The 57,671-nt window shown below is 54.3% G+C and carries 46 protein-coding genes (2 of these 46 running past the window's edge); 15 read left to right on the forward strand and 31 right to left on the reverse strand.

Annotation, left to right across the window (positions count from 1 at the left end):
- On the forward strand, positions 1-90 hold the final stretch of the coding sequence (locus tag C4S74_RS17685; RefSeq protein WP_258042520.1) for a hypothetical protein. It extends 375 nt beyond the left edge of the window; the window shows 90 of its 465 coding nt (coding positions 376-465); its start codon lies beyond the left edge, outside the window; the stop codon is at positions 88-90.
- Between the two features lie 138 nt (positions 91-228).
- On the opposite strand, the gene C4S74_RS17690 is transcribed toward C4S74_RS17685, so the two are convergent.
- Positions 229-1,494, reverse strand: a complete 1,266-nt coding sequence (locus C4S74_RS17690) for a glucuronate isomerase (protein WP_103996619.1) — start codon at positions 1,492-1,494, stop codon at positions 229-231.
- Between the two features lie 62 nt (positions 1,495-1,556).
- Positions 1,557-2,324, reverse strand: a complete 768-nt coding sequence (locus C4S74_RS17695) for an SDR family oxidoreductase (RefSeq protein ID WP_103996620.1) — start codon at positions 2,322-2,324, stop codon at positions 1,557-1,559.
- Between the two features lie 302 nt (positions 2,325-2,626).
- Here C4S74_RS17695 and C4S74_RS17700 point away from each other — a divergent pair, with 302 nt between their 5' ends.
- Positions 2,627-3,481 carry an AraC family transcriptional regulator gene (locus tag C4S74_RS17700; RefSeq protein WP_103996621.1) on the forward strand — a complete coding sequence of 285 codons (855 nt, stop codon included), beginning with the start codon at positions 2,627-2,629 and terminating at the stop codon, positions 3,479-3,481.
- 146 nt (positions 3,482-3,627) lie between these two features.
- Here C4S74_RS17700 and C4S74_RS17705 read toward each other — a convergent pair whose 3' ends face one another.
- From C4S74_RS17705 to C4S74_RS17720, 4 genes are all read right to left on the reverse strand, one after another.
- Complete coding sequence (locus C4S74_RS17705; RefSeq protein WP_103996622.1) at positions 3,628-4,728, reverse strand: YitT family protein; 1,101 nt, start codon at positions 4,726-4,728, stop codon at positions 3,628-3,630.
- Positions 4,729-4,810: 82 nt separating this feature from the next.
- Entirely contained in the window at positions 4,811-6,052 is a 1,242-nt protein-coding gene (locus C4S74_RS17710) for a cation:proton antiporter (RefSeq protein WP_103996623.1), read from the reverse strand.
- 4 nt (positions 6,053-6,056) lie between these two features.
- Positions 6,057-6,551 carry a cation:proton antiporter regulatory subunit gene (locus tag C4S74_RS17715; protein WP_103996624.1) on the reverse strand — a complete coding sequence of 165 codons (495 nt, stop codon included), beginning with the start codon at positions 6,549-6,551 and terminating at the stop codon, positions 6,057-6,059.
- A gap of 386 nt (positions 6,552-6,937) precedes the next feature.
- Complete coding sequence (locus C4S74_RS17720) at positions 6,938-7,297, reverse strand: hypothetical protein (RefSeq protein WP_103996625.1); 360 nt, start codon at positions 7,295-7,297, stop codon at positions 6,938-6,940.
- Between the two features lie 247 nt (positions 7,298-7,544).
- On the opposite strand from C4S74_RS17720, the gene C4S74_RS17725 reads away from it, so the two are divergent.
- Positions 7,545-8,237 carry a M24 family metallopeptidase gene (locus tag C4S74_RS17725; RefSeq protein ID WP_103996626.1) on the forward strand — a complete coding sequence of 231 codons (693 nt, stop codon included), beginning with the start codon at positions 7,545-7,547 and terminating at the stop codon, positions 8,235-8,237.
- Between the two features lie 33 nt (positions 8,238-8,270).
- On the opposite strand, the gene C4S74_RS17730 is transcribed toward C4S74_RS17725, so the two are convergent.
- Together C4S74_RS17730 and C4S74_RS17735 are read right to left on the reverse strand one after the other, a co-directional pair.
- On the reverse strand, positions 8,271-9,032 hold the full coding sequence (locus C4S74_RS17730; RefSeq protein ID WP_103996627.1) for an HAD family hydrolase: 762 nt from the start codon (positions 9,030-9,032) through the stop codon (positions 8,271-8,273).
- A gap of 347 nt (positions 9,033-9,379) precedes the next feature.
- Positions 9,380-10,762: a PLP-dependent aminotransferase family protein gene (locus C4S74_RS17735; protein ID WP_103996628.1), complete on the reverse strand. Its 1,383-nt coding sequence runs from the start codon at positions 10,760-10,762 to the stop codon at positions 9,380-9,382.
- 263 nt (positions 10,763-11,025) lie between these two features.
- Between C4S74_RS17735 and C4S74_RS17740 the strand changes: the two genes are divergently transcribed.
- Both C4S74_RS17740 and C4S74_RS17745 read left to right on the forward strand, forming a co-directional pair.
- Positions 11,026-11,667: an iron-containing redox enzyme family protein gene (locus C4S74_RS17740; RefSeq protein ID WP_103996629.1), complete on the forward strand. Its 642-nt coding sequence runs from the start codon at positions 11,026-11,028 to the stop codon at positions 11,665-11,667.
- Between the two features lie 19 nt (positions 11,668-11,686).
- Positions 11,687-12,136 (forward strand): hypothetical protein, encoded by a 450-nt coding sequence (locus C4S74_RS17745; protein WP_103996630.1) that lies wholly within the window; start codon positions 11,687-11,689, stop codon positions 12,134-12,136.
- 158 nt (positions 12,137-12,294) lie between these two features.
- Here the strand turns inward: C4S74_RS17745 and C4S74_RS17750 are convergent, their stop codons facing one another.
- From C4S74_RS17750 to C4S74_RS17760, 3 genes are all read right to left on the reverse strand, one after another.
- Complete coding sequence (locus tag C4S74_RS17750) at positions 12,295-14,346, reverse strand: glycerophosphodiester phosphodiesterase family protein (RefSeq protein WP_103996631.1); 2,052 nt, start codon at positions 14,344-14,346, stop codon at positions 12,295-12,297.
- Between the two features lie 231 nt (positions 14,347-14,577).
- On the reverse strand, positions 14,578-16,335 hold the full coding sequence (locus C4S74_RS17755) for a fibronectin type III domain-containing protein (RefSeq protein ID WP_103996632.1): 1,758 nt from the start codon (positions 16,333-16,335) through the stop codon (positions 14,578-14,580).
- Between the two features lie 340 nt (positions 16,336-16,675).
- On the reverse strand, positions 16,676-16,960 hold the full coding sequence (locus C4S74_RS17760) for a GNAT family N-acetyltransferase (protein WP_103996633.1): 285 nt from the start codon (positions 16,958-16,960) through the stop codon (positions 16,676-16,678).
- Positions 16,961-17,115: 155 nt separating this feature from the next.
- Between C4S74_RS17760 and C4S74_RS17765 the strand changes: the two genes are divergently transcribed.
- Positions 17,116-17,562, forward strand: coding sequence for a GNAT family N-acetyltransferase (locus C4S74_RS17765; protein WP_103996634.1), 447 nt, complete (start codon positions 17,116-17,118; stop codon positions 17,560-17,562).
- 68 nt (positions 17,563-17,630) lie between these two features.
- On the opposite strand, the gene C4S74_RS17770 is transcribed toward C4S74_RS17765, so the two are convergent.
- A complete protein-coding gene (locus C4S74_RS17770; protein WP_103996635.1) occupies positions 17,631-18,593 on the reverse strand; it encodes a DUF4097 family beta strand repeat-containing protein in 963 nt (320 codons plus the stop codon).
- Positions 18,594-18,803: 210 nt separating this feature from the next.
- On the opposite strand from C4S74_RS17770, the gene C4S74_RS17775 reads away from it, so the two are divergent.
- Positions 18,804-19,214 (forward strand): hypothetical protein, encoded by a 411-nt coding sequence (locus C4S74_RS17775; protein WP_103996636.1) that lies wholly within the window; start codon positions 18,804-18,806, stop codon positions 19,212-19,214.
- Between the two features lie 295 nt (positions 19,215-19,509).
- Here the strand turns inward: C4S74_RS17775 and C4S74_RS17780 are convergent, their stop codons facing one another.
- Positions 19,510-20,373, reverse strand: a complete 864-nt coding sequence (locus tag C4S74_RS17780) for an NAD(P)-dependent oxidoreductase (protein WP_103996637.1) — start codon at positions 20,371-20,373, stop codon at positions 19,510-19,512.
- A 155-nt stretch (positions 20,374-20,528) separates the two neighbouring features.
- A complete protein-coding gene (locus tag C4S74_RS17785; RefSeq protein ID WP_103996638.1) occupies positions 20,529-22,148 on the reverse strand; it encodes an alpha-glucosidase in 1,620 nt (539 codons plus the stop codon).
- 574 nt (positions 22,149-22,722) lie between these two features.
- Here C4S74_RS17785 and C4S74_RS17790 point away from each other — a divergent pair.
- Positions 22,723-24,300 carry a M4 family metallopeptidase gene (locus tag C4S74_RS17790; protein ID WP_103996639.1) on the forward strand — a complete coding sequence of 526 codons (1,578 nt, stop codon included), beginning with the start codon at positions 22,723-22,725 and terminating at the stop codon, positions 24,298-24,300.
- 199 nt (positions 24,301-24,499) lie between these two features.
- On the opposite strand, the gene C4S74_RS17795 is transcribed toward C4S74_RS17790, so the two are convergent.
- From C4S74_RS17795 to C4S74_RS17805, 3 genes are all read right to left on the reverse strand, one after another.
- Positions 24,500-24,871: a DUF898 family protein gene (locus tag C4S74_RS17795; protein WP_103996640.1), complete on the reverse strand. Its 372-nt coding sequence runs from the start codon at positions 24,869-24,871 to the stop codon at positions 24,500-24,502.
- A 41-nt stretch (positions 24,872-24,912) separates the two neighbouring features.
- Positions 24,913-25,653, reverse strand: a complete 741-nt coding sequence (locus tag C4S74_RS17800; protein ID WP_103996641.1) for a hypothetical protein — start codon at positions 25,651-25,653, stop codon at positions 24,913-24,915.
- Between the two features lie 311 nt (positions 25,654-25,964).
- On the reverse strand, positions 25,965-31,415 hold the full coding sequence (locus tag C4S74_RS17805; RefSeq protein ID WP_258042521.1) for a glycerophosphodiester phosphodiesterase family protein: 5,451 nt from the start codon (positions 31,413-31,415) through the stop codon (positions 25,965-25,967).
- Positions 31,416-31,810: 395 nt separating this feature from the next.
- On the opposite strand from C4S74_RS17805, the gene C4S74_RS17810 reads away from it, so the two are divergent.
- Positions 31,811-32,206, forward strand: a complete 396-nt coding sequence (locus tag C4S74_RS17810; protein WP_258042522.1) for a DUF4395 domain-containing protein — start codon at positions 31,811-31,813, stop codon at positions 32,204-32,206.
- A gap of 197 nt (positions 32,207-32,403) precedes the next feature.
- Here the strand turns inward: C4S74_RS17810 and C4S74_RS17815 are convergent, their stop codons facing one another.
- Positions 32,404-32,892: a DinB family protein gene (locus C4S74_RS17815; RefSeq protein ID WP_103996644.1), complete on the reverse strand. Its 489-nt coding sequence runs from the start codon at positions 32,890-32,892 to the stop codon at positions 32,404-32,406.
- A 64-nt stretch (positions 32,893-32,956) separates the two neighbouring features.
- Positions 32,957-33,826, reverse strand: a complete 870-nt coding sequence (locus C4S74_RS17820) for a helix-turn-helix domain-containing protein (protein WP_103996645.1) — start codon at positions 33,824-33,826, stop codon at positions 32,957-32,959.
- A 279-nt stretch (positions 33,827-34,105) separates the two neighbouring features.
- Here C4S74_RS17820 and C4S74_RS17825 point away from each other — a divergent pair, with 279 nt between their 5' ends.
- On the forward strand, positions 34,106-37,378 hold the full coding sequence (locus C4S74_RS17825; RefSeq protein WP_103996646.1) for a S8 family serine peptidase: 3,273 nt from the start codon (positions 34,106-34,108) through the stop codon (positions 37,376-37,378).
- Between the two features lie 251 nt (positions 37,379-37,629).
- Here C4S74_RS17825 and C4S74_RS17830 read toward each other — a convergent pair whose 3' ends face one another.
- The 5 genes from C4S74_RS17830 to bglX all read right to left on the reverse strand — a co-directional run bounded on the left by C4S74_RS17830 (position 37,630) and on the right by bglX (position 46,879).
- Positions 37,630-38,208, reverse strand: coding sequence for a TetR/AcrR family transcriptional regulator (locus C4S74_RS17830; protein ID WP_103996647.1), 579 nt, complete (start codon positions 38,206-38,208; stop codon positions 37,630-37,632).
- A gap of 179 nt (positions 38,209-38,387) precedes the next feature.
- Positions 38,388-40,004, reverse strand: coding sequence for a copper amine oxidase N-terminal domain-containing protein (locus tag C4S74_RS17835; RefSeq protein ID WP_103996648.1), 1,617 nt, complete (start codon positions 40,002-40,004; stop codon positions 38,388-38,390).
- 156 nt (positions 40,005-40,160) lie between these two features.
- Positions 40,161-41,126, reverse strand: coding sequence for a LacI family DNA-binding transcriptional regulator (locus tag C4S74_RS17840; protein WP_103996649.1), 966 nt, complete (start codon positions 41,124-41,126; stop codon positions 40,161-40,163).
- A 158-nt stretch (positions 41,127-41,284) separates the two neighbouring features.
- Positions 41,285-44,698, reverse strand: coding sequence for a GH36-type glycosyl hydrolase domain-containing protein (locus C4S74_RS17845; RefSeq protein ID WP_103996650.1), 3,414 nt, complete (start codon positions 44,696-44,698; stop codon positions 41,285-41,287).
- A 21-nt stretch (positions 44,699-44,719) separates the two neighbouring features.
- Positions 44,720-46,879, reverse strand: a complete 2,160-nt coding sequence (gene bglX / locus C4S74_RS17850; RefSeq protein ID WP_103996651.1) for a beta-glucosidase BglX — start codon at positions 46,877-46,879, stop codon at positions 44,720-44,722.
- Between the two features lie 348 nt (positions 46,880-47,227).
- Between bglX and C4S74_RS17855 the strand changes: the two genes are divergently transcribed.
- The 5 genes from C4S74_RS17855 (at position 47,228) to C4S74_RS17875 (ending at position 51,979) form a co-directional block, all read left to right on the forward strand.
- Positions 47,228-48,490, forward strand: a complete 1,263-nt coding sequence (locus C4S74_RS17855) for a sugar ABC transporter substrate-binding protein (RefSeq protein WP_103996652.1) — start codon at positions 47,228-47,230, stop codon at positions 48,488-48,490.
- A 111-nt stretch (positions 48,491-48,601) separates the two neighbouring features.
- Positions 48,602-49,489, forward strand: a complete 888-nt coding sequence (locus C4S74_RS17860; protein ID WP_103996653.1) for a carbohydrate ABC transporter permease — start codon at positions 48,602-48,604, stop codon at positions 49,487-49,489.
- Positions 49,490-49,509: 20 nt separating this feature from the next.
- On the forward strand, positions 49,510-50,373 hold the full coding sequence (locus C4S74_RS17865; RefSeq protein ID WP_009675348.1) for a carbohydrate ABC transporter permease: 864 nt from the start codon (positions 49,510-49,512) through the stop codon (positions 50,371-50,373).
- A gap of 254 nt (positions 50,374-50,627) precedes the next feature.
- On the forward strand, positions 50,628-51,281 hold the full coding sequence (locus tag C4S74_RS17870) for a hypothetical protein (protein WP_103996654.1): 654 nt from the start codon (positions 50,628-50,630) through the stop codon (positions 51,279-51,281).
- A gap of 62 nt (positions 51,282-51,343) precedes the next feature.
- Positions 51,344-51,979: a hypothetical protein gene (locus C4S74_RS17875; protein WP_103996655.1), complete on the forward strand. Its 636-nt coding sequence runs from the start codon at positions 51,344-51,346 to the stop codon at positions 51,977-51,979.
- 631 nt (positions 51,980-52,610) lie between these two features.
- Here the strand turns inward: C4S74_RS17875 and C4S74_RS26640 are convergent.
- From C4S74_RS26640 to C4S74_RS17905, 7 genes are all read right to left on the reverse strand, one after another.
- The gene (locus tag C4S74_RS26640; protein WP_181024463.1) at positions 52,611-52,760 is read right to left on the reverse strand and encodes a hypothetical protein; all 150 of its coding nucleotides are present in this window, start codon (positions 52,758-52,760) and stop codon (positions 52,611-52,613) included.
- A 158-nt stretch (positions 52,761-52,918) separates the two neighbouring features.
- Positions 52,919-53,659 (reverse strand): hypothetical protein, encoded by a 741-nt coding sequence (locus C4S74_RS17880; protein WP_103996656.1) that lies wholly within the window; start codon positions 53,657-53,659, stop codon positions 52,919-52,921.
- Positions 53,656-54,243 (reverse strand): hypothetical protein, encoded by a 588-nt coding sequence (locus C4S74_RS17885; RefSeq protein WP_103996657.1) that lies wholly within the window; start codon positions 54,241-54,243, stop codon positions 53,656-53,658. The genes C4S74_RS17880 and C4S74_RS17885 overlap by 4 nt, the downstream gene beginning before the upstream one ends.
- Positions 54,233-54,727 carry an RNA polymerase sigma factor gene (locus C4S74_RS17890; RefSeq protein WP_103996658.1) on the reverse strand — a complete coding sequence of 165 codons (495 nt, stop codon included), beginning with the start codon at positions 54,725-54,727 and terminating at the stop codon, positions 54,233-54,235. Before C4S74_RS17890 ends, C4S74_RS17885 begins: the two co-directional genes overlap by 11 nt.
- A 243-nt stretch (positions 54,728-54,970) precedes the next feature.
- Complete coding sequence (locus C4S74_RS17895) at positions 54,971-55,819, reverse strand: MurR/RpiR family transcriptional regulator (RefSeq protein ID WP_103996659.1); 849 nt, start codon at positions 55,817-55,819, stop codon at positions 54,971-54,973.
- Positions 55,820-55,849: 30 nt separating this feature from the next.
- Complete coding sequence (locus tag C4S74_RS17900; RefSeq protein WP_103996660.1) at positions 55,850-56,554, reverse strand: PIG-L deacetylase family protein; 705 nt, start codon at positions 56,552-56,554, stop codon at positions 55,850-55,852.
- 44 nt (positions 56,555-56,598) lie between these two features.
- Positions 56,599-57,671, reverse strand: partial view of a serine hydrolase gene (locus C4S74_RS17905; RefSeq protein WP_103996661.1) — the 3' portion only. It continues 97 nt past the right edge of the window; only the last 1,073 of its 1,170 coding nucleotides appear in the window; the start codon falls outside the window, past its right edge — the gene reads right to left on this strand; the stop codon is at positions 56,599-56,601.

Raw genomic sequence — 57,671 nt, forward strand, 5'->3', positions numbered from 1 at the left:
TTCGGCTTTACGGATGGCCGCATCGGGAATGTGCACATACTCTCTTCGGAACTGCTTTATAATCAGCTCGAGAGTTTGTTCGAGTCATAAAATTCCGGGCTCTAAACTTACAGATCATCGTTATGGATACCTCTACTTTTCTAAATAAAAAGGCCGTCCCCCCTGTCATCTAATGACCAAGGAAAACAGCCTCTTTTAAGCCAAACTCCGCTGGCTACCCCTTACCGCCTACCGCGCCTCCCTGCCCAAAAACCGCCAGAAATTGCGGCTGTACAGATCATCGAAATCACGCTGTATCTCTTCCTCCGTTACGTACCAGCCGCTTCCGTGAAGCTTTTCATACTTGTCCACAAGCACCCGGCCGATTATGGAGCGGGAATACTCCCACTTGTAAATAAGCTGCTCAAGAACGCGGCAGTCCGAGTGCTGCGGAATGAACGAGGTGCCGAGAAGCTCCACCCGGAAGCGGGTCATCTCCTCCACGATCGATTCCACATGCAGGAACCACCAGCAGCCGAAAATCATCAGGTTGCGGAATTTGCGCGCAAGCACCGCCAGCTCATGCTGGTTCTCGCGGGCCAGCATCGTGACCAGAAATTTCTGGTCCGGATAGCGCCGGCAGAGGGCTTCCACCGCGGTCACGTCCGAGTGCATGCTCATGTCGCCCGCCAGACGGAGGCCCGGATTGACCGAACGCCGCACCCCGATCATGAGCGCAAAAGGAATGCCGTGCTCCCGGCACACCGGAATCATCGCTTCGTCGATCATCCGGCTGCGGTGATCTTCCGACGGATACACGAAATCCCCCGGCATGGAAACCGCCAGATAGAGCGCGTCCATCCGCCGGATCCATTCCGACAGGAAGCGGCGGACTTCTCCACGCGTCTCCTCCGTCCACGCCTCCTCTACGCGGTATCCGAGCTGCTTCAGCTCACACACTGCCTGCGGCCAGTTGTTCAGCAGGGCATCTACGCGCAGGGCCGCTGAAAAACGCGGATCGGTATTGCCACCCCGGTCCAGCCACACGGCCCGTTCGGCCGCATCAAACGGGTCGTTCGTCATCACGATGTGCTCCACCTTGGCCAGCTTCATGACCGTGTCCAACTGCTCTCGCGAATTTCTCGCTGCCAGTACCCGGCGATATTCTTCCAGATTGCGGCTGGAAACATCAAGGCCCAGGCGGTTCAAAATCGTGATCAAGCCGCTTGCCGCCTCGCTCACCGGAGAATGGTCCTTGAACAGCTTTTTCCAGATGAGATCCGCCTGTTCCCTTTTTGACATCTCCCAGAAAGCATCATACGAATCTTCCGACCAGCGGAAACACTCCGAGATCAGATAATGATACGTAAGCAATTCATCGATTCCCCAGAGCAGAGAGTCTTCAAAATCCGCTGAATACAGATGGGTATGCATATCGGTGACCGGGGTGGAAAGGGCAAGCCGCCCGACGATTTTTCTAAGCTCCGTCACGTTTTGGATCGTTTCTGCCTTCATGGTTCCACATCCTTTTTGGTAGGTTAGATACCGCATAAAAGCCCCGCCGAAAACGCCAGGCCCTAGATCGTCATAGCTCCGAATCCCCCGTCGACCCGCAGGATAGAGCCGGTTACGAACCCCGATGCCGCGGGGGAGGCCAGGTACACGGCGGCGCCTTGAAGCTCGCGCGCTTCACCGAACCGGTTCATCGGCGTGTGGCTCATAATGGAGGAGATCCGCTCCTCCGAAAGAATTTTGCGGTTCTGTTCCGCCGGGAAAAATCCCGGTACGATCGCATTCACACGCACTCCGGCCGGGGCGAACTCTCTCGCCAAATATTTGGTCACACTGTTCACACCGGCCTTCGACGCGGAATAAGTGAACACCTTCGATAACGGCGGATCGGCCGATACGCTTGAAATATTGATAATGCTGCCGCCTCGGCCGCTTTCCACCATATACTTACCGAAGACCTGGCAGGCCAGCATGACGCTTTTCAGATTGACGCTCATGATGCTGTCCCACTCCTCTTCCGTGATCTCAAAAAAAGGAGTTGCGCTGTTTTTGCCCGGGCAGTTGAGCAGGATATCCGCTCTGCCCGTCCAGTCCAGCACTTCGCCCAGGACACGCCCCAGATCTCCCGAGGATGTCGCGTCCGCCCCGAAACAGCGGGCGTCGCCGCCCCCTTGCTCTATACGGTCCCGGACCGCGGCGGAGGTATCCGGGTTGCGACCCACAACGGCCACCCGCGCTCCGTGTCCCGCCAGTCCGGCCGCCATTTCCCCGCCCAGCGTGCTGTTGCCGCCGATGACGACGGCCGTTTTGCCCGTTAAATCGAATAAGTTCATGGAAGTATAACTCCTTTAGAGTGCTCCGGCTATGAAGAATGGTCCGATTACATATAATTAGGACACTAGCTATCCTCTCCACACATAAGCCGGGCCTTATAGTGAATGAAACGAATTCGCTTTTATTAATCTGCTTCTACCGTACCATGAGATCCTGTAAAACGATTTCTTCTCGTTATGCGGCTTCCTTCACTTATTTATATCTGGTTGGTGTGATTCTCGGAGGGATCATGCTAAACTGTGTGTAAGATTAGGTCGGTTAAATAACTGATCGGAACCCCGAAAATCCGGAGGACAGCCCTATGAGCCTGATGGAATCTTTTACGAAGCCGATAGAAGCTCTGTTCAATACATCCCGCATTCCCGCCGGTTTTCATTCCCATCTGTATTATGAAATTTATTATTTTCACAGCGGACAATGCAGCTACCTGGTCGGGGACCGGATATACAATCTTTCCCCGGGTGATCTTCTTCTCATGAACGGGATGACGCTGCATTATCCCAAAATCAATCCGGCTTACGAGTACTGCCGCACCATTGTGCATTTCGATCCGGCCTTTGCCGAAGGGCTTTTTCGTGCTCCGCTGCTCACTCCCGTACTTAATCCTTTTAAAAAAGTGGATAACCGGCTTATTTCCCTGGAGTCCGGAGAACGTGAGAAATTGGAGCCGATGCTGGAACAATTGTGCTCTCTGTCCGGAAAAAACGACATCATATCCCGCGACCGGTTTCTCGTCGCCTTTATGCAGGTGCTGCTCCAAGTGTATGAAATCGCGGACAAACCCCGTAACCGGAACCACGAGCCCGGCGGACCCAGACAGCAGCATGTGCAGCAGCTCATTTCTTATGTGGAGACTCATTATTCCGAAGATTTGACCCTGGATGACATGGCCGAAGCCGTCCACTTGAACAAGCACTATCTAGTCAAAATGTTCAAGGAAACGACCGGGATCACTTTGTTTCACTACTTGTACCGGCGCCGCATCAACCAAGCGAAGGTTCTTTTCACTCTGGAGCCCGAAAAAAGCATCACCGAAACCGCCTATGAAGTCGGCTTCAAGCATTTGTCGCACTTTAGTCAGACGTTTAAAAAGTTTACCGGCCTGACGGCGGACGAATACCGCAAACAGGTGCTTTACACCTACCCAAAGTTGTAAGGTGCTGCTGCGGGCCTGCCGCGTTAAAACATAAGAAAGCACCGCAGCTTATTGCTGCGGCGCTTTCTTGCTCCAGCGGAATAAACCTCCCGGCAATATTTTGTTCTTGCTCTTGTTCTTGTTCTTGCTCCCTCTCACACAGTCCGCTACTCCGCCAAGCTTCCGTCCCTTCTTCGCCCCCGCGAATCCGTTACGATACCGGCGGACGGGTCAATCGCTTTCACTATGGCTTTCAAGCGGGCTTCCTCCATAAAATGAATGGTGTAAGAAAGGCTGCGGTCCTTGCCGTGGCTGTATCCTGCGCTTATCGCCTTATGCAGCCCGTCTTCGTCCGGCCCCGGGCCGCTTCCGATCGCCCCCTCCCCCACAAACCGGCGGGGTTCAACAGGCTGGAAGTTCGCTATGACCCGCCCGGAGCGCCTGCTGAAGAAGCGTTCGGCAACCCGTCCCAGCCCGTTAGAGTGAAGCTCTCCCGGCATTTCTTTTTTTGCAGCCGCCTCGCGTTTTTCCGCGTTTTCTGCATGATAGACAGAGGCTTTCCGTCCCAGTCTGGCCTCCATCTCCTTTTCGATTTCGGCGCAGTGTCCGCTTACTATCGTAATCCGGCGGTGCACGGAGAATCCACGCAGGCTGAAATGGACCGTTTCATATGCGAGCAGGTAAGCGAGAATGGAGTACATCGCCTGCTCCCAGCCGTAAATAAAGCCCGCTCCCGCTAAAATAAAGCAGTTCAGCAGCATGAAATCCTGATCTTTGAAGCCGAATTTCACCAGTTTCTCGGTGTGATCCCGCGTTTCCAGCGTATCCAGAGTCCCCCCGTAACGGATAACCAGACCGATCCCCAGCCCCAGGGCGGTTCCTCCGCAGAAGGCGGCCGTCATCGGATTTTCGATCAGAGCCGGTACCGGATGCAGAATTAGGGCGCTGAGCGAAAACACGAGCAGGCCTAGAACCGTGAGCACCGCGAAATTTCGCCGCACCTTACGGTACGAGAGCAAAATAAGCGGCAGGTTCAGAACGAACAGAAACAGGCCGAGCTTCATTTCCGTAAAGTGTGCGGCCAAAGCGGAAAGGCCCGTCATCCCCCCGACCAGCATCCGGTTCGGAATCAGGAACAGCTCCAGCCCGACTGCGGCCAGCACGCTCCCGCAAATCACCATCAAGAGCTTAAAACACCACTGCGCCAAGGACCAGCCGTCCATTGTTTCACCGGCCGAGCTCATGCGGACATTTTGCAAAAGCTTCATCGGAATTCCTCCTCATCGCTTAGATTCCGTCCTTACAGGACCGTACAATCAGCCAGCGTCCGAGTGCGAATATCCGGCGGCGTTACCCGCTTCCTTCCTTTTGCAGAACGGTTTTGCTTTCCTTTTTGCCGGACGCGTCTTTGAAAGGAATCACTTTGTTCATCCACTTGTAAATGGTTTTGCTCTCCTTGGTAAGCAGGGGCCCGAGAATCGCCATAATGAGCACGTATAAAGCCGCAAAAGGCTGCAAAACCGTCAGCAGTCCGCCCGCTTTACCGAGATTGGCCATAATGATGGAAAATTCGCCGCGCGATACAATAGTCAGGCCGATATTGGCCGAAGCCTTCGGAGGCAGTCCGGCGCTTCGCCCGGCAAGCAGTCCGGCGGCCAAGTTGCCGATCAGAGTTATCACGACGGCTCCCAGCGACATCCAGACGGCTCCGCCCAATGCCAGGGGATCAATGGTCAGCCCGAAGCTGAAGAAGAAAATGGCGCCGAAGAAGTCCCGGAACGGCATGATCAGATGCTCGATCCGCTTGGCATGCTCCGTCTCCGCCAGAACAAGCCCGACGAGCAAAGCTCCGATCGCTTCCGCGACATGAATCGTTTCGGAGAATCCCGCCACGAGGAACAATGCCGCGAAAATCACGAGCCCGAACAGCTCATTGGAGCGGATGTTCAGCAGCCGGTTCAGAAGAGGAACGGCTTTTCTGCCCGCTACGAGCAGCACCAGCATAAATCCGAGTGCGATGAGTGCGGAAAGCAGTACGCCTCCCAGTGTTGTAGAGCCGCTCAGGACAAGGCCTGACAGAATAGAAATATAGACGGCGAGGAAAACATCTTCGAACATGATAATACCGAGGATCATTTCGGTTTCGGGATTGGCCGTTCTTTTCAGATCGACCAGGACTTTGGCCACGATGGCACTGGAGGAAATCGTCGTAATTCCGGCAATCACCAGAATTTCGGCTAGAGGAAAACCGAGCGCCCAGGCAAATAAGACGCCCAGAGTAAAATTAATGAGGATATAAATTGTACCGCCTACGGCGATAGAACGTCCCGACTTGATAAGACGGCCTACCGAGAACTCCAGTCCCAGATAGAACAGCAGGAACAGGACCCCGATCCGGCCCATAAATTCGATCAACGGCGCGCTTTCAATGAACCGGAAATCGAAATGCCAGATCTCCAGCGCGTGAGGACCTACGGCCATTCCGATCAGAATATAGAAAGGAATGACCGAGAAACGGAGTTTGGCCGACAACAACCCGGCCGCCGCAATAAGCGCGATGGCCAGCCCCACCTCAAATACCATGTGATTCATCTATTCAACCACTTCCATTCTTTAAAATGTGCCGGAACAATTTTTGCTGCTGTCTCTCTCCGACCACGATCAAGGTAGAATCGGCGGACAAAACATAATCCGGTCCCGGATTGATCTGCTTGCCATGATTTTTTTCGACAATCGCGATAATGGTCGCTCCCGAATTTTGCCGGACGTCCAATTCGCCGATTGAACGGCCGATACAGGCATACTCGGGTTCCATCTTGTACCACTCGATGATTAAATCGTCCAGAGCCACTTCAATCGACTCCAGCGCCTTCGGTTTATACGTCAGTCCGCCCACGATTGCGGCAAGCTGCCGCGCTTCATCGTCATCGAGCGTAACCATGGACAAGCTCTCATCGGGATCGTCATAGCGAAAATGATACATTTCACGTCTTCCGTCGTCATGAAGGATAACGACAATCTTATCTCCGCCGCGGGTATTCATCAGGAATTTTTTTCCTATCCCCGGCAAATCGGATTCTCTTACGTACATAGCGGAACAGCCTCCTATAATTGAGTGTGTTTGGGGGACCGTTCGGTCCTGGTTCAGACATATTTCAACGGTTCGTTTCACCGCTTCATGTTTTGCAAATCGAATCGTGTCAACTGGCCCATGCCCTTTGCGTAAGGAGTCAAGGAATTTGGACAGACGGGGGCCTTGCCGCCCGGCTTATTTTTTTCGCCGAGGCTCTTCATTGTTTCTTGCATCATACATCTTGAGTTTTTATACATACTTATGCATAATTTATACATTTGATCGATTTCGGACAGACTCAAAGAAACCCGCTGTAAACGGTCGAAAAAAATGATTTGCAGACAGCTTCGTTCAAAATTCAGTATGGACGGGACTAAACGGTTTGCCGGACAACGGCATGGAAATTAAACCACGTAATTGGACGTGAATTTGATGGGAAGAAGGAGTTGTTTGCGCCTTAACAGGCAGACGAAGGGTTTGTACGGAAGCCCGGGAAGCGGGACTTTAAAGAGGGTGAACAGGCACAGCACGGATAAGACCACGAGGGTAATCGCCGCCTTCACCATTTTGGCAAAATGATGGGTAACGGCTTTACGGATCACATACTTGGATTTGTGTTCGCCAAGCGGAGGAACTGACTCATAAGTGGAGGACGCCTGAGCAGCCGCGGCTTCTTGGGTCAGAGGCACGGGCGCGGAGAAGCCAAGCAGGAGGGAAAGCATAAGAAACAGACACCAGCGAATGAACGCGTTCTTTTGCTTCATCGTCTCCCCCCTTTGCAATCTGTTACAACTATGATAACACATTTTGCGTCTTTACGAAACAGTTTCAGGATTATTTTATTCATTTTTTTGTTTGATTATGCAATACCGGCAGCCTGTCCCTACTGCTCTTCCGCAACTGTAACTTTCCAACTTGTCCGCCAACCCATACAATGAAGAAGGGGATAATTGGAAACCCCTTAGAGAGACCCGTTAGAGAGACCCGTTAGAGAGAGAGGAGACTATCATCATGGCAGCAACCAGAGAAGAACGTCATACAAATTTACGCGAGGCGGAAAAAAAAGCGCTTGCGCTTTTCGAAACGGCCGAAGCGAAAGGAATTCTGCGCAGCGGAGTTACGGAGAAAGAATTAAACCGGGAAATTTATCAGCTCGCCTTCGAGCTTTACGGGATCAAAAAGTATTGGCACAAGCGGATCGTGCGTGCGGGAAGCAATACACTCCATCCGTACCGGGAAAATCCGCCGGACAGGCTGGTAGAGCCGGGAGACATCCTCTTTATCGATTTCGGCCCGATTTTCGAAGATTGGGAAGCCGATTTCGGACGCACGTACGTGTTTGGAGACGACCCTGTGAAAAATAAACTGCGGCGGGACGTCGAGCTCGCCTGGCATGACGGCAAAGCCTTCTTTGAATCTCGTCCGGACATAACGGGCAGCGAGCTCTACGATTTCATGACCGCTTTGGCCCGCGATTACGGCTGGGAGTACGGCGGTCCTCACGCCGGTCACCTTATCGGAGAGTTCCCTCACGAGATCGTACAGGGCGAAGAAGTCGAGAATTATATCCATCCCGATAATCACATCAAGATGCGGGATAACGATAAGAACGGTCTGCTCCGCGACTGGATTCTGGAGATCCATTTTGTGGACCGTGAGCGCGAGATCGGCGGATTCTTCGAGCAGCTGCTGACCGTGGACTGAATCATCCCTTACCAAAAAGGAGCCTGCAGGTACTCAAGCGAGTACCGTGCAGAGCTCCTTTATTTTTAACAGGATGTTCTCTTCGGTCCGGTCATCGGCGGCGATTTTTTCTTTGGCCAGTTCCGCCAATGCGTCATGGTCCCCGATAAGAACGGAATGCTTCGCCATCCGGAACAACGGCAGGTCGTTGTTGTCGTTGCCGAAACAGACGAACTCGTCCAGCGGGAGTCCGCATCCGCTCAACGCGGCCATCTTGTTGACGCCTTTGCCGGTCAGATCCAGTATCCCCTCCGAGGAATGATGATGGATCGTGACGTCCAAAGCCCGCAGCTTCGCGGACAGCTCCTCAAACCTGCGGCAGGAGAGCACGACGATTTTAATAAAGGACTGAATGTCATCCGGTTCTACGCGTTTTGCCAGCCCATGAGGATCCACATTCGCCAGGAACGGATGCTCCGGACTCAGACGGTAAGCGTAGTTCCATGTATCGTCGATCAGATATTCGGCTTCATAATCATTCAGCAGATGAATGATTTGCCCGGCTAACGGCCCCGGTATCGGCTGGTATGTCAAAGGCTGCTTGCGGTAAAACGTCATCGCCCCGTTCGCCCCGATCAGCAGATGGCCGGCGAATCTTTCGTCCAGCACGGGGAGCATGTCCCGGCAGGGCCGGGCCGATGCGAATCCGACAAAGTGCCCGGCTTCCTCCAGCTCCAGCAAAGCATCCAGAATGCGCTTCGAAATCGGCTTTCCTTTGAAGCAAATCGTTCCATCCAGGTCAAAAATAAAATTCATGTCCACGCCCACCTTACTCGGTTGATATACCTAATCGTAACGGGTACGGATCGGCCGTTAAAGGGACAGAACGCGCAAAGTGAGCAGGACACCCGCCAATGCGAGACAGGCGTACGGCAAGTTCCGTCCGCGCCATGCAGCGGCCTCCAGGCCCGTACCGTAAGGGCGGTACGGGCCCGGCTTGCCAGGCGCAACCCCCGCCTTCCTGCATGGCGGTACGGGCCGGGCTTGCCGGGCGCGGCCACGCCTCCTGCAGGGCGGTGTACGAGGCCGGCCCCAAAACACCGCCGGCCCTACCGCTAAGCCACCGCTGCGGGAACAAGCGCCCGCCGCCACAATCCGGCGGCTTAGAACCACGCTTCCGCCAACGCCTTCACGCCGGCGGCAATTTCCTCCCGGCCCAGCGCCCCGTATCCGAGCAAGATCGTCGGATACTCTTCTCCGGGCCGCAGCCAGTACCGGGCGGTGCCGTATACCCGCACGCCCTTCTCCAGGGCCGCTTCGATCAGCTCCTCCTCCGACCGGTCCGTCCGTACGGTCAGGAAAGCGTGAAGCCCCGTGTCTTTTCCCTCGGCCCTAGCTTTTTCAGGCATATACCGTTCGAGAGCCTCCGAGAAATAGCGCTGCTTCTCCTCATAAAGCCGCCGCATCTGCTGCAGATGCTTGTACCAGTACCCGTCGGACAAGTACCGGGCAAAAGTAAGCTGGTCGAGTTTCGAAACCGGCTGGTCGTACTCCGGTATTTTCGAGTGAAACTCGGAAAGAAGTCCGGAGGGCAGCACCATGTAGCTGAGATTGAACACCGGCAGCAGCGCCTTGGAGATCCGGCCGATGTAAACCGCCTTCTCCGGGATCATGCTTTGAATCGCCGGAAGAATCCCTTCCTCGTACTTGAATTCCCATTCGTAATCGTCTTCGATCAAATATTCGCCGAGGGAACGGGTCCAGTCCGCCAGCTCCGCTCTTTTATCCGCAGACATTATAATCCGGTTCCTGAACTGCTGGGAGGGGCTTACATACATCACGTTCGCTCCGCTTTCCGTCAGCTCGCCCAGCGAGACGCCGCTGCCGGTCAACGAAACCGGATGAACCCCGAAACCGAGATTCAAGAACGTATTCCGGGCCCCATCGTAACCGGGATTTTCCACGCCGATCCTGTGCTTCTTCGCATCGAGAAGCTGGCATAACAGCATCACGAGCTGCTGGGGGGCAGCCCCCACGACGATCTGGTCCGGCGTGGCTGTCACCCCCCTGGATTCGTACAAGAGTCTGGAGAGCTCCTTGCGAAGCGGATATTCTCCGTGATTCGTCCCTTCGACGGCATAACGGCTCTGGTTCTGCGCGATCACCAGATTTCTCACTTTGTTCCAATGCCGGAAAGGGAACGTACCAAGCTCGATATTACCGTAGCGAAAATCCGTGGCGGCCGCAAAGCCGCCGGCATCTTCAGCTTCCGCCGGGGCAGCCTCCCGCTCGTTAGACTCCGGCTCATACGTCACGCAAAAGCCCTTTTTGGCGATATTCCGCAAATACCCCTCCGAAACCAGAAGCTGATAGGCGCTTTCTACGGTGTTTTTACTGATACCGAAGGATCGTGCGCAGCTGCGGATAGAGGGAAGATAGTCCCCCTTCCTAAGCTTCCCTTTCCGGATTCCGTTTTTGAAATACGTATACAACTGATGGAAAATCGGCTTCGGACTCGCCGAAAAATCAAGGGTAAATTCACGCATAACCGGCGCACCTCCCAAGCTTGGATACTGCCTCCGGTTTTACCGGAAAACGCTTTTGTATACGGCAGTCTTATCCTTTAACGAGTAAATTACCTCAAATTTTATCATACAGATCCCGCATTTCCGCCCACGATTTCAGTCCTATCTTCCCAAACTTCCCCTGAACTTTCAACAAAACATAATTTTATAGAATTTTGTCGTTATTTGTCTTAAAATTTTACATTATTTTACCGATATACATATAGAAAGGGGAGATATCCTGAATGACAAACGTAACAACCACCAAAGAACAAGTAGTCGAAAGAATCAGCGGGATCATTTCATCGGAACTTGAGCGTGTTAAAACACAAAATCCGTTCTTTTTGAACTTCCCGGCGGAAAAAGATCCGCAGTATTTTGTCTGGTGCAACAACCTTTACCACTTGTCCAAACATTTCGGCGAACTGCTGAAACTTAGATGGGAACGGTTCCCGGATGTGGACCACGATGTTTTCTCCACTCACTACGACGAAGAAAAAGACCATGCCGAAATGCTCCGCAAATGGATGATCGGTATCGGCTTGGACGATCCTGAGAACCACACGGCCAATTACGAGACGGAGCACTTTATCTCCCTTCAATACCGCGCCGTTGCGGCCATGGATGAAAACATGTCGCTGCTGATCATTAACAGCACGAGCGAAGGCTTCGCTCATGCCGTCTATCTTCACGCCTACAAAATTCTGCAGGAGACCGGCTTCACGGATCTCGAATACTGGGCGATTCACTGCGAGGCGGACGAGGAACACAGCCAGGTGTATCACCTTATCCGGAACATGACCGAAAAACAGCTGCAGGAAGCCGAACATCTCGTGAAGTATACCTGCAACACGCTGGACGTCATGCTGGCGTCCTGGTTTAAATAAATCGCGAAGGGGTAGCAAAATGAGCGTTCAACTGAAAGATAAATTCAGCTCCAGCATGGATAAGGCCAACCTTGTTTTCGCCTGGCAGGTTGTCGATAACCTGACGGTCGAGGAAGCCAAGGAAGCGGCCCGTATCATTACCGAAACCGTGGAAAACAGCGCCAAATCGGGCAAAGTAAAGCTGCTCGTCGACAACCGTTTCATGGAGCGCGACGGACGTCCGATCGTGTTCACGCCGGAAGTCAACAGCATTTGGGAAGAAGCTCAAAGAACGGTATTCCCTCATGTTTCCCACATTGCCGTGCTGTGCAGCGGCTCGATCATGAAGATGCAGATGGACCGCATCTCCAGAAACTCGAACATTTCCGATATTCAGAAAAGCTACTGGAACAAAGAAGATCAGGTTATGCTGAAAGAAGCTTTCGACTTCCTCGGCATAAGCTCCAACGATCTTGTCAAAAACAAGTAAGAGCCCAACGGTCCGAGTCCCGCGTTTCCTTCCGAGGAAACCGGGGCTTTTTTGCGCATGTCCGTTTGCACGTCAAACAAAAAAAGCGCACAGATCCCCAGGATCGTGCGCTTTTCCTCGTATTAAGCTGTCTACCTGCGGTCAAAAAAAGAATTCCCTCAGCCCGATTCTTTAATATCCCGGACTTCCAGCGTGACGGGCTGCGTATACAAGTCATACTTCCCGCCGTCGATAACCGCCGTATATCTCAGCAGGGCGTGAGCTTTACCGGGCCTTTTTGCCGTGATCCGGCTTCCGTAAGCTTCCACGCTGCTCTCGCCGTCGAGCAGAATCACATCGGCCGCCTTCTCCAGCCGGTCGCCTTTGAACGTTTCCATCAGGACGGACAAGTCCTTGCTTTCGTAGTTACCGACGACGATATGGTCCTGCACCGGTTTAACCGAAGCCGCCCAGTCCGAAGCCCAGAACGCGTAGTCCGTCGTAATGCCGAACGCGCCGTAACAGAAAAATTTCGCAAAATTGCTTTTATCGTTAAACGTCCAGGGAGAAATCAGAACTCCCCGGTGCTTGGCGGCCTCCATAAAGTTCGGCCCCAGCCCTTTGTAAGTGGTATTGAACGTGGTATTTCTCTGCTGCATCAGCCGCAGCGTATTGGTCAGCGATCCGTCGATATTCGCCTCATTGGCGGTTTCACCTGTCAGCAGTCCCATCGGCATTTCGGGCATCAGCTCGGAGAGGCGTTTCAGCTGGTCCGGATTGAAAGCCATCGTGTTGATCAGATCTTCGGCGCCTTTAGCTTTAACCACCCTAACAAAAACATCCATCGCAGCCGGGTTCTTCGATTTCATCTCGGCCATAATCATCTTGCCCTGACTGCGGGCTAGGTCGATCTGCTCTTCGAGCGTCGGTATCTGAACGTTCAGGAATCCGGCCGGATAAGGTTTATTGGCGTTCAGCTTTTTCAGCTGAGCCAGGGTAAAATCCTCGACCTTGCCTTTGCCGTTCGTCGTGCTTTCGAGCAAAGGGTCGTGAATGATCACGAGCCGGCCGTCTTTTGTAAGATACATATCGTTCTCGATAAAATCAGCTCCTGCCTCCAGGCCGAGCCGGTTGGAGACGATCGTGTTCTCGGGAGCCTTCGACGGCATGCCCCGGTGACCGATGATATACGGCTTGCGGATCAGCGTGTTTCCGTGGGAATACACTTTCAGTGCCTTATAGGCCGCCTTGGGCGAATCGGTCACGATACCGTTGACCCCGGCCGTAATCAGCGTATGCAGCCCCAAATCCCGGGTGGCCTTCGTTCCCGCTTCTTTCGTCCATACGACGATCAGCCTTTGCTGAAGGTACGCGACGGAGGACCGGGATGCCGAGGCACCCGGCAGAATGGCGATCTTGGCCAGACTGGCCGTCGTTTGCCGGCGGATGTTCAGCAGATCCTCCGCCGACAAATTGCCGGCTGCGCTGAAATCCACGATGCCGCGCACGGCCGGGTACAGCGTTCTGGCCCGCTTGACGAGCCCGCCTTGGTCGGACACGACGAAAGCGTCCTCGATGCCGTTCTTCTTCAGCAGCCCGGCCACGCTGTCCGCCGTCTTCCCGTCCCGGACGTAGAAAGCCGGGATCATCCGGCGGCCCAGCGCATCCAGGACGGCCTCAAGCGTACCGAGGTCCGTCTTGCCGGACGGGTCCGTGATGCGGAGTCCGCTGCCCACATGGAGAATGACCGTGGCGGGCTTCGCCGGACCGGACAGCTCCTCCAGCTGCTCCCTGCTGCGCAGCTCCGTCACGATAGTCGGCGCGATGGCGATGCCCGTCTCCGGCTCCGTGACCTGCACGAGCTTCCCGCCGGCCGCCGGAGGCTGCTTCACCGGCTGCGCTGCGACACCGGCGCCTGCCCCGATAGGTGGAGGCGCCGCGCCCCCTCCGGCGGACACTGCCGCTGCGGCCGTTCCGGTTTGTTTCGTTTTATCCAAAAGGATGTTCGGGTGATCCGGGGTTCCGCCTGCAATCGTCGTTCCGCTTCCAAGCGCCTGACTTCCTGCATCGGCCATATGAGCCTGCGGCATACCCGCACGAAACGGAACCGCCATGCCCACCAGTGCCAACGTAACTCCCACATAGAAAATGTTCCAACGACGTGTCGACTGTTTGCGCTCTTTCCCTGTGGAAGGTTTCAGGTACTTGAAAAATCTTGCCGGTTGCTGCACGGCTCTCCCCCTTACATGTGGTGAAATCTCTCCACTCCCGGTAAATCCCATGTGTATATGCAAATTATGGTGGATACACCCTCATTGTATCAAGTTCTCATTAGCGGATAATCAATTCTTTATAAAGAATGTTTGAATTTTCCTTAAACTTTTCTTACAAAAATAAAGACTTCCCGACCATAGATCGTCGGGAAGTCTTTAGAGCAATCCGGGCTTATCTCAAGCCAGACATTAAGGGAGCTGGTTAAGGAAAGGCTTAACCGTTTTGGCGAAGCTGTAGCCGTTCATGCCGTCCCAGTTGATGGACCAGGTCATGGCACCGCGGATGTCCGGATATTTCGCTACCGGCTTGTAACTTCCGCAGCTGTTGCCGGTTGCCAGGCAGTTCAGCGCGTTGTTCACGACCGATGCGGATACATAACCGCCGCCCGCAGCCGAAGAGGTTGCCGGAACGCCGATACCGAGCTGGCTAGGCGATACCCACTGGATCGCGAGATCCGTAAGAGCCGTCAGGAAGTCAACGGTTCCCTGGGAGTAACATTTGCCGTCACGGCCGAGCATACAACCGGAGTTGTAGTACTGGGTGTTGATGACTGTCGTAATGTCTTTCACATTATTGTAGAACTGGATGTAGCTTGTTTGGTTGTTCTGCATGTCGATCGTTTGCGGAGCCATGGTCAGGATGAAGCCGGAACCGACCTTCGCCTGAATCTGGCGGACCGCCGTGGTCAGGTTCGGAACGTTGAAGCCGTGCTCCAAATCGACGTCGAGGCCGTCAAATCCATACTCCGTAATCAGAGCGGACATGGTGCTCACAAAGTTCGTCACGTTCGGCGAAGCGCTGCTGAGGTCGATGTTGCCTTTCTCGCCCCCGATGGACAGGATGACTTTCTTGCCCTGCGCCTTTTTCGCTTTAATATCGTTGATCAGATCCGCATTGGTATAACCGCCCAGAGCTTTGGACAGATCGGGATCGATGCCGAAGGTAACGCCGCCCGGCTTGGTGCGGTCCATTTCCGCGAACGATACGGCAATGATGTCGTACTCGGCCGGCACTTCGCTCAGCTTGAGATTCTTCGCTCCGTTAACGAAGTTCTGCCAGTAGCCGGTCACGATATGCTTAGGCAGCTGACCGCCGCCTCCGCCGGTCGGCTGCGTTTTGGCCGTAACCGCTGCGCTCGCCGGGGATACGTTGCCTGCCGCGTCTTTCGCCTTCACCGTAAAGGAGTAGGAAGTATCGGCCGTCAGGCCCGTTACGGTGGCGGTCAAACCCGTTACCGTCTGCGCCAGGGAGCCGTTGCTGTAGACTTCGTACTGGGTTACGCCGACGTTATCCGTCGCCGCGCTCCAGGACAGGGAAACACTCGACGTTGTCGAGCCGGTAGCGGCCAGGTTGCCCGGTGCCGTAGGCGCCTGGGTGTCGGAGCCGCCGCTCGAAGGCAGTGTAGTCACGCTTAGCGCGCTGCTTGCCGCCGACACGTTGCCTGCCGCGTCTTTCGCTTTCACTGTGTACGAATATGCCGTATTCGGCGTCAATCCCGTGTTCGTATAAGTCAGCGTACTTCCGGAAACGCTTCCAACAAGCGTGGCGCCTCTGTAAACATCGTAGCCCGCAACACCGACATTATCGGTGGAAGGATTCCAGGCCAGCGTGATGCTCGTGGAAGTCGTCGTTCCGGAAACCTTCAGGCCTGTCGGCGCTGTAGGAGCCTGGTTGTCGACTGTTCCTCCGCCTTGAACTTCTTTCCACAGGGCGGGAACGTTAGGCGGCTCCCAGCCGTTTAACGACGTATGCGGCTGTACGACCTGATAAGTTTTGCCGCTGTATGTGACCGTATCGCCAACCGCATAGGAAACCGATGACGCCCAAGCTCCACGATCGGCCGCCGAAGCCATTGCGGGAATTAAAGAGGCGAACAACGTAGCGGTCAACAGAAAACCGGCGGTTTTCTTCACAACCGATTTTGGACCGGTTAAAATTTTTTTCATAAATGAGATCCCTCCTGAATTGGTTGATCTGCGTTCCGTGGAACGCGGAATGGAATGCCTGCTGCATCCGAAGTGCGGAGCGTCTTCCCACCTCCTCATGGATATAAAAACGGTTGGCGAAAGGAATGAAAGCCCTTTCCTACTTCCATTTAAACACGGGCAGATAACCAAAAGTAGGGATAAATCTATTGAATATAGGGAGAAGATTACAGAATCGGGCATATAAAAAAAGCGCCATTCCGTCTGGAATGAACGCTTTCCCGGCTTGCGCAGGGCCATGCAAGCAATCTTGCTATACCCGGACCCGCTGCGCCGCAGAAAATCCGGTCCCGTTGAATGTCTATTCTTCTTCACGCCGCCAAATATCGTGATATTCCTTGTGCCGCTTGAAAAGGGCATGCGCGTACGAGCAGGCCGGAACGACCGTCTTCTTCTCTTCCCTCGCCTGATCGACGACGGCCCGTACCAGCTCCTCGCCCACTTTCTGGCCCCGCAGAGCTTCGGACACGAAAGTATGATCGATCACCAGCGACTCACTGCCCAAAGGCTGATACGTGATTTCCGCGACCGCTTCCCCGTTTTCCATTACCGCGTAGCCGTTTGCCTGTTTGACGGTTTCTCTCATGGTATTGGCCTCCTCCTGATCTTTTCTTTTTATTATTAACCATATTTTAGCCTTTCTATTTTCCCGGAAACTCGGCAAACTCAAAATGAGACCGGAAGGCCGGCCAATTTATCGGACGTTACGGGCCGGTCAGTATTCATTAAGGCGGTGAAATAATGAAAGAAAAACGAGTCCGGGAAATCCGCATAACCGATTATCCGGCCATTTACTTGTTAAACCGGGACTTCAATCCCGACCTGCATCCCTTTTCGGAACAAAAAGTGAAAGAAAAGATTGAAACTATCACGCGAAAAACAAACGATATCGTTTTGGTCTGTGAACAAGAGGAGGAAGTTATCGGATATATCCATGGAAGCCCCTACGAATTGCTTTTTTCCGATTCATTCGTCAATATTCTGGGGTTTGTCGTGAAGAAAGCGTGCAGAAATCAGGGTACAGGCAGTATGCTGATCGAAAGTCTGGAAACCTGGGGAAAAACCAACGGATTTTCCGGAATCAAATTATTATCCCATCCGAGCCGGACCAGTGCCCACCGATTCTACGAGCGTCGCGGCTACGCGTTTACAAAGGATCAAAAAAATTTTATAAAAACGTTCGGCTAACCGCAAAAAAAGCCTTAACCCTCCTGCCGGGTCAAGGCTTTCTTTCCGTAAATTGTTCGCGGCCTGAATTATTTCACCAGCTGGAAATCGCCGGAGCCGGTTCTTACTTTGAGCTTCACTTCACCGCTGCCGAATTTCCCTTTCAGTCGGTCTTTCTTATCATTCTTCTCTTCGGAGGAGAAGTTTTCCCAGTCGACGCTTCCGTTGCCGCTGCCGCCCTCAAAGTCGACGGCCAGCGATTTGGGCTCCTCGGTCAATTCTATCTTCACGTTGCCGCTGCCGGATTTCAGATCGGCATCCCGCAGAATCTCGCCCGCTTCTATCCGGATGTCGCCGGAATGCGTCTCGCCCTGCAAGGAAGCCTTGCCCTGCTTTAATTCGACATTCCCGCTGTGCCCTTCGAATTTCAGGGAGTTCGCCGCATACTGTTCGGCTCTGATATCGCCGGAGTCCGCTTTAAGCGTTATGGCGTCTCCTTGCACATCGGTCACGGAAATAGCGCCGCTGCCGGCATCCGCAGCCAGCTTGTCGGATTTAATCTCCCGGAGTGAGGTATCGCCGCTTCCCGCTTTGGTCTCGACGGAATTTCCTTTCAGAGATTCCAATTCGATATTACCGCTGCCGGATTGCACACGCACGGAATTCCAGTTTTTCTCGGGGAGCTCGACAATCAACTCCACGTTGACAATCGTTACGCCCACCCCGATTTCGCTCGGCTCCTCGATTCCGACCGATAGCGTATCGCCTTTGGAATCGACCTTGAGCTGAAATTTCTCAGCCTGCTTTTTGCTGACGCTGCCGTCCAGGCGTACGTTCACTTGATCGCCCTCGCCTTTGACGATCCGGGCATCGGCGCTTCCTGTCTCTACGATAATATTTTGTAAGGAAGCTCCTTCCGCCGTTTTCTCCAGATGAATATCCTGCGTCTTGAAAGAAAGTCCGTTCCAGGAGAACACGCCTACCGGATTAAAGTAATACAACAGGGCCAGCACTCCTACGCCAATCAACAGAAAACCCATATTTCTTCTCATGTAATTTTTCCACTCCAATCAACCGACATTGTTCTTGAATTCAGCCGAGCCTTACCTCGCTTTCAAAGTATATCACCAGATATTGACTGCCCGCATTGGACCTGCGAAGGTAATTCTTCCCCGTCTGAGGTCCAGGGGGAACGGCCGGGCACCAACCTCCCGCTTTTTCATAAAATGAACAAAAGAGCGTTCGGAAAGGAGCCTGTAAGCATGTACAGTCCCCCCTATCCTCTCCCGTATCCGTCCCATCTCCCCGCCTTGGTGCTTCCCGTTCAAGGTTGGCCGGCTGGGCCCCTGCCGTTTCCCCGGTTCCCGGAAAATGCCGGATACCCGTCCGCCGATCCGAAGCAATTGATTTCGTCGGCCGCTTCTTTCCGCAAGCTGCTCGCCGACGGCAATATCGTGCTCGCCCGGCTGTCCGACGAGCCCTTTGCCCTCCGGCTGATGACGGCGGCGCAGGCCGGCCGCAAGCAGGAGGTCGACCGGCTCATGAAGGGCATCGCCGTTTCATCGGCACTGGCCGCCCGGTACACTCCGAGCGGACTGATCGTGACCGTGACTCCCGGCGCCCAGGAACTCGCATGCTGCGCCCTTACGATGTCTCTGAAGTGGGGGCAGTAAGGGCGTCAGCGGCATGACGGCAAAGCGGGCACCATGTGGGACGGCAGCTCCCGGTCCGAGCGGCCACCGATGCTTCAGAACGAACTGCCGCGAAGCGCTGCAAGCTTGCGGACCTGGAGGCCCCTCTCTTGCAGCCCGGACGGCTTTGCCTCCGGCCTGCCGGCCCGCGGCCACCCAAACGCGGCGCCAAATACTGCGCGCGCCGCCGAACGCGGTGCGAAAACAGCCCGCACCGCTGCGCAAACCAAAAGACCGGAGGAATCATCTCCTCCGGTCCTTCCATCGGCCGGCGCGCTTACTTCCCCTGCGCCAGACTGGTTTTAAACCCTTCGCGCCAGCTCGGGTACAAGGGCTCCCAGCCGTAATCGCGCCGGGCCTTGGCATTGGACGCTCCGCGTTCGCCCCGGCCTTGGCCCGGCTGGAACTCCGGCTCGGGGGCTCCGAGCGCCGAAGCGTAAGCGGGCAGCCAGAGCGTGCCCGGGGCCGGCTCGTCGTCCACGATGTTGACCGTCCCCGATGGCCACTCCAGCGCTGCCAGCGCGGCTCTTGCCGCATCCTCCACGTGGAGGAAGGAGGTGACGCCTTCGGTCGCCCTCACTTCGCGGCCGCGGACCTTATCCGCGACAGCCCCGTCGCGGGCATACCAGGTTCCGGGGCCGTACAGCAGCCCGTACCGCAGAATGACGGACTCCGGCATCTCCGCCGCTGCACGTTCCAGTGCGGCTACGCCGTCCACCGTCGTTTTTCTCGGCTCCGGAGCCTCCAGATCAAGCGGCACATCTTCACCGGCAGGCCCGTCCCCGGGCTCGTACATCCACGAAATGCTCTGGGCAATCATTTTCCCGGCCCCCGCCTCCCGTGCGGCGTCTACCAAGTTCCGCGTGCCCTGCTTCCTGATCCGGGCGTTCTCTTCCAGATTATAGCCGCTAAGCGCCGTAAGCTGATGAATCACGACCTCGGGCTCTGCCCCCCGGAGCTGCGCAATCAGTTCATCCCGGTCAAAGACATCCGCCTCAACCGGTACGGCCCCTTGTGCAAGCACCGCTTCCTTCCCCGCCTTGCCGCGCACCATGGCGTATACGGTATGCCCTTCCTTTACCAATAGAGGAAGCAAGGATCGCCCGATTACTCCCGTAGCGCCTGCCACAAAAATTTTCATCTCCAGCACTCCTTACGAGTTCCCTGAGCGGGATTCTATTCTCCTGTTAGACAAAGGAAAGAACGTTTTCGTGACAGGCTGAGCCCTTTTAAGCTAATGAATGATTTAGAAAGCGAAAGCTCGGCGGAACGGCCGCCCTCGCCGTATTTATCCCGCTAACTCTTCACCCGGTAAATCCGGGCCTCGTACGGCTTCAGGTTCCATGAAGAACCGGCCGGACTTTTCACCTCGTAATTCGCAAGAATCAGCTCTTTTTCCGCTGAGGCTATGGATTCCGGCAGCATACAAACCGTACTCCCATCCGAAATATTGAGCAGAGTCAGCCATTTCTCACCGTCCAACACGCGCAGGAACGCGTAAATCCGCTCATCCTCTTCAAGCAGAGGCTCGTAGGTCCCGTAAATCATCACCGGGTTTGCCTTGCGGAGTCGGATCAGCTTCTGATACGTGTAGAAAACCGAATCCGGATCGGCAAGCGCCTGCTCCACATTGATCTCCCGGAAATTCGGATTCACCTTAATCCAGGGGGTGCCGTCCGTAAACCCGCCGTTGGCCGAACCGTCCCACTGTACGGGAGTGCGGGAATTGTCCCGGGCCAGGTGCAGCAGGCTCTCGAAAACTTCCTGCGGATCGCGGCCTTTTTCCACTTCTTCCTTGTACTTGTTCTTTAACGCGATATCGTTATAATCCCCGATCGAATCGAACCGTACCCCGGTCATGCCGATTTCTTCCCCCTGGTAGACGTATGGCATTCCCGGAAGGGTGTGAAGCAGCACGGCAAAGCATTTGGCCGATTGCACGCGGTACTCCTTGTCGCTGCCGAACCGGGTTACAAGCCGGGTATGGTCGTGGTTGTTCAGGAACTGGGAATTCCAGCCCCGGCCCCACATGCCGTCGTACCACCTTTTCTGAATACTTTTGAACTTGTCCATCTCCCAGTGAGCCATGTAGTCGCAAACCTCGAAATGGAACAAGGTATTCAGCTCGCCGCGGTCTTCGCCTACATAAAGCAGCCCGTCCTCCGGCGTGACGAACGGGATTTCCCCGACGGTAAAAATGTCGTAATGTTTCAGAACCCGCTCATGCATTTCCTGCAAATAATCGTGTATCCCCGGGTTATTTCCCAGATACGAAATATTCTCCGGATGCTCCGCATCGGGAAAACCGGCCTGCTTCGCGAGCAGATTAATGACGTCCATCCGGAAGCCGTCGATGCCTTTATCGAGCCAGAAGCGCATCATATCGTAAATTTCTTCGCGCACCTGAGGATTTTCCCAGTTTAGATCCGGCTGCTCCGTTGCGAAGGAGTGAAAATAATATTCCTGCGTCCGTTCGTCATATTCCCAGGCTGAAGGCGTAAAGTACGATCTCCAGTTGTTCGCTTCCTCGCGCCAGATATAATAATCCCGTTTGGGGTTATCTTTGGACGAGCGGGATTCCGTGAACCAGGGATGCTGATCGGATGTGTGGTTGACCACCAGATCCATAATCAGCTTCATGCCCCGGCCGTGAACTTCACTGAGCAGCTTCTCGAACGTCTCCATGGTGCCGGCCTTGGCCATCACGGTCCGGTAATCCGATATATCGTATCCGTTATCGACATCCGGCGATCCGTAAATCGGATTCAGCCAGATCACATCCGCGCCGAGCTCTTTTATATAATCCAGTTTGCGGATAACGCCTTCCAAATCCCCGTATCCGTCTCCGTCCGTATCGTAAAAACTTCTCCAGTACACCTGATAGACAACCGCTTCTTTCCACCATGTTTTTTGCATGCGCTTACACTCCTCGCTGTTAAGATCGGTATCCAAATCTACTAATTCGGCACAGGGGCGCTTCTCCCCTTTAAAAGCCGCCCCCGCCAGGCCCCCTGTTCAACACGACAGCGCCCGGTTTTTTCCGGGTTTATCCTAAAAAAATATATTTGTTCCGTAAAGCGTGACAGACAAGTGAACGACACTGTCAATATTATACCCTCGGTCAATAACCTGTGGTTAATTCCCATTCCCTCCTCTTGGACCTTTCTCCCTCTAAGCGGTTCTTCATTGCTTGGAATTGCTAAAATTAGTTAAATTTTATAAAAAATGTTTGACAGAGCTGTGAACACATTCTATACTACAGATATTAAAACAACTTTTCCTACCTGAATACTTGTATATCTAATTTGTCGTTCTTTCCTCGTCCCGCCGTTTTTTTTAACGGCCGCTTTTTCGACCCACTTGGAAAGGGGTGATGCCAATCGGTTTGCAAGGCTGTTTGCAAGGCCTCAGCTCAGATCAACCGGCTATCGCGTTTTACCCGGGACGCCGCACAGCGGACGTCAACCATTTCCTAGGAGGGATTGTATTTATGAAAAAGAAGCTGACATCGCTTGTACTCGGAGGAGCACTCCTGATCGTATCCGCTCTGCCTGCAGGTGCGGCAACCGCCGAGGTTGCGACGCCGAAATCCGTCACCCCCAAATTCATCGGGGAAACGTGGAAAGCGCCGGCCGGACTTTCAAACGAAGATAAAGTGTGGGGATTCCTCGATCATAAGAAAGAGGCTCTGAGCCTGAGCGGAAGCGTAAAGGAAAATCTTAAAATCGTTAACAAACAGAACGACGCCGCAAGCGGCACGAGTCACTACCGCCTGAAGCAGTATATCAAAGGAATTCCGGTATACGGAGCGGAGCAGACGGTGCATCTGGATAAGAACGGCAACGTGTCTTCTTATCTCGGAAGCGTGCTGGCGGACTCGGAGCAGGAAGTGGCCAACGGCGTTAAAGCCAAAATCAGCGCTTCCGATGCGATTAAAACCGCTATTGCGGACACCGAGAAAGCCGTGGGCAAGCTCGGCCAGCAGCAGAAGCCGGCACAGGCGGAGCTGACGATTTATCCGCTGGAAGGCAAGAACGTGCTCACCTATGCGACAGAGGTGAACGTACTGGAGCCGTCCCCGATCCGTACCCGTTACTTTATCGATGCCGTTGACGGCTCTATCGTGAAGAAGTACGACCTCCTTGACCGCGCCGTAGGCACGGGAACAGGCGTACTGGGCGATACGAAGCAGTTCATCACGACCCAGAGCGGCTCAACTTTCCAGCTGAAGGATACCACGCGCGGCAACGGCATTGAAACATACAGCGCCAACAACGGTTCCTCTCTGCCTGGGGTACTTAAAACAAGCACCAACAACAGCAACTGGACCGACCGGGCGGCCGTAGACGCTCACGCTTACGCGGAGAAAGTTTACGACTTCTACAAAACGAAGTTCGGACGGAACAGCCTGGACGGCAACGGCAAGCTTATCAAATCAACTGTCCACTACGGACAAAACTATAACAACGCCTTCTGGAACGGCGTACAGATCGTGTATGGAGACGGCGACGGCGTCAACTTCCTGCCCTTCTCCGGCGATCCGGATATCATCGGTCACGAGCTGACGCACGCCGTAACCGAATATACGGCCGGCCTGGAGTATTACGGCGAATCCGGCGCCCTGAACGAATCGATTTCCGATATTTTCGGAAATACGATCCAGAACACCAACTGGCTGCTCGGCGACGATATTTACACGCCCGGCAAGGCTGGCGACGCGATCCGCTCCCTCTCCAATCCGGAGCAGTTCAACCAGCCTAACCACTACAGCAAACGTTATACGGGCACTTCCGATAACGGAGGCGTTCACACGAACAGCGGCATCAACAACAAAGCGTTCTACCTGATCGCGCAAGGCGGCACTCATTATAACGTTTCCGTAACGGGCATCGGCCGGGACAAAGCCATCAAGATTTACTACCACGCCCTGACCAACTACCTGTCTCCATACTCCAACTTCTCCAACATCCGTGCGGCTGCCGTACAATCGGCGGTAGACCTGTACGGAGCCGGCTCCGCCGAAGCCGTATCCGTAGGCAATGCCTACACCGCGGTCGGCGTGAATTAACCGCGACCCGGTAAGGAGATCAGCGGGCGGCTTAGCCCCAAAGTTTAGTCCGGCGGCAGCATTTCCGTAAAGTCTGCGTCTGCCGCACGCCGGTCATAAGAAAACCGCAGTCCTCCATCCGGAGACGACTGCGGTTTCTTTTGATGATGACGGAACCTGCCCTGCACCGGTCAGACACCGCCCGGCGGACTTGTCCTTTTTAACGGAAATAGGTGTGTCTGGTTTTCCACTGCTCCAGCTTGATGCCCGCCCAGAAGAAATAAATGCCCAGCGTCACAAGGCCGAGCAGGAACCACTTGATCCATGAACCGAAAAGCCCCACTGCCGTTCCTTCGAAACGAAGCCGGCGGCCCTCGATAACCGTATGCTCGATCTTCCAGCGGTAAATAATGACGAGGCTCCACGGGTAACAAATACCGGCCGTAATGCCCGTGATGATGGCTCCGAGCAAATACAGGCCGATGAGTTCCAGCAACCCTCCGTCAAAATAAGATTCGCCGCCCTGCGGCCTCCGGTTGGAATCGAAATCGAAATCCTTCGGGAGCGTTACGTTGATCGTCGTATTGGACATGTCTTTAGCGATCTTCCCTTCTTATTCAGCTTAAAAAGGTTTTATTTGCCGGACTTCCATTTATCCATCTCGGCCTTGGGAACTTCACCCGCAGGAACTTCTCCGATATAAGCTGTAGACGATGGGCCGTAATAGTTAACCGGCAGCTCAAGAATATCGCAGGCGGCTCTCATCGGAACATACGTCGTTCCGTCATACAGAAACGTACTTGCGGCAATGCGTTCCCCGTGCACCTTCACCTGCACACGATCCAGATAAACGTCTATCATTCCGCTGCCCGGCAAGAGCGTTCCGGCTGCCCCATCCGCGCTCTCTTCCTGGCTCTGCTTCTCCCACTCGTCGATAACCTCATCGGGTACTTCACCGGCGGGGAGCTGGCCGATATAGGCGGTCTGGGTCTCCCCGTAGTAATTCACGTCCAATTCGAGCAAATCAGCCAGATCCCGTATGGGCAGATAGGTAGTCCCGTCATACAAAATATTGGGCGCCACGAAAGCCTGGCCGTTCACCTTGATGTTCATCCGGTTAAACTGGACATCCAGCCGGGCCTGTACGGCATCCCCTCCGGTTTCCTCCGCTCCGCTTTCTTCTCCGGAACAAACGGGCGTATCCGGAAAATCTTCACAAAAATTTTGACATAACTGATCCCCCGGATCTTCCTCGCAAATTTCGATATAAGCGCTGTGGGGCAGAAGATAATCTCTTGCCATTGCCGCACCCGAAAAGCTTGCCACGGCCATCATTAAAAGAAGCGCCGCCAGAAAAGACGTTTTTTTCAGCAAATTAAATCCTCCTTTTCCATCTAAGCTGCCTTCATTATAAAAGGCAGTCACTCAATATTAGGCATATACTCCTATATTTATCGGCTTTTCCGGCAATGTTTGTGAGTCATTCGACCTAATTTATTTAAATGTATTTTTATTATAAAAATAGGAAGAATCAATACTTTACCCCTCATGCGGTGTGACAAGCCATGTACAAGGGGCTTTCCCATGCAAAATTCTCTGCACGCAAAGTTCTTAACACGCAAAAAAACCTGCGCAGAAGTTCTGCGCAGGTTTTGAAACCGGGTGCTTCCGCTTGCGTCCTTGCGTCAGTTGATAAAGCCTGCGGTGACAAGGAACCGCCGCAGCATGGCCGCGGACTGAGCGCGGGTCGCTTCGCCTTCCGGCGCCAGCGTGCCGTCTGTCATGCCGTTCATGAGACCGGCATGAACCGCTGCGGCTACTTCCGCCTGCGCCCAGCCGATCTTGCCCGAATCGGTATACCGGGCAAGAATCTCTTCCCGCTGCGGCTCCGTGAGCGCCGCAGCGGATGCCGCGCCCGCATAAGGCAGGGCGCGGACGAGCATGGCCGCCTGCTCCTCGCGGGTGATCGGGCGCTGAGGACGGAACGAGCCGTCCTCATAGCCGCCGATCAGACCCGCTGCCGCCGCGGCGGCCACATCCCCGGCGAACCAGTCGGCGGAGCCGACGTCGCCGAAGGCTGCCGGCCCGGCCGCTTGAGGCAGGCCGAGCGCCCGGACGAGCAGCGCCGCGAATTCGGCGCGCGTAATGCCGCGTTCGGCGTCGAATCGGCCGCCGCCGCTGCCTTCCACGACGAGCTTCGCCGCGAGCAGCTCGACATCGGCCTGCGCCCAGTGGCCGGTCATGTCGGCGAAGACGGGCGCGCCGCTTACGACCGCGTAGAAGCCGCTGCCGCTGCGCTTGAACGTCACGGCCGTCTTCGCCGTGCCCGCCGGTGCGAAGAGGGACGGCGCGAATGAGAATTTCTTCTCATTCGGGTAAACGCGCACGCCTGTCGCTCTCTTCGCGTCGAATGTCCCGTCCAGGATCAGCTCCAGCTGCCCTTTTGTCTCCAGCGCCGCAGAGCCACCGGACTGGGCTTTCGCCGCGATTTCCAGCTGCACCGGCGTTCCCCCGGACTGGAGACCTGCCGCTTTCACGGCCGTTCCGATCGCGGCCGCATCACTGTCCCCCGCATAGCGGAGGGTGTAGCGGACCGTCATCCCGCGGGCCTCGCCTCCCAGCCTGCGTGCCGCCTCGTCCAGCTTCAAATCCCGGAGCTGGACGGTGTATTTGCCGACCGGACCCGAGATAACGAGTGTCCGATTGCCTGGAGAGGCGTCCATCAGAGCGGACGCCGGGATTTCGACCGTATCGCCCGTGTAGGCGATCTCTACGGTCGGGTGAGTTTTGAGCGCTTCCCGCAGGGCGGAAGCGTCTACGGCACCTCCGGATGCCGTCACCTTGCCGGCTCCGTTGTTTCCGTTATTACCACCGTTGTTTCCGTTATTTCCGTTGTTGCCATTATTATTTCCACCGTTATTTCCATTGTTGCCGTTGTTGCCGTTGTTTCCTCCGCTTCCATTATCTCCGCCGCCGTTGCCTCCATCACTGCCTCCGCCTTTTACTTCGACAGTTACCGGCTGGGTGTAGAGATCGTACTTGTTAGCGGCATCGATAGAAGCCGTGTACCGCAGAAGAGCATGGGCTTTCCCCGCTTTTTTGGCTGTGATTTGGCTGCCGCTTACGTCTACGACATCCTGACCGTCCAGCAGGACGATATCCGGTGCGGCGTTCGTCTTCGTTCCTCTGTAGGACTCCACTTCCAGGGAAAGCGTTGCTTTTTCGCCCGGAGACAGGCTGTACGCGCTCTTTCCGGGTTTAACCGAAGCAGCCCAATCCGCGGACCAGGATGCATAATCGGTCGTAATGCCGAAGGCGCCCAACCCGAAAAACTTAATAAAATCGTTCTTGTTGTTGAACGTCCACGGAGAAATGATTACGCCCCGGTGTTTGGCGGCTTCCATGAAGTTTTTACCGAGTCCGCCGTAGCTCGTGTTGAATGTCGCGTTCAAAGGCTGAAGCACCTTGAGCGTTTCTCTCAACGATTTGTTGACATTAGCCTCGTTGGCATAGCCGCTTGTCAGCAGTCCCGAAGGCATTTCGGGCATCAGCTCGGCAAGCCGCTTCAGCTGATTCGTGTCGAAGGACATCGCATCGACGAGGTCTTCGGCTTTCTTTTCCTTGATGATTCTTACAAAAGCATCGACCGCCGCGGGCGTACTCGTTTTGATTTCGGCCATTACCATGCGGCCCTTGGATCTGGCCAGGTCGATCTGTTCATCGAGTGTCGGTATTTTTACATCGGGATACCCGTTCGGGAAAGGTTTGTTCGCGTTAAGTTTTTTGAGCTCGGCGAGGGTAAAGTCTTCGACTCTTCCTTTTCCGTTCGTCGTGTTTTCCAAGACGGAATCATGAACGATTACAAGCTCGCCGTCTTTGGTCAGGTACATGTCGTTTTCGATAAAATCGGCTCCATACTCTATAGAAAGCGCGTTGCTTTCGATCGTATTCTCCGGAGCTTCGGATGGAATGCCCCGATGGCCGATAATGTACGGCTTCCGAATCAGAGTCGTTCCGTTGGAATACAGCTTCAGCGCTCCGACAGCCGCTTCCGGCGCATCCGTAACGATCCCGTTCGCTCCGCCCGTAATCAACGTGTGCAGGGACACGGTTTTGTCCTTTTGGGAAGATTGATCCTGCGCCCACACCACCAAAGCCCGCTGCTGGAGATAAGCCATATTCTCACGCGTAGCCGCTTTTCCGGACAGGAGCGCGATTTTGGCCAGATTCACGGTCGTTTGCCGGCGGATTTCCATCAGCTCTTCGCTGGTATCCGCTTTAGCCTGACGGAAGTCCAGAATGCCGCGGATAATCGGGTAAGCCTGACGCGCTTTCTTAACCAGCCCGCCTTTGTCGGACACGATGAACGCGTCCTCGATACCTCTCGCTTTGAGCGCCTCGACAAGCTTGTCGGTGCTCGCCTCATCCCGGACATAGAAGGCCGGAATCACTTTGTTGTTCAGCGCTGCCAAGATGTCGTCCAGGCTGCCGATTTCAGCGCCTCCTGGAGCGGTGATTTTCAGATTGCCGTTCACATACAGCATAGCCGTCGCGGGAAGAGAAGTTCCCTGCAGCTTAACCAGGTCGGCGGAGGATTGGAGCTCCATGACCACGGTAGGGGCCAGGGAAATCTTCGTTTCCGGCTCCACCACCTGCACGAAGCGCTCGGAAGGCAGCGGAGGAAGCGCATCCTGCTGGAGGGTGACGCGGATATTGTCCACCTTCATGCGGCTTCCGTTCGCCTGAAAGCCGATGCGGCCCTTCTTGTAAGCGCCCGCGTTATCGGTATCGACGAGAAGCTTGTCGCCGATCCATTCCTGTACGCGCTCGTTGTAGGCTTTTACCGTGTAACGGTACATTTTTGCGGAATCGATCGCTTCGGTGTAAGAACCCCGGTCCATCACATTCCATTCGTTAGCGGGTGTCCGTTCCGCGAATTCAACCCCGTTGACGGCAGCCGCGTTTTGCCGCACCGCCATCTGATAATAAGGGATGTTGTCATTTTGGATACGGAACATGATCGAATTCCACCGTGCCGCATCATTAGCGGACAAATGCGTGATATCCGCTTCGATTTTGTAATTGCCGAACAGTCCCAGATACTCGGGGAGCAGCACGCGGGAAGGGTTGTCCGGAGCGGCGGAAGCGTTCATTTCGAATGCGCCCGATTTGACTGCTGCCGCAGAAGCGGTCGTTCCTTCTTTGCGTGTCCAATCCTTAGGAAGCGTGCCTTCGGCCGCTTGATCGAAGTTTTCCTCGTAGAGGGTATATTCCTTTTCCCCCGGATTTTTGGCGATGACCATTAAGGTGAGCGACGCGTTATCCTTCTGAACCGTAACCGGATAGGCGCCTTTTGTGTTCACCTGCAGAGTACCGCCGGAGACGGAGATCTCTTGACCGGCCGGTTTCCAGAGAAGCTCTCCGCCTTTCAGCGTGCCTTTGGAGAAGTCGCTGAATTCAGCCTGGAAACTCACCGTGCTGAGGTCCAGCTTCGCGCCGGTATCCGTCAGCACATAGCCTTCCGCATGCTGCAGCTTGACGGCTTGGGCGCCCGTCGCCGATGGAGTGACGGTGATTTCACGCGCCGCTTCCGCGTTGGCGTAGACCGCTTTTACGGCCGCTTTGCCCGCTTTTACCGGATAGAGCTGGTTATTCACGATTTTGACGACCGATTCGTCGGACGAATAGAGACGAATCGCGCCGGGCGCCGGAACTTCCGTCAGCCCGTCCGAATAATACACGCTGCCCGTAACGGTTGCGGGGCCCGTCAAAGCTTCCAGCGTGCCCGGTATCGTCACGTCCAGCCGTTCGGCCGTTACCCGCGTCACCTTCAGGTTGTCGAACGAAACCTTGCTCTGATCGGCCTGAAAGCCGACTTTTCCTTTTTCCAGAAGATTGGAAGAAAAGTTCTGATCCATGAGAAGCGTAAAATCCGCCTCGTCCTTGGCTTTGATATATTCTTTGACGTTGTTTCCGACTGCGCGGACTTTCAACGTATACTCCTTGTCGAGCTCCAGCGGTTTCCACATGCCGCTTACGGGCGTAGGCGAAGCCCAGTTGTTATTGGGCATCCGGTAAGCCAGCTCGAATGTCCCGTTGCGGCGGACCGCCATCTGGTTGTACGGGTTTTTCCCGTCGGCCGCTCCCCGGAACATGAGAGCCGCCCATCTGGCGTCGTTCAGCACGCCTTCAAACCTCACGTCGGCTTCGACGGTGTAGTCGTCCCACTGGACAGGCGCGGAGATACGGGCCTGCTTCCCGGAAGCTTTGCCGTCGAAGTTCATGCGGCCGTTCCCGTATGTATCCTGAACGACGGTAAAGGGATCGCTGCCCGCGTTCACATCGGAAATCCAGCCGGCCGGAGTTTGCCCCGGCGCGTAGCCGTCGAAATTATCCTGCAGGAGCACGGGGTCGATTAGAGCGGAAACCGGATTCTCGTCTTTCAGGTTGAGAATTCCGTAACCGGCCGTGTCGTTCCAGAACGATTTGGAGTTAAACGCGCTCCAGTAGCTCGTCCGCTGCTTGCTCGTATCGGCTTCGTAACGGTCCGTTACGCCGATTTCAAAGCCGAGCTGCTTTTGCAGGCCCGCGTCGAAACGGAGCATCTCCCACGGAATCGCGGTTTCCAGCGTCCAGCCGTCCTGACCGGCCGCGATTGCCCTCAAGATTTTCTTCTCGTCTTTGCCGCTGTGATTGCCCAGGGCCGCTCCGAAATGAAACTCCGGCGTCGAGCCGGGCCGGTACACGAAGCCCGCCTGCATATCGTCGGCTGCGAAAGGCGCCGACTGGTGAAGAGTCGGATCGAAGAAGAAATTGACAGCGTCCTGCTCGAACCAGTACCCCGTTCCGCCCGGGAACAGCGTGTCGTCCTCGGCTTTCACGCCGATATACAAATACTTGTTATCCCACAGCATTCCGAACCGGGCGTTTTTAAACGTGCCTTCGCCTGTCCGGACATTCATCGTTTCGCTGACGTTCCAGAGCGATTCGTCAATCCTGCCGTCGATTACAGGCGGAGTCAGCGTCTTGCGGACATCCAGCTCCTTCCTCCCCGGGTCGGCAGCGTGCGCCGCCCCGTCGAACAGGCCAAGCGGAGCCGTACCGCACAGTAAAGCGGCGGTTAGAACCAGGCTCAAAAACCGGGAAAATCTCCTCATTTCGTATCCATTCCTTTCGGATGAGATATCCGGATCGGTTCCGGACGCCAAGGAGAGAACAACAAAAAAACCCTCTATCCATCAAACCGAAAATGCCGAAGCAAGACATTTATCGTTTGTGCATAAAGGGTTTTCTCCTGGACTCTTACCCTTGGATATTCAGTTGTTCCTGCATGTCCCTTACTCTACCAGTACTATGTCAGCGCTGCGTTAAGTATGCTTGAAGATTTTGTAAGGGTATGGATGGAAACGGCGGGAACGTATTTGCACCGAAGGAATGGAAAGGATTGCGGATTGACTTCTTAAAACCTATCGGTTAAGTTGGTTATAAATCTTTGACAACCCGTGAGGTGATCTTCTTGAAGGAAATCCCTATGTCCCATATCAAAGCGAATCAGGCCGGCATCGTCCTGTTCGTGGCGCTTACCTTCGCTGCCCGTCAGCCTTGGCTGCTCGGTTTGCTCCTAGCCGTCCAGCTCGCGGGTCTGCTGTTCCGGTGGAACTTGTTCGTGCAGCTGGCCAAACCCTTCCTGGGGACGGACGGCGAAACCCAGGCGGCGGAGCTTCAGCGCTTCAATAACGTGCTCGCCGTGCTGTTCCTCCTTCTGTCCGTTCTCTCGTTCTCCGTCGGCTGGACGGCTGCGGGCTACGTATTTGCCGGCATGCTGCTCGCGGCAGCCGGCACCGCTCTGCTCGGCTACTGCATCGGCTGCACGCTTTACTTCCAGTACAAGCAGTTTCTCGTGAGAAGACGTCTGAAGCGCTCCTGATACCAGTTTCAGCCTTCAATCCACGCGCGGAATTTCGCACGTCTGTTCGATATTTAACCTGGCTTTAGCCCGCCACCTCCTCAAAAGAAAGAACCCGCCGGTCAACCGGCGGGTTCCGCAAAAACGCAGTCATCCTTCCGTCGGTATAGCTCCCGGAAGGAAAACAGGAAGGAGCGCGGCTCCTTCCTGTTTTTATTTTAAGCGTACAGCATAAAGAAGTTCAGCTCATGGCCGTTCTGCTTCAAATAATTGTACAGCTGCGAACGGTGGTGAAAAAGATGCGTTACGATTTCGATCAGCCATTTGATTTGCGGCATGCCGTGCTCCAGATAGAAGGCTTTCGTCTCTTTGTTCAAAAGCTCTTCCTCGCTCAGTGAAACCATATAAGCTTTCAGGGTATCGAAGTGGGTCCGCAGCCGCTCCGCCAGCTGTTCCGGGTCCGTAATGTCCTGCGCGCCGTTCTCGACAAGTTCAACCTCCGGCTGCGATTTTTCCTGCAGAATGGCCAGATCCGAAGCCGGGATGGCGACAATATGATGAACGAGCTGAAGAAGCGTCCGCATGTTATCCCCCGGGGTGAACGCCCACTCCTCCGGTCCGATCCGCCTGATCAGCGTCTCGCTTGTCCGGACAGACAGCTCAAGCTCGTCCAGAAGATGGTCCCTGATTTGCATAACTCCGTTCATAGATAGCCTCATCCTTTCTCAATTTCCATCGAAGACAGATATCAGTATAACCAAACACGGCCCTTTACCGATTGGATAAATCGGACATGCCCCGGTATTCGGCTGCCGCCTGCATCGGGGAAGCTCCGTAAAATCTTTTGAACTCCCGGATCATATGCGCCTGATCGAAAAACCCCCGCTCTGCAGCCACAGCCGCCCAATTGCTGACGGAACCCGCCTGAATGTCTCTAAGGAGCGTTTGGAACCGCACGACTTCGGCAAACTTTTTGGGGCTGAGGCCCACCCATTGCCGGAAAGAGCGGTGAAGCTGCCTCGTGCTGATGGTCTCGGACCGCGCCAGCTCGCTTACGGTTGCCTCACCGCCTGTAATAAAGACGCGGTACAGCACATTTTTCAACCGGGCGTCCCCGTACGTCTCCTTGTTAACCAGCTGCCGCAGCAGGCACGCTTCGACCGCTCCGATTCTGTCCCGGAAAGACCGGGCTTCCCGCACGCGTTCCCCGGTTTCCGCCCCGATAACCGGACCGATCAGCTCTGCCGCAACCGCCCGATCGTGAAATTCGGACACCGCCGTCTTCAAGAACGGATACGCCCCGCCGGGCATAAAACGGATTCCGAAATTTCTCACGGGCGTTCCCTCCGCGTAGGAAATGGTAAAAGCCTGCTGGAAAGTGCCGCAGTATCTAACATTCCATTCACCCGAGGCCAGATTCTCCGTAAATATGATATCCGTACAACCGTCGGGAAGAACCCGGTCCACCGTGTCCGGCTGAAAGAGCGGATGCCTCTCCCCGGCTCCGCGCGGTTCGGACTGCCAGTAACAGCATACGTACGGCTTGAGAGCGGGGGACGGCGCTTTTTCCGCATATATATAGGAAGAAATTCTTCCGTTCGCCTGAACGGGCCGGAATAAGTCGTGCAGTTTCGCATCCATCTTCCCCCAGAAGCCTCCTCGTCCTTTTTCCTCTATCTCCCACTATAAGCCCGCAGCAAAAGCCGAGCAAGGCTCATTTTAAAGGCAAATTCCAGCCCTTTTACCATCAAAATAAAATATTTTCTGTAAAAAAGCTGAAATTAACCATTTTTTATGGAATACAAGACCTTTAAGAACTGTCTTACATAGTGTACAGGCCTAATCTTGATAAAGGGAGGAGGTTCCGGATCGTTCACTAGCTCGTTTATTGTTCAAATATGAATGAAAAGAGGGAACTAGTTGAAAAATCGCCATCTCATCCAAAAATTATCCGTGATGTCGCTCGCGTTTGCATTCGTTGCAGGTACGGCGCTGCCTCATGCCAGTGCAGCCCAGTCCGGCAAAAGCATCCATCCGCGTACCCAGCTCAATGGTTCTCTGAATCCCGGTACAAACTCGCTCCCGGGCCAGGTCAAGGGGTATATTTCCCCGAAACTGAATACGGCCTCCACGAACTCCGTCCGTGTCATCGTCCAGCTGCAAAATCAGCCGGTCGCCGTAGGCAAGTACGCCGCCAAGCAGGGCATGTCCGCTCTGGCAGCCGAATCTACCGAAGCGGCCATCAAGCAGGAGCAGACCGCTCTGGTCAGCGCCGCCAAAGGCAGTGGAATTAACCTGCAGGTCAATTACCAGTATAATACAGTTTTAAACGGACTGGAAGTAACCGTTCCGGCGAACAAAATTCCCGCGCTGGCAAAACTGGCCGGCGTTAAATCGATTCACCCCAGCGCCAACTATTTCCCTATCCCCGTAGATGAACCGAAAGGGCTCGATGTCAGCAGCCCCAATTTCGACATCACTCCGCTGAAACAGATCGGCGCGGATGTCGCCTGGGCCAAAGGCCTCACCGGCAAAGGCCTCAAAGTCGGCGTTATCGATACCGGAGTCGACTATCTTCACCCCGACTTGAAGGATGCCTATAAAGGCGGCTACGATTCCTTCGAGAAGGATAACGACCCTTACGAAGAGCCTCCGCTTACTCCGGAGGAAGATCCTTACGGCACCGGATTTGAAGGGACGTCTCACGGCACCCACGTATCCGGAACGATCGTAGGAAGAGCATCCAACCCAAGCTCGGACATCGTTCAAAAAGGCGTCGCTTACGAAGCCGATTTGTATGTATATAAAGTGCTCGGCCGGAATCCCGAAACGGGAAAATCGTCCGGCTCCTCGGCCCAGGTCATCGACGGCATCGAGCATGCGGTTAAAGACGGCATGAACGTCATTAACCTGTCTCTCGGTTCCGATTCCGAGAAAGACCCGAACTCCCCCGACGTCGTGGCCATCAACAACGCCGTGCTCGGCGGCGTAACGGCCGTTATCGCGAACGGCAATGCGGCGGATAAAGGGCCTTACTACTATTCGCTGGGCTCGCCCGCCACCTCGCAGCTCGCGATTTCCGTCGGCGCCGTAACCAGCCCGAAAACGCAGTATACGGCAACCGTGTCCGAAGCGGTCTATACAGCGCCCGTCAGCGCCGGTGCCGCCGCAGTCACACCGGTGACACCTACGGCGGCCGGATACAATCTCAACGTGATGGCCTGGGAAACCGGCCTGGAAAACTTCGCCTCCATCCTGGGCACGAACCCGAGAGACGTCGTGTACGTCAACCTGGGCCAGCCTCAGGATTATGAAGGCAAAGACGTCACCGGCAAAGTCGTCCTGATTTCCCGCGGAAATCTTGCCTTCGTGGACAAGATCGCCAATGCCAAGCAAAGAGGCGCGAAAGCGGCGATTATTTTCAACGGCAACACCGAACGCACAGACCCGACTAAAGTCGATCTTTCCGAATCGGTCATCGGCCGTGACGGCTTTATCGGTTCCGCCGCTTATCTCGGCGACGGCTTCGAATACATTCCGACCTTCGATATGAAAGGTACGGAAGGACGCGCCCTCGCCAGAAAAGCGCTGGCCGCTCAAGGCCAGACGCTGAAGCTCGCTTTTGGGGCCAACTATCCGAAGAGCGAAATCCCGGGCGATACGATGGCGACGTTCAGCTCGCGCGGTCCGAACGTGGACAGCGACCTAAGTATCAAGCCGGATATCAGCGCACCGGGTGTGAGCATCCTGTCCACTTGGCCCGCCTACGGCAAGCAGAAGCCGGATGCGAACTACAATACGGCCTACAGCCGCATCAGCGGCACAAGCATGGCGACTCCGCACGTAGCCGGACTTGCGCTGCTGCTGAAACAGCAGCATCCGGACTGGTCGCCGCTGGATATCCGCGCCGCGCTGGCTAACACGGCGGACACAATCAGCGACCTGGACGGCAAGCTGTACGACGTCTACTCGCAGGGCGCGGGCCGTGCGAACGTCGGTACTGCCGTGAAAACGCAGGCGCTGCTCCAATCCGTGGAGCCGATCACGATTCTCGACAAGTACTGGCAGCCGCAAGCCGTGACGAATTACAATCCGTCCGTCAGCTTCGGCCTTCTCGCTCCGGGAACGAACGCCCAAAAGGAGCTCCGCCTGAAAAACGTGTCCAAGCAAAGCGTGACATACTCGGCCAAAGTCGTGCTGCATCCGAACGTAACGTCGGATCCTAACGCTCCGACCCAAACGCCGGATGTCGCTAACCTGACCGCTCAGCTGCTCGGCCTGCAAAACGGTAAGCTGACCGTTGCGGCCGGTGCGTCCAAAGGATTTTATTTGTCCGTAACACCGAAAAACAACGCGGTTAAAGGCGTTTATGAAGGCGAAGTGCTTCTCGAAAGAAGCGGCCAGCCTTCGCTGCACCTGCCTTTCGCCGTTCATGTCGGCCAGGATAAGCCGGAAACCGGATTCGGTCTGCAGGAACTGGAGCAAACGGAAAATGCCATTTATCCCGATAATCTTGACGGCTCCCCGACCACAACCGATCTTTCCTTCCGTCTGACGGCTAAAGATGTGAACGTGATTTCCCTCTGGGCTGTGGGACTCGACGACAAAGAGATCGGCATCATCGACGAAATCACACAGACCGATGCTAACGGCCGCCTTAAACTGATCGAGCCGGGCGTTTACTCGTTCGAAGGCATCGACGGTTCTTATGTCGACGGAGAACTGGATGCCAGCGGTGAACTGAAGGTGAAGCAGCTCTCGGCAGGCACCTACAAGCTCGCCGTAATCGCCCAGAAGATCGACGAGTTCGGCAACAACGTGGACGGCATCACCTACACGGCTTACAGCTCCCTGCGTATCGCCAATCTGGAGAGCGACCGTGTCGCCAAAGCGAAAGACGATTTTAAAGCCAAAATCGTCAATACGCGCAAAATCAACCAGCCGGTTCTGCAGCTTCCTAAAACGGACGGAATCGTGTACAAGGTCACCAACAGCTCCAACAAAGCGTATGTCGACAACAGCGGCGTTCTGAAGTTCGTTCCGAACAGCGGAGTCGTCAATGTCGAGCTGACCGTCACCATTTCATCCGCCAAGAACCCGGCCGTCAAAACTACGGTCAAAGTTCCTGTCGTGCTGAGCAAATCGTCCATTCCGCAGCGTCAAACTGCCGATGAAGGCGTGCTCGCCGAATAAGGCGTCAGCAGCGTCAGCAGCGTCAGCAGCGTCAGCAGCGTCAGCAGCGTCAGCAGCGTCAAAAAGCCATCCTCCGGCAGCCTTCGGGCAGCCGGGTGGCTTTTTTTACGGTTCGGCGGATGTCATCAACCGATCGGCATTTTGCCTGCTCAGCTTGAGCCGCCGTTGTCGTCTATCGACACATCTGTCCGTTTCAACGTATAAAAAAGGTCCATGCCGGAACGTCACCGTTCCTGTACACGACCTATATTTCATTTATTCGAGGGATTCCCCCCGCCGTTCCACCAGAGGCCGAAAAGCATCTCCGCCCATTCCTCGGTCGGCACGTTCAACCAATTCGGCGTATCGATCGCATGGAAAAATACCGCCGTAATCACCGGAAGAGGAATATCCGCCCGCAGCGCGCCCGCTTCCTGGGCTTTTTGGAACAGCGCAGTCAGCTTTTTTTTCAAATCCGCGTGGCCTTCATTCAAAAATTCGAGATCCAGTCTCGCTTTGTCCGAAGCACTTTCATCGATTTTGGGGGCCGCCAGCATCAGCGTATGGAAATTCGACAGCTCCAGAAAAATAAGCAGCACTTTTTTTATGGCCGCTACAGGCTCGAGATGCTCGATCCCTTCGCAGGCCTCGATCGTCTGCTCCATCGTTCTGCGCATGCAGGCCGCGACGATCTCTTCCTTGTTGGCGTAATATTCGTAGATTGTGCTTCTTGCGCCCGACAGCATTTCGGACAAGGCTTTCAGGTGAAAGCCGTCGTAGCCGCGCTCCATCAATAAGCGCTCGGTCGCGTCCAGCAGCTCCGATTTAGTAAACGCCCGTTGTCTCGCCATAACCCTCTTCCCCTTCCTCCCCCTATCTTATCACCGCGCGGTAAGACAGACAAACCCCGCTGGAAAGCCCGGACGCAGCCATCGAAAAAATCAAAACTGATTTATCAGCAAACAAAAAGACGATCGGCCCCTATCTTAAAGAACCGATCGCCCCGCATGTAACGGCAGGCTGCTCGAAATTATTGTTCCGTTCCAAATACATTGATGCGCCTAAGCAATTTGTGTTCATTGTCATGAATAATAATATTGCCCTGGCTGTCTACAGCAAAGTCTACAGGAATAGAATCATCGAAAAATTCCATTTCTAAAGTTCCCACAGTAACCTCCCCACCCGGTCCACGCGGGCCAAACGGAGTATAAGGCAAATCCTCAAAATTAAAGTTACTCGTCGCGATACGATCATAGGTTTTGGTTTTAGGCTCATACAAGCCACTATTGTAGCGAAGCTCGCTTAATTTCACGTAATCCTCGACTTTACCGGTGACATCGATTTTATAGAATCCCTTTTTATCAGCCGCATAAAAAAATTCGCCTTTTGAGGCGGCTGCACCGATCTTCTCCATCTTTATTTTGGCAACCTCGATAAGACGTCCGTCTTCCCGCAGCATATGAATGGTTTTATTTACGTAATCCATTAAATAAATCTTGTTGTCCTTAATGAGCGAAACAAGCTTAGGCTTTTTTTCAGCTGCTATAACCGCTTTTAGAGATCGTTCTTTTCCCGCTTCTACCGAATAAATACTTCCAAAGAATGTATTACTGAAGATCAAGTTGACGCCATCCAACGTTGTCATTATGTCATTTTCTTCGTCGAACAAGGTCTCATCTGCATTATAAGTAATTAATTTTAACTCGGGAAGAATTTCATAAATGACTATTTTAATATCTTTCTTGTCTACACTGGCCAACATATACAGTTTGTCGCGCTTCTCATCGTAAAAAATTTTCTCGGGTGCCAAATCTCTATAGGACAGACTTTGAACCTGATTTTTTTTATCCAAATACTCGATATCAAACTTTTCGTTTAAATTCAAAACTTGTTCCAACTTTCTGTTATCTCCCGTCTTTTGATTATACTTGGAGATAACATACTCGTGCTTGATTGGGCGTTTCGCATCGTAGTCAATCATATAAATATCGTCGTTAGAATCGGTCACAAAGCTGGATACAAAGCGTGTTTTGGCACTCTTGCACTCTAAAAATTTAATACATATCTTTGTATAGGATTTCCCTATCTTAAGAGAGAGATTATCGACGGTCGGATGCTCCAGTTTTTTCTTTGGAGCTTCTTTTTCAGGGGCTGGAGGAACCGGTTTAGTCTCTTCTTTAGGTACGATAGTGATCACCTTGGAAACATTGTCGTAAGCAACGTTGCGGTTCAAACTCTCGGCGATAAAGCGCAGAGGCACCAGAGTTGTCTCATTTACGATTGCAGCCGGCTGATCCAGAACTGTCGGAACTCCGTTTACGTCGGCTTCGGGCTGACCTACCGACAACGTGACGGTACGATCGTTGCCTTTGAGTGTGACCGTCTGTGTGGAATTTTCCCAACTCACTTCGGCTCCCAGCAGTTCTCCGAGAAACCGAAACGGAACCATGCTGGTATCTTTAATCAATACTGGCGCTGCAGGCATAACAGTTTTCTGCCCGTCAACATCCGCTTGCGGATTCCCAATCGACAGGGTAATAATCCGGTTTTTCCCCGCAGACTCTGCCGACGCATGATCCTGATATTGAAAACATATAGTTACTCCAAATAATAAAAGAGATAACTTTAATAACTTTTTTATTAGCATATATTTCCTCCTGTTTTGTACTATTATCAGTATAATATTTTTGTTCCTTCCTGTATCTACCTAATTTGAGCTTTATAAGTCTTATTTCATAACAAAAAACAAGAAAGATCCCGAATCTTCTCGGACCTTTCTTGTTTATATTTGAAGCAGCCGAGCTTACACATCTCCCACCGAATCGCCCTTCACCAGCGTAACGTAAATCCGTTCATGCTCGACCGTCTCTCCGGCGATCAGCTTCAACAGCTGCTCCGCCGCCAGCGCGCCCCACTTGTGTTTGGAATAATCGATCGTAGCCAGCCGCGGGCTGACGTACGCCGACAGCTCAATATTGTCGAAGCCAATAAGATGGATATGCTCGCCGATGCGGTAATCCGATTCGGCCACAGTGTTATAGACACCGATTGCCATCTCGTCATTAAGACAAAGAACGGCGGTCGGCTCCTTATATTGTTCCAGAATGAGCCTTGCGGCTTTCTCCCCGGACTCTTTATCGAAGCTGCCCGGCAGTTCGGTGCAGTCGACATCCTTATAGCGGCTCACGGTTTGCCGGACGGCATGTAAGCGCTTGTCGGAATCGTAAGAATCCGGCGGTCCCGCTACCACATACAGCTTACGGTGACCTTTTTCCAGAACGTAATCGGCAGCCAGATTGGCCCCCGCTTTGTTATCCAGAAGCACCTGATTGATGTTCGGGTGAATCAGCTCGCGGTCGAGCACGACGATTTTATGCCCCCGGTCCGCATGCTGCAGCAGTTCTTCGTTGGAAAATGCCGCATCCAGGATAATGGCCCCGTCGATCAGCCGTTCCGGCAGGAAGCGGTGAGATTGGGACCCGCTGCAGACGATAAGCTCGTAGCCGTGCTGGTTTAAATAAGCCTTGATTCCCTGCAAAAGATGTCCGTAGAATGGACCGCTGAAATCGGTCAGAAAAACGCCGATAATTTTGCTTTCCCGCTTTTTTAGCGTGCGGGCCGCCGCATTGGGGGTATAGTTCAGTTCCTTGGCGATCGCCAAAATCCGGGCGCACGTCTCGTCGGTTACTTTGGGGCTGCCGTTTAGCGCGTAAGATACCGTTGAAATGGATACGCCGGCTTTTTTTGCGATATCTTTAATGCTTACCACTATTCTCGCTCCTAACCTTGTTGCATTCGCTGTATTCTCTGGTTTCGTTTAGCCTTCTCACACTCCGTACTCTCGCTTCTATTTATTTACTATACCATTAAATGAACCTGTAAAAGAGATGCAAAAGGGCGATCCGTGAAGATCGCCTTTCGCCTCGTTTAGCTGTAAATCTCGATCACGTTCGGCCCTTCCGCGGTCAGGCTTTCCAACTGCCCGCCGCTCAGGCGGAATCCTCCGGTCCGGTAGCGGTTGTGCAGTCTCTCGGCGGACGCTTCGTGTCCGTTTATCGTGACGCGGGAAACTTCACGGCCGCTCAGGTGGTACACAAAGGTCACCGGCCGGTCCAGAATGCGGAACTGGAAGCAGAGACCGTCCAGCTCTTCGCCCAGCACGGGGTCCACAACGAGACTTCCGGCGTCCATGCGGATGCCCAGACCGTTCGAAATGAGCTGGTTCATGTAAATTCCAGGGCCGCTGGAGTAAATTCTCCAGCCGCCTTTGACCGGCACGCTGCCGTCGCGCAGCTCGTTAAAGCGCTCCTGCGCCTCATAGCGCGTGTTGAACTTCCCGTCGGAGCTGCTGAAATACGCGTTGCTCTGGCGGAGCTCCGCATTCGGCACCACGTCCTGAAGACGGACGGGGTTGATCATCTGGAGCCCGCGCCACACTTCGCCGGTCTTGCCCAGCTTCGCCATCGCTTCGACGTAGCGGATATGGGCATGCACGTACTGGAGGCCGACTTCACGGCCGAAATTCGCGGCCTGCTCGGCACGCTTGAAGTTCGTGCTGACGCCGCCCGCGTAATTCGCGGGCCGGTTCATAAGGCGGACGCCGTCCGGGCAGTACATTTCCGCCTTGATGAGGCGGTAATGGGCTTCCGCCTGCTCCGGCGTCAGCAGCTCGCTGATCATGCTGCGCGTCATCGGCAGCAGCCGGTAAGTGATCCCGGTCTTCGTATCCTCCGGATGGAGCATCTTCTCGGCTTTGCCGGGCTCCTCCAAGTACAAGAAACCGGGGATCACGGACTCTTCGGACGGCAGCATATAGCGCATGTAATCGGCCTGGATGCTGTCCGCCATGCCGCGCAGCTCCGCCGCCAGCGCGCCGTGGCTGTCCGCCAGCACGCCGGACAGCCGACGGAAGACCTGATAGGTCAGCGATACGGTCCAGGAGCTGACCATAAACTTCTTCAGCTGGGCGTTAGCCGGCTGAAGCGTGTCGTCCCAGTCTCCGTCCCCGTAGGAGGACAGATGGGTATCATGCAGGAAGTGGCTGCGGATGTAGCCGATTTCCTTGACGGCATGCTCCAGCAGAGAAGCGGTCTCTTCCGTAAAGTTCCCCCCGTGGCGCTGCGTATACGGAAGCTGTTCCTCCAGGATCGAGAAATCCCCGGTAGCGCTTAAATAATCCGCGAGCACCTTCAGAGGCCAGACGATAACGTCCCCGTGGCTTTCTTCCTGCTGGATATGAGAATACCGGTCGAACATGAACCACTGCGGCCAACTGCCGTCGTCTTCGAACTGATGGGAAAACACGGTCCGGATAATGTCCCGGACTTCGCCGTACTTCCCGGTCGCCAGGAAATATTCGGACGGCCCCTGGCATACGTCACGCGTACCCCATGCCGCTCCGCCGTACTGTTCCAGGCCGTGCGGAACGGAATAATGAACGAGCATGTTGTGCGTGTACCACCAGGCAAGCACGTTCATTTTCGCCAGCTCCGGATCGTTCTCACCGCCGGCCCGGTAGAGGTGGAAGCCGTTCATGACAGATCCGAGGAACGCACGGTAACGCTCCGCTTCCGAATCCGCTTCCCGGTCCGCGAACGCCAGCTCTTCCCCGCGTAAAAGACCTTGGACGGTCATGCTCCAGGCGGAGCTTTCCCCCAGCTCCAGTACGGCCAGGGAAGCGGAACCCCGTTCCGCCTTCGGCGCAAGGCGCGTTTCGTCCGTCAACCGGAGAGGAGCCCCCGTGACCTGCATGCGGTAGGCGAGCTCCGGCCAGACCTGCGCACTGTCCGAATCTTCATCCGCGGTGAATGTAAGCGTCCGGCCGTCTTCTTGTACCGACAGATGAAACGGAACTTCGTACTCGTTGTTGTTCATCGAAACCTGATGAGTCACCAGGAAGCGGTAGGCTTTGCCTCCGTCAGAACGGAGCTGGAGACGCAGCTCCGGCGCATCCGCTGCTGTAAAGCCCGTTACAATGACCGTGTCATCGGCCAGTTTATAGTACCAGCGGGTATAGTTGAACCCGATTTCGAACAGGGACGGCATCGTCAGCAGACGATATTTCCCGCCGGTTTCGATATATATGCGCTGCCCCGATGTTTTCGAGACGTTGAGAGCATTGCGCGCGTTCGTCAGCATTTTGTTAAACGACGTATTGCCCACGGTCAGCTGGGAATTGAACAACCCGTACATGTAAGCGGTCGACGTTAAAACAGCTTCCCGGAGCCGGGCGTTATCCCCGCTCATCAGAATATGCCCGTGCGGACGCTCGACGCGGAGCTCCTTGGCTTTCAGCACGACGTGTTCGTTTGTGTCCGTGAAAAAGGAAAGCAGCTCGCCTTCCAGCGATTCTTCCAGACGGCGGTCGGGAAAATAACCGGCCACTTCATCATGGGTCATCGTCAATCCGGCAAGCGGCGCTCCGATATCTGCCGCCAAACGCACCGGCTCCAGAGCTGCCGAATCGCTCACGCTGCCGCTGCCGCCGACTTTGCCTCCGATGCCGCTGGCAGCCGTGTTCAAAGATTCGGCCTGTTCTCGGGCGGCGGAAACTTCCGCAGCGAACTCGAGAGCGGTAACGGCTTCGGGGTGATTCTCTTTGAACAGTCCGTAAAAAACGAACCGGACCGGCTCAGCGCCCGGAATGACCCGGCCGGATTGCAGCGCCGTATAAGCAAACTCGTACTGGTAAATCTCATTGGCGAGATGAGGACGGGCTAGCGCTTCGGGCTTATCCGTTTCTTTATAGGAAAGCCCGTAAAATTGGAAGCCGTCGGTAGAGTATCCTTCCGCTCCGGTCAGCGATCCCTGCTGCACATACGAAAAAGCGCCGCCCTGCGGCTGATTCTGTCTCGAACAGACGACATACCCGCGCTTTTCGTCCCGGTAAACGCTGTGATCGATATATTGGGACATGTACGCTTCGTTGCTCCGTACCGCCCCTTTATCCGCAAGACCGAGATCCTGACCGTACAGGATATCAACCGGAGTGTCTCCGGCGCCTCCCGTCAGCACTACGTCCCAAAACCAGACGTTTTGCGGAGTCAGCGTAAATGTTACTTCGTAAGCTATGTCTTCAACCTTTCCGTTCCAGGCGAAGCCGGATTCCTTCCGTCTCATAAGGCTGCCGGAACGGACGCCAAGCAGAGGAAACGCCTCAATGCCTTCTTCACGGTGTAAACGCAGATACAGGTTGTTCATCGAGCCGTCCAGCGGGTTTCCGATCCACTGGTTGATCAGGGTCGAACCGGAAACGATTTGCCCGATATCCCCGCTGTTCAGAAAAGAAAATTGCAGGCTGCCCGATTGCAGCTGGTAGGACCGATCCTTCAACTGGGTCATGGTGATGTTCACTCGCTTTCTTTACTTCGTTAGTCGGAACCGGAGCTCTGCGGTATCACGGCTGTTCGGGCCGACGAAGACGGCAAACTCTCCCGGATCGCTTGCAAAACTCAGATCGGAATGATGATAACGGAGCTGTTCTTCGGTCAAGTCGAACCGAATTTCGGCTTTTTCGCCCGGCTTCAGGAATAATTTCCGGTACGCCTTCAGTTCCTTAACCGGACGGACAACCTCACCCGACAGGTCACGTATATACAGCTGGACGACTTCTTCTCCTGCGGTTTCTCCTGTATTGGTCACGTTGACCCGTACTGTCAGCGGCTTCTCCGCCGTCATGCTTGCCGAGTCAAGTGTCGGAGTGCCGTAGGCGAAGGTCGTGTAGCTTAAACCGAATCCGAAAGGAAGCAAAGGCTCGTTGGGAATATCCAGATATTTGGAAACGTAATGCTCCTGGGCGTCCTGCGCATCTTTGGGCCGTCCCGTATTAAAGTGATTGTAATAGACCGGCACCTGCCCGACGCTGTAAGGGAAGCTCATGGACAGCCTTCCGGACGGGTTGGCCCGGCCGAAGAGCAGATCGGCGACCGCCGAGCCTCCTTCGGTGCCCGGGAACCAGGCCTCCAGCACGGCGTCCGCCTGATCGATCAGGCCGTGCAGGTCGAGCGGACGGCCGTTGAACAGCACGGCCGCCATCGGCTTGCCGAGCGTCTTCAGCTCGGCGACAAGCCTCAGCTGCGCTTCCGGCAGCCAGATGTCGCCGCGGCTGCAAGCCTCGCCGCTCATCCCGGAGTGCTCGCCCAGCGCCAGCACGATGACATCGGCGCCGCGCGCCGCTTCCAGCGCGGCCGCGGTCTGCTCCGCCGTGCCGCTTTCGATGCCGCAGCCTTCCGCAACGGCGATCCGGGACGGATCGGTGTGCGCGGCCATGCCGGCAGCCAGCGGCACCGCTTCGTCCTGCGAGCCGAGCCACGACCACGGCCCCAGGATGTCGCCGCTATTGGCGAACGGGCCGATCAGGGCGATGCTGCGGTCCGGCTTCAGCGGCAGGACGCCTTCGTTCTTGAGCAGAACGCACGATTTCTGCGCCAGTTCTCTTGCCGCGCTGCGGTATTCCGCGCAGAGCACCACTTCCCGCTCGCGCTCTTCATCCGCGCCGCGGTAGGGATCGTCAAACAAGCCGAGCTTCTGTTTGAGCCGCAGAATGCGGAGCACGCCTTCGTCGATGAGCGCTTCGTCGACTTCCCCCGAAGCGACTAGTGCCGGGAGATGATGCACGTAGCACGCGGTCATCATCTCGATATCGACGCCCGCCTCGATCGCCCGGCGGGCGGCTTCGGCTTCATCCGCGGCGGTTCCGTGCGGAATCAGTTCCTTGACGGCTCCCCAGTCGGAGATCAGGACGCCGTCGAAGTTCCATTCCCCGCGCAGCAGATCGCGCATGAGGCGTTTGTTGCCGCTGGCCGGAATACCGTCCACGGTGTTGAAGGACGTCATGACCATCTCGCAGCCTTCCTCCAGAGCGGCCTTGTAAGCCGGCAGATACTGCTCCCGGAGCTGGCGTTCCGACATGTCCACGGTGTTGTAGTCGCGGCCGCCTTCCCCCGCGCCGTAGGCGGCGAAATGCTTGACGCAGGCCGCCACCCGCTCCTTGTCGCCGGTCAGGTCCGCGCCCTGGAATCCGCGCACGAAAGCCCGCGCGTATTCGCCGTTCAGGTACGGGTCTTCGCCCGTCGACTCCATCACGCGTCCCCAGCGGGGATCGCGCACCAGGTCGGCCATCGGGGCGAAAGTCACGTGCACGCCGGATACGGCGGCTTCTCTCGCCGCGATTTCCGCGCTTTTCTCGGCCAGCTCCATATCCCAGGAGCAGCCGGTGGCCAGCGGTACCGGGAAGATCGTCCGGTATCCGTGCACGACGTCCGCCATAAACAGCAGCGGGATCGCTTTCGGTCTGCCGCGCAGGTGAGCTTCCTGGACCGCCTTGACCTGCCCGGCGCCGGCTACGCCCAGAACGGAGCCCGCGTGGGCCGTCATCTCGCCGGTAATGCCCATGGAAGCCATGGGACCGGTAATCTGCCCGTCCGCCCCTTCAAAAAAAGGACCCGCCAGCTGCAGCAGCTGAGCGATTTTTTCCTCCAGCGTCATTTCCTTCATCCTAGCCAGCAGCTGTTCTTCCGTCATACCGCCGCCTCCTCGCGCAGAATTTTTTCTTGCTTTTTCTTATAGAAATTTTAGTAGCACGAGTGCCGGAGCACTCCGAAAAAGCTTGCATAAAACGATAAGTGAAACGTTTCGATTTCCTTTGATTTGAATTATAACCGTCCTTTTTGAATGAAGTCAAACGGAATCTGTCAAGGTAAATAGGATTTTGTAAGCGTTTTATGCTTGTTAGAAATAGAACTTGAATACGGTTCCAGGATGTTTTATAATGATTTCGAAACGTTTCGATTGCTTTTCAGCTAACATTTAACCTTTACGATTAAGGGTAAACTATCACCATAATAAGGATTCCTACGGGAGGCAGACAGTATGAAACGGAAAAATTGGGCGGCAGGAATTGCGACTACGGTTCTTTTGACAAGCGTTCTATCGGGTTGCGGAGGAAGCGGCGCAAGCGGCGGCGACAAAGGCAGCGGAGAATCCGGAGGAAAAGTGACGCTGAACGTATGGGGAATGGGCGAAGAAGCGAAATCCCTTCCGAAAATCGCGGAACAGTTCGAGAAGGATAATCCGAACATCAAAATCAACGTGCAGGCGCTGCCTTGGGCTTCGGCTCACGATAAGCTGCTGACGGCGGTCGCTTCCAAGAAAGGTCCGGACGTTCTGCAGATGGGAACGACCTGGATTCCGGAATTCGCGGCGGCAGGCGCTTTGATGGACCTTAAACCGATGACGGATAAATATCCCGAAATCAAAGAAGACAATTTCTATCCGGGTTCGATCCAAACGACCAAATATGATGATAAAACGGTAGGCGTGCCGTGGTACATCGACACCCGCGTTCTGTACTACCGCACGGATCTTCTGAAAGAGGCGGGCTATAACGAGGCGCCGAAAACGTGGGAAGAACTTCAAGACGCGGCCCAGAAGCTGACCAAGCGCGGCAGCGGCAAGTACGGCATCTCGCTCGATCCGAAAGAGCAGTCCCTGACTTTCATGTTCGCCCGTCAAAACGGCTCCAAGCTGCTGGACGGCAAGCAGCCTTTGTTCGATCAGCCGCAGTTCGTTGAAGCCGTAGAGTATCTCAACAGCTTCTTCAAGAACGGTTCCGCGCCGAAAGATCTCGGTATCGACGCCGTACAGGGCTTGAGCGGCGACGGCATCGTGCCGATGTTCATCAGCGGCCCATGGATGGTTAAGCTTATCAACGACAAGGCTCCCGAGCTGAAAGGCAAATGGGCCACGGCCGTCCTTCCGAAGAAAGAAAACAACATTTCCGCGCTGGGCGGCTCCAACTTGTCGGTCTTCCAGCATACGGAGCATAAAGAAGAAGCGATGAAATTCCTGGCCTATATGAGCAAGCCGGAAACCCAACTGAAATGGCTCGAAATGACACAATCGATGCCGGCAGCCAAGAAAGCCTGGGAAGATCCTGTCCTGAAGGAAGATCCGAACTATAAAGTGATCGGCGAGCAAATGAAAGCTTCCGAGCCGATGCCGATGATCAAACCTTGGGAAGAAATCGCCCAGGCTTACCTGAAAAGCTTTGAACGCATCTACCGCGGCCAGGCGGAAGTAAAGCCGGAGCTGGATGCCTTCAACAAGCAGGCTCAGCAAATTTTGAACAAGTAACCGCACGGACGGAAAATAACCCGAAGCCGGCCGGCCCTCAGGGGCCGGTCCGGCTATTAACGGTCCATCCTTTTTAACCGGGCTGGACGACAGTGAAAGAAGGGACATGAGATGAAGGGCTTCAGCAACAGCAAAGCACCGTACTTTTTTATTGCGCCGACTCTGATCCTGCTCACGGTTTTCTCGCTGCTGCCGATCTTTATTGCGCTCATTATCAGTTTCACCGATATGGATCTCGCGGGTCTGGCCGATTACTCCAACATCAATTTCATCGGCTTCAAAAACTATATCAGTGTCCTGCAGGATCCGATTTTTATTAAATCGATTACGAACACTCTTTTTTACGTGATTATCGGGGTTCCGTGCGTCGTTATTTTATCGCTCGGCATCGCGCTGCTGATCAACTACGGAGCCTCCCGCGTTTTTAAAGCATTCCGGGTCATTTACTACCTCCCTTCCGTTACCAACGTAGTCGCGGTAGCTGTCGTCTGGAGCTATTTGTACAACCCGGCGTTCGGTCTGTTCAACTACGTGCTGGAATCGGCCGGTTTCGATAAGGTTCCGTGGCTGACCGATCCTCTGATCGCGAAAATTTCCCTGATCCTTCTCGCCTTGTGGCGGGCGGTAGGTCTGAACATGATTATTTTCATCGCCGCTCTTCAGGGTATTCCGAAAACGTACTACGAAGCGGCCCAGCTCGACGGAGCCAGCACCTGGAAGCAAATGATTCATATTACGGTTCCCATGCTGCGTTTCGCCATTTTCTTCGTGTCCATCACGACCATGATCGGCTGGCTGCAATTCTTCGAAGAACCGTTCGTTATGACGCAGGGCGGACCGCTGGACGGCACTACGTCCGTGGCTCTGTTCATCTACAACAACGGTTTCAAGCTCAGCAACTTCGGTTACGCCGCGGCGGGTTCGTTCGTCCTGTTCGTCGCCATCATCATCATTACGCTCATTCAGTTCCGGCTTCAGAATAAAGATACGGACATGTAAAAAGAACGGAGGAAAAGCTTATGGCTGCAAAAGCTGCAAAATTACGTCCGGCTGGCGCAGGGACATCGGGATCGAGCCCCTTTTTCCAAGGACTTGTATTTGTCCTGCTGGCCTTGGGCGGCATCGTCTTCCTCATTCCGTTCGTTTGGATGATTCTGTCGGCGTTCAAACCGGAAAGTGAAGTGCTGCGTATTCCGCCCACCCTGTTTCCAGAGACGTTTACGATGGAGAACTTCAAAAATCTGTTCGAACGGATGAACTTCGGCGTCTACTTGAAAAACACCCTGATCGTCGTGCTTTTCTCCTTCGTCGGCCTGTTCCTGAACGCGATGGCGGGCTTCGGCTTCGCCAAATACCGCTTCAAGGGACGCGAAGGTCTTTTCTACCTCGTGCTCGCCACGATGATGATTCCGGGACAGGTCACGATGATTCCCGTGTATCTGATCCTGAACTCCATCGAGCTGACGAACACGCTGGTCGGCGTCGTGCTGCCCGGCCTCGTCGGGGCGTTCGGCGTCTTCTTGTTCCGCCAGTTCATGTCCACGATTCCGGACGAACTGCTGGAAGCGACCCGGCTTGACGGCGCCAGCGAGCTGCGCACCTTCGCCCAGATCGTGCTGCCGATCTCCAAGCCGATCCTGTCGGTGCAGGCGATCCTGACCTTCATCGCAGGCTGGAACAGCTTCCTCTGGCCGCTCATTATCGCCAACGACGAGAAGCTGTACACCCTGTCCGTCGGCTTGTCGCTGCTGAAAGGCCAGTATGACAGCAACTTTGCCCTGCAGATGGCCGGTTCCGCCTTTATGGTCGTGCCGATTCTGATCATTTTCGCGATCTTCCAGAAGTACATCATCGACAACTATTCGATTTCGGGGATGAAGTAAGCGGTGCGAATGAAATTGTAAACACATAGGATTCGAGGATATAGCCGGTGCTGGGAACAGTACCGGTCAGCCTGTAGACACTGTTCCTTTCGGAACAGCTTCTACAGGCTTTTTTGTTGAAGCAATAAAAAGATTATTTACATATATTTCAATATAAACCCATATTTATAAATACGAGTATATTAAAAGATTTAGTATAAAAAATATGGGTTATATATATGTGTAAATTAGTTATAAATTAGGAGGTAAAAATAGTGGAATTAATTAAAGTGATAAAAAAACTCACCACTGCCGGATGCTTAGGAATAGTATTATTTGCCTCGCAGAGCAATATAAGTAGTGCAGCGACACCTCTCACAAATGCTGCGGCTTTCTGGAAATGTACTTGCTTTAGCAACGCTAAAATTGCAGATATTCAATGGTATAAAGACCCCTCTGTTGAACAATTTGGCTTCAATTGGCATGTCAATACAGCAAAAGAATTATGGGATGCTGTTCCAGGGGCAAATATTGGCTTTCAAAACGTAACTTCCTCTGACAACGCTGATCTTCGATTTTTTGCAGGAGACTATTATTGGTCAGAAACTTACGGTATTTTAGCACCTTATGATAAGAGCGGAAACGAAATCCCTGGCTCACTAGCCTATTTAGATAATCCTACTGTAGTATTTTATAAGGCTCATATCCGACTAAATAATTATACGATGAATAATGTTGCTCTTCCTAATGGTGGCACACGACAAATGAGTGGAAATGAAAAGTTAGACGTAGTCACTCACGAACTCGGACACGTTTTGAAATTAAAACATCAGGACGATGGTGTACCGTCAATCATGCAAAGAACTAACATAACCCAATACGGAAATGTTCCACAACTCGATAAAAGTAATGTAGCATTTTACTATTAATTGCAACATTATGTAAATAATTTGCGTCTCTATATTTGTGACATCCAATGAGGAGGATAAATATGAAAAACAAGAAGATTTTTGTTACCATAGCGGCCGCAATCACACTTTCATCATGTATATATCTTGCAACCGAGGCACAAAATCAAAATCATACATCAACTCAGTCTGCAATCAAAAATGACAGCAAGATAAACATTTCTTCAACCGACGCTAAAGTGGTTAAGTACGATGATTTGAAAATGTTGGAAAGTCATTCAGACTTAATTATACAAGCAAAGGTTAATGGCGAGACTAAAATGAAAGAATTTTCTCAAAATAATGTTGTTATCGACAAAGTGGGAGTAACCCCCGTTAGTATCACAAAGGTATTTAAAGGAAATCTCAAAGCTGGGGAAGAAATATCTGTTTTTGAGAACGGGTACTATAAGCAAGACAATTTAATTACTACCGCTGGTTATTTGCCAATGAATAAAAACGATGATTATCTGCTGTTCCTAACTGCAACCCCAGAAAATGGAATTTACACGGTAAAAGGAGTATATCAAGGCAAATTCAATTTAAACTTATCTACTCCCGCAACTAAATTGAATACTCTCTCAGTAACAAAATCTGAACTTGACAATATAGATTTTGTGGGAGAAGATACTCAGCATTTTAATGACCTCAAGACTGAGATCTTGAATAAATACAAGTAAGTCACAGAACGCCTACGCATTTAGTGGGCGTTCTTTTTCAGTTGTATAAAAATTTACTTTTTACATATATATCCCCCTTCCAGTTAATAAAATGAGCGTAGTAGAATTACGTAAGTATCAACTTGTTGAAACAGTAGTTGCTATGCTAAGAGCATTTAAAATAAAGCAAGCGAGAAAAAGACCGGCAAATAATTTGTTGTTGCCCGAATACCATGGTAAGAATTTTATTGAGGATGGACATCCGCTTGTACCTAAAAGTATTCAAACCAGAATGGCCCGATTACTGATGAAAACAGTGCTATCTAAATCCGGCATACACTTATTAGTATGTTGGCCGAGGCAAGGGTCGATATTAACACGATCATGAAACAGGCGGCCACGATGACATGAAAACTGCAATGAAACTATATACATACGTCGCTGACAAGATAAAAAAACGCAGTTCCGTCACGACCGCTGGTAGCATCGGAGCCGCAGAAGACGGCTTCCGACGGCATTAACCGCCAAAAAGGTCAGAACCGTGGGAGCTTAAGCCCGCGAGACTGACCTTTTTGGCTTATTAAAGCGGTCAGGTTATTGTTCCCTTAAATTTCCGAGGAGGAAGCCCGCAATGCTCGTTCAAGCTCCCTTGTTAAGCTCTTTTTTGCATAGAGCTTTTACGGATAGAGACTTCCGAGTCGCGCTCGCTGCGCTCCTTCACCGTGCCCGGCTCCTCCTGCTCCGCGTCTTCCTGCTTCATTTCCCGCTCCAGCAGCAGGAGGAAGTACATCGCAAACGTCATGAGCAGCCGGATCCTATCTGGTGAACTCAGTATACCAAGGCAGGCCGGACGAGTTTTGACCGTTCTTGCTCTTTTTGGGGATTTTGGCGCCCTAACAACCGCTGCGGAATCGGCTGGCGCAGCCGGTCGGGCAGCTCCCCAAGCAAAATCCGGGGCCGCTATTTCGACACTTCCTCCACATCCTTCGCGCTCACCTTTTCGCCGCCTTTATCGAAGCGGGCCACGTATTTCACATAGGTGTTCTTTTGTTTCTCCCCCTTGTCGTCCATCACGTTCGCGTTGATCGTCACGTGCCCGTAATCGTACCCTCCGGCGTCCAAAACGGCCGCGATCTCACCCGCCGCTTCGGCAACCTGCTCTTTGGAAGCGCCCGCCGCATCCGTCACCACGTGGATGTACAGCGGCTCATCAAGCTTCAGAGACGGAGTCCAGGCGGTATTCTCCGCCAGTTGTCCTTTGACGACCTCAAGCTGCACAGTAACCTCGCGGACCGCGGGAACCCGCCGGGCAAAAGCGCCCTTAAGCGCCGCGGCCGCCTCTGCGCTCAGCCGCTCCATCAGAGCCGTATCGAGGTTGGCGGACCGGATGCCGTCCACTTTCACCTTGGGAATCCAGCCGCCTACGGAAAATTCATACTCCGGCGCCTCCCCTTTATCTGCGTCCGCCCCGATTTCCTTCACCCGGTACTCGTAATTCTTGAACTTGAAGTTATAAAACCCTTTCTCGATCCTCAGCCGCTTCTCCGGATAGCGCTCCGCCAGGAAATGCTGCAGCTCCCGCCCCGCCAGCCATTTACTGAGCGGATTCCCGTTCAGCGAGTTATACAGCGAACCGATAAACAAAGCAAGCAGCACCAGCAGCGCGATGTACAGACTCTTTCTCTTTTTCCTTTTCTTCATTCCGAATCGTCTCCCGTCTTTCTGATCTTTAACACCAGCAGTCCCATCAAGCTTCCGATAAAGGCAAACAGGCTGTGAATGAAAGCCGTCAATACAGCCCCCACTATAGGTACAAAGACGAGCATACCTACTCCCCCGTCTCCCGAACCGTTTACGGCCGAGTAAATACTGTCTCCCAGTGACCACAGAAAAACAGGCGCGAACGAGAGGAATAACACAATCTTTATCTGCTTATAAAACAGGTACGTGACGAAGCCGAGCACGGCATACCACAAAACGAAACCGAAGCTTTCGTTAAGCAGCGACGTACGGATCGCCAGCACGAACGAGATCGCCATAAACAGCAGTTGATAAAAAGACAGCTTCCGGTTGATCTTCGCCATCATCTTCGCATAGTCCTCGGCCGGCTCCGGCAGCTCCGGTTTGAGCAGACTCTGTCCCGACAGACGGACGAGCCTTGCGTAATCGGGGTCCCCCGCCGTCTGCGCTTCCAGCCACTTGGCCGTCTCTTCGCTGAGCAGACCTTCCTCATAAAGCGGCAGCAGGTCTTCGATGATATGCCGCACCGTATTTTTATCGTTCATAATATCCCTCCAGCTCTTTGTGCAGTTGGAGCTTGATCCGGTAGAATTTTACCCGGACGCTGTTTTCCGTAGCGCCGATAATGTGTCCGATCTCCCGGAAAGACAACTCGGCATACATGCGCAGCGTGACGATTTCCTGGGCAGCCTCATCCAGCCGGAAAATCCGTTCCAGCAAAAGATCGCGGTCCTCCCGGTCCAGCACCTGCTTCTCCGGGGTAACGGATTCGCGGTTTTCCCATACAAGCTTCGCCGCCAGCTCCTGCCCGTATTTTTTGGACCGGTAATATTTGCTCAGCTTGTTCTTCGCGATGCCGAAGAGCCAGGTCCGGACCGTCGAATCTCCCCGGAAGGAGCCGTGTCCTTTGACCGCCTCATAGAAAACTTCCTGGGTCAGGTCTTCCGCGGCTTCTCTGCTTTGCGTTTTCACATAGAAAAATGCGTACAATTTCGGTTGAATCTCTTTGTAAAGCTCCTCAAGCCCCATGCGCCCTCCTCATTCGAAGCCTCATCCGACGGGCATGTTTTAATGTTTCTTCTTATTTGTACCAGACGGCGTCATTTCGTTACAGCATTCCGGAACCTTTTTTATTTTTAGCGCAAAAAAAGCCCCGGGTCCGAATCCGGTGATCCGGTTCCCGAGACACAGCATAACAAAAAAAATCCCCGGGAACGAAGAAGCATGAAGCTTTCATCGTTCCACAAGGGGATTTTTGGCCGCCGCCGGCATTCAGCGGCCGGTCATGCGCCGGATGATATCCCGGCTTTTTTCCAGATAGCGCACGGAATCTTCGTACTCCCGGCTGGCTACGCCCAGGTACAAAATATCAATGACATTCAGCTGCGTCATCCTTGACGACATCGCTCCGCTGCGGATTTCGTTCTCCGTCGAAGAGGTGTATAAGGGATAATCCGCATGCGAGCTGACCGAATTGTTGCCGTATTTCGTGATAGAAATCGTTTTTGCCCCGCATAGACGCGCTTCTTTCAAACATTCGATAACATGATCCGTTTCGCCGGAATAAGAAATGCCGACCGCCACATCTTCCTCGTTCAGCATCACGGCGGATGTCAGCTCAAGATGCGGATCGGTAAACGAATAGCTGGTCTTGTTGATCCGCAAAAATTTGTGCTGGGCATCCTGAGCGATCAGATTCGAGGCGCCCAGGCCGTAAAAGTACGTCCGTTTCGCCCGGCTTAGCGCTTCGACCGCGTTTTTGACCGTATCCGCATCCAGAATGGTCACGGTATCGCGGATGGACTGGATGTTGTTGGCCGATACCGTATGAATAATCCGCTCGATGGAATCGTTCGGACGAATCTCCCGGTACTCGTATCTTTCCTCGCTCTGGTTCAAGTCACCGGCTACTTTGAGCTTCAGCTCCGGGTAGCCTTTCACGCCCATCGACTTGCACAAACGGATAATCGCCGCCTGGCTGCCGCCGCTTTCGGCCGCTAATTGCGCTACGGACATTTCCAGCATTCGATGCGGATGAGTGAGCACAAATTCAGCCACCTTGCGTTCCGATGGCGTGATATCGTCCAGAATCTCGCGCAGCCTGACTAATCCTCCGTTCATAATTCCTCTCCTTTGCCTGCGTGCCGCGCTTTAGAAAAATTGTACGCGTTTCGAAAGCGCGCCCGTCGGTACCGCGAACGCTTGAGCCCGTTTGAAGTTAGCCGGAGCGCCGCGCACGATCGTCAACGCTTTATAGTATTCGATGAACGGAAATCCGTAAGTTTCACCGCGTGCGTAGGCATACACATTCATCGCTTTAACCCAAGTCTCGTATGCTTCATCGGGAATGTCAATAAAAATTTCCGGGTTGAAATCGTACGGATCTTCCCAGTTGTCGGCATAGTACAGATGGTTGGCGTAATGGGACGGAAGCTCGCGCTCGATCGTCTTCAATCCGGCGTAAAAACGCGCGTCATTGACAATATAATGCGTATTGGCGTGGTCTTTATGAATACTGCCCTTCCAGTGGGTGAGAATGATATCCGGTTTCACCTCGCGGATCACGTCGGCCACCTGGTATTTCACTTCTTCGTCGACGGGGAGCTCGGCGTCTTTGTAGGCCAGGAACTTGACGTCGGCCCCGACGATTTCGGCGAATTTGTGGGCTTCTTCGATTTTCTGCTTCGCGTACTCTTCCGGAGTCAGGCGGGGATGCCCCTTCTCTCCCGGCGTCAGGTGCAGGAAAGTCGCTTTATGGCCGGCCTGCGTATATTTCGCGATAACGGCGCCCGCCGTCAGATCCAAGTCGCCGGCGTGACCGCCGATCGCCAAAATATGATGCTTTTGCTCTGTCATGTCAATTCGCTCCTTTGGGTTGGATTACTCGGTTTACCGTCCAGTCAAAATCTCTCGTTCGTCACAACCGCTCCCGCGATCGCGTTATGCACGCAGGCGCGAAGCGCCGCCACCGTTCCGCCCCGTCCGTAATAGACCCGGTTGGTGAGCAGCACGACGGCCAGATCCCGCTCGGGGTCCACCCACAGGCTGGTGCCCGTGAAGCCCGTATGGCCGAAGCTGCGCGGCCCCATCCAGTCGCCCGAGGCATCCAGCGGGTCGCCCTTGAGCGCCCAGCCGAGGCCGCGGTTTGCGCCCGGGATGTTCTCCGTGCGGCTGCGCACGGAGGCAAGGGCCGCCGCCCGCGAAAGGATGCGCCGCCCGGGCGCTTCCGTTCCCGCCGCGGCGTCCGGCCCTCCGGCCGGGGCGGGAACGAGCCCGCAGCCCAGCCACATGCGGGCATAGCGGACGAGATCGCCGGCCGATGCGAACAGCCCGGCGTGGCCGCTGACGCCGCCGAGGGCGCGGGCGTTCTCGTCGTGGACGACGCCGTGCAGGCGGACTCCGGCGGAGGCGTCGAACTCCGTCGCCGCGATGTCCGCCGCCCGCTCCGCAGGCGGGCAGAACCCGGCGCCGGTCATGCCCAGCGGCCCGAAGATTTTATCGTGCGCCGCCACATCCAGCGGCACGCCCAGCATCTCCTCGGCTATTCGGCCGAGGGTCATGTAGCCGACGTCGCTGTATGCCATCCGCGTACCGGGTTTCGCCTGCAGCGGGGTGCGGTACACCGTCTGCCACATTTCTTCCCGCGTCAGATGCGACGCGTGCAGATTAACCAGCGGCGGAAGTCCCGACGTATGCGCCAGAAGCTGGCCTACCGTGACTTCTTCTTTGCCGCCGCTTGCAAACTCAGGCAGCCGGGAAGCCGCCGGTGTATCCAGAGTCAGCCGGCCTTCGTCTATGAGCCCGAGCACCAGCGGCAGCGTAACGGCCACCTTGGTGAGCGAGGCGCAGTCGTACAGGGTGCCGTCATGTACGGCGGCAGGCTCACGGCCTTCCGGCTCGGCGTAACCCGCCGCGTATACGAGGTCATGGTCTCCGCGCACGACGGCCAGCACCGCTCCGGGAGTAACGCCCG

The organism is Paenibacillus sp. UNC499MF (genome assembly GCF_900107975.1).
GTDB lineage: Bacteria > Bacillota > Bacilli > Paenibacillales > NBRC-103111 > Paenibacillus_F.

Bases quoted from the DNA above. Each gene is read 5' to 3' on its own strand.
- C4S74_RS17690 (WP_103996619.1), bottom strand. From the start codon at position 1,494: ATGAAGGCAGAAACGATCCAAAACGTGACGGAGCTTAGAAAAATCGTC.
- C4S74_RS17695 (WP_103996620.1), bottom strand. From the start codon at position 2,324: ATGAACTTATTCGATTTAACGGGCAAAACGGCCGTCGTCATCGGCGGC.
- C4S74_RS17700 (WP_103996621.1), top strand. From the start codon at position 2,627: ATGAGCCTGATGGAATCTTTTACGAAGCCGATAGAAGCTCTGTTCAAT.
- C4S74_RS17705 (WP_103996622.1), bottom strand. From the start codon at position 4,728: ATGAAGCTTTTGCAAAATGTCCGCATGAGCTCGGCCGGTGAAACAATG.
- C4S74_RS17710 (WP_103996623.1), bottom strand. From the start codon at position 6,052: ATGAATCACATGGTATTTGAGGTGGGGCTGGCCATCGCGCTTATTGCG.
- C4S74_RS17715 (WP_103996624.1), bottom strand. From the start codon at position 6,551: ATGTACGTAAGAGAATCCGATTTGCCGGGGATAGGAAAAAAATTCCTG.
- C4S74_RS17720 (WP_103996625.1), bottom strand. From the start codon at position 7,297: ATGAAGCAAAAGAACGCGTTCATTCGCTGGTGTCTGTTTCTTATGCTT.
- C4S74_RS17725 (WP_103996626.1), top strand. From the start codon at position 7,545: ATGGCAGCAACCAGAGAAGAACGTCATACAAATTTACGCGAGGCGGAA.
- C4S74_RS17730 (WP_103996627.1), bottom strand. From the start codon at position 9,032: ATGAATTTTATTTTTGACCTGGATGGAACGATTTGCTTCAAAGGAAAG.
- C4S74_RS17735 (WP_103996628.1), bottom strand. From the start codon at position 10,762: ATGCGTGAATTTACCCTTGATTTTTCGGCGAGTCCGAAGCCGATTTTC.
- C4S74_RS17740 (WP_103996629.1), top strand. From the start codon at position 11,026: ATGACAAACGTAACAACCACCAAAGAACAAGTAGTCGAAAGAATCAGC.
- C4S74_RS17745 (WP_103996630.1), top strand. From the start codon at position 11,687: ATGAGCGTTCAACTGAAAGATAAATTCAGCTCCAGCATGGATAAGGCC.
- C4S74_RS17755 (WP_103996632.1), bottom strand. From the start codon at position 16,335: ATGAAAAAAATTTTAACCGGTCCAAAATCGGTTGTGAAGAAAACCGCC.
- C4S74_RS17760 (WP_103996633.1), bottom strand. From the start codon at position 16,960: ATGAGAGAAACCGTCAAACAGGCAAACGGCTACGCGGTAATGGAAAAC.
- C4S74_RS17765 (WP_103996634.1), top strand. From the start codon at position 17,116: ATGAAAGAAAAACGAGTCCGGGAAATCCGCATAACCGATTATCCGGCC.
- C4S74_RS17770 (WP_103996635.1), bottom strand. From the start codon at position 18,593: ATGAGAAGAAATATGGGTTTTCTGTTGATTGGCGTAGGAGTGCTGGCC.
- C4S74_RS17775 (WP_103996636.1), top strand. From the start codon at position 18,804: ATGTACAGTCCCCCCTATCCTCTCCCGTATCCGTCCCATCTCCCCGCC.
- C4S74_RS17780 (WP_103996637.1), bottom strand. From the start codon at position 20,373: ATGAAAATTTTTGTGGCAGGCGCTACGGGAGTAATCGGGCGATCCTTG.
- C4S74_RS17785 (WP_103996638.1), bottom strand. From the start codon at position 22,148: ATGCAAAAAACATGGTGGAAAGAAGCGGTTGTCTATCAGGTGTACTGG.
- C4S74_RS17790 (WP_103996639.1), top strand. From the start codon at position 22,723: ATGAAAAAGAAGCTGACATCGCTTGTACTCGGAGGAGCACTCCTGATC.
- C4S74_RS17795 (WP_103996640.1), bottom strand. From the start codon at position 24,871: ATGTCCAATACGACGATCAACGTAACGCTCCCGAAGGATTTCGATTTC.
- C4S74_RS17810 (WP_258042522.1), top strand. From the start codon at position 31,811: ATGTCCCATATCAAAGCGAATCAGGCCGGCATCGTCCTGTTCGTGGCG.
- C4S74_RS17815 (WP_103996644.1), bottom strand. From the start codon at position 32,892: ATGAACGGAGTTATGCAAATCAGGGACCATCTTCTGGACGAGCTTGAG.
- C4S74_RS17820 (WP_103996645.1), bottom strand. From the start codon at position 33,826: ATGGATGCGAAACTGCACGACTTATTCCGGCCCGTTCAGGCGAACGGA.
- C4S74_RS17830 (WP_103996647.1), bottom strand. From the start codon at position 38,208: ATGGCGAGACAACGGGCGTTTACTAAATCGGAGCTGCTGGACGCGACC.
- C4S74_RS17835 (WP_103996648.1), bottom strand. From the start codon at position 40,004: ATGCTAATAAAAAAGTTATTAAAGTTATCTCTTTTATTATTTGGAGTA.
- C4S74_RS17845 (WP_103996650.1), bottom strand. From the start codon at position 44,698: ATGACCCAGTTGAAGGATCGGTCCTACCAGCTGCAATCGGGCAGCCTG.
- bglX (WP_103996651.1), bottom strand. From the start codon at position 46,879: ATGACGGAAGAACAGCTGCTGGCTAGGATGAAGGAAATGACGCTGGAG.
- C4S74_RS17855 (WP_103996652.1), top strand. From the start codon at position 47,228: ATGAAACGGAAAAATTGGGCGGCAGGAATTGCGACTACGGTTCTTTTG.
- C4S74_RS17860 (WP_103996653.1), top strand. From the start codon at position 48,602: ATGAAGGGCTTCAGCAACAGCAAAGCACCGTACTTTTTTATTGCGCCG.
- C4S74_RS17865 (WP_009675348.1), top strand. From the start codon at position 49,510: ATGGCTGCAAAAGCTGCAAAATTACGTCCGGCTGGCGCAGGGACATCG.
- C4S74_RS17875 (WP_103996655.1), top strand. From the start codon at position 51,344: ATGAAAAACAAGAAGATTTTTGTTACCATAGCGGCCGCAATCACACTT.
- C4S74_RS26640 (WP_181024463.1), bottom strand. From the start codon at position 52,760: ATGACGTTTGCGATGTACTTCCTCCTGCTGCTGGAGCGGGAAATGAAG.
- C4S74_RS17880 (WP_103996656.1), bottom strand. From the start codon at position 53,659: ATGAAGAAAAGGAAAAAGAGAAAGAGTCTGTACATCGCGCTGCTGGTG.
- C4S74_RS17885 (WP_103996657.1), bottom strand. From the start codon at position 54,243: ATGAACGATAAAAATACGGTGCGGCATATCATCGAAGACCTGCTGCCG.
- C4S74_RS17890 (WP_103996658.1), bottom strand. From the start codon at position 54,727: ATGGGGCTTGAGGAGCTTTACAAAGAGATTCAACCGAAATTGTACGCA.
- C4S74_RS17895 (WP_103996659.1), bottom strand. From the start codon at position 55,819: ATGAACGGAGGATTAGTCAGGCTGCGCGAGATTCTGGACGATATCACG.
- C4S74_RS17900 (WP_103996660.1), bottom strand. From the start codon at position 56,554: ATGACAGAGCAAAAGCATCATATTTTGGCGATCGGCGGTCACGCCGGC.